Origin of the sequence: Streptomyces sp. 6N223, assembly GCF_052246635.1 — a bacterium.
Taxonomy (GTDB): domain Bacteria; phylum Actinomycetota; class Actinomycetes; order Streptomycetales; family Streptomycetaceae; genus Streptomyces.
Genome location: NZ_JBQQCA010000006.1, coordinates 55690 through 112389, shown reverse-complemented (window position 1 = coordinate 112389; position 56700 = coordinate 55690). Strand labels below are relative to the sequence as shown.

General features: G+C 72.4%; 50 protein-coding genes and 3 pseudogenes (2 of these 53 cut by a window edge). 17 read left to right on the top strand and 36 right to left on the bottom strand.

Translation table 11 applies throughout. The features are described from left to right. Positions 1-185, top strand: the final stretch of a protein-coding gene (locus tag ACTWQH_RS06755; protein ID WP_443285422.1) for a phosphotransferase family protein. It extends 703 nt beyond the left edge of the window; the window shows 185 of its 888 coding nt (coding positions 704-888); its start codon lies off the left edge, out of view; it ends in the stop codon at positions 183-185. 339 nt (positions 186-524) lie between these two features. Here the strand turns inward: ACTWQH_RS06755 and ACTWQH_RS06750 are convergent, their stop codons facing one another. Then, positions 525-1190, bottom strand: coding sequence for a permease prefix domain 1-containing protein (locus ACTWQH_RS06750; protein ID WP_443285421.1), 666 nt, complete (start codon positions 1188-1190; stop codon positions 525-527). After that, a complete protein-coding gene (locus ACTWQH_RS06745) occupies positions 1187-1519 on the bottom strand; it encodes a PadR family transcriptional regulator (RefSeq protein ID WP_443285420.1) in 333 nt (110 codons plus the stop codon). The genes ACTWQH_RS06750 and ACTWQH_RS06745 overlap by 4 nt, the downstream gene beginning before the upstream one ends. 88 nt (positions 1520-1607) lie before the next feature. On the opposite strand from ACTWQH_RS06745, the gene ACTWQH_RS06740 reads away from it, so the two are divergent. The 4 genes and pseudogenes from ACTWQH_RS06740 (at position 1608) to ACTWQH_RS06725 (ending at position 4657) form a co-directional block, all read left to right on the top strand. After that, on the top strand, positions 1608-2036 hold the full coding sequence (locus ACTWQH_RS06740; protein WP_443285419.1) for a hypothetical protein: 429 nt from the start codon (positions 1608-1610) through the stop codon (positions 2034-2036). After that, positions 2033-3574, top strand: a complete 1542-nt coding sequence (locus ACTWQH_RS06735) for a multicopper oxidase family protein (RefSeq protein WP_443285418.1) — start codon at positions 2033-2035, stop codon at positions 3572-3574. Before ACTWQH_RS06740 ends, ACTWQH_RS06735 begins: the two co-directional genes overlap by 4 nt. Positions 3575-3682: 108 nt before the next feature. Next, positions 3683-3859, top strand: a pseudogene (locus ACTWQH_RS06730) (IS256 family transposase); the annotation flags it as partial. A gap of 54 nt (positions 3860-3913) precedes the next feature. After that, entirely contained in the window at positions 3914-4657 is a 744-nt protein-coding gene (locus ACTWQH_RS06725; protein WP_443285471.1) for a MerR family transcriptional regulator, read from the top strand. Between the two features lie 279 nt (positions 4658-4936). Here ACTWQH_RS06725 and ACTWQH_RS06720 read toward each other — a convergent pair whose 3' ends face one another. The 3 genes from ACTWQH_RS06720 to ACTWQH_RS06710 are packed head-to-tail and all read right to left on the bottom strand — an operon-like array spanning position 4937 to position 9235. Continuing rightward, the gene (locus ACTWQH_RS06720) at positions 4937-7180 is read right to left on the bottom strand and encodes a serine/threonine-protein kinase (protein WP_443285417.1); all 2244 of its coding nucleotides are present in this window, start codon (positions 7178-7180) and stop codon (positions 4937-4939) included. Between the two features lie 22 nt (positions 7181-7202). Continuing rightward, a complete protein-coding gene (locus tag ACTWQH_RS06715) occupies positions 7203-8057 on the bottom strand; it encodes a hypothetical protein (RefSeq protein ID WP_443285416.1) in 855 nt (284 codons plus the stop codon). Next, positions 8054-9235 (bottom strand): type VII secretion protein EccE, encoded by a 1182-nt coding sequence (locus tag ACTWQH_RS06710; protein WP_443285415.1) that lies wholly within the window; start codon positions 9233-9235, stop codon positions 8054-8056. Before ACTWQH_RS06710 ends, ACTWQH_RS06715 begins: the two co-directional genes overlap by 4 nt. Positions 9236-9362: 127 nt before the next feature. Here ACTWQH_RS06710 and ACTWQH_RS06705 point away from each other — a divergent pair, with 127 nt between their 5' ends. After that, positions 9363-9548: a hypothetical protein gene (locus ACTWQH_RS06705; RefSeq protein WP_443285414.1), complete on the top strand. Its 186-nt coding sequence runs from the start codon at positions 9363-9365 to the stop codon at positions 9546-9548. On the opposite strand, the gene eccB is transcribed toward ACTWQH_RS06705, so the two are convergent. The 15 genes and pseudogenes from eccB to ACTWQH_RS06630 form a co-directional block, all read right to left on the bottom strand. Next, on the bottom strand, positions 9520-10923 hold the full coding sequence (gene eccB / locus ACTWQH_RS06700) for a type VII secretion protein EccB (protein ID WP_443285413.1): 1404 nt from the start codon (positions 10921-10923) through the stop codon (positions 9520-9522). The two genes, ACTWQH_RS06705 and eccB, sit on opposite strands and share 29 nt — an antisense overlap. Before the next feature lie 2 nt (positions 10924-10925). Beyond that, the gene (locus ACTWQH_RS06695; protein ID WP_443285412.1) at positions 10926-12332 is read right to left on the bottom strand and encodes a S8 family peptidase; all 1407 of its coding nucleotides are present in this window, start codon (positions 12330-12332) and stop codon (positions 10926-10928) included. An 11-nt stretch (positions 12333-12343) separates the two neighbouring features. Continuing rightward, positions 12344-13816 (bottom strand): type VII secretion integral membrane protein EccD, encoded by a 1473-nt coding sequence (gene eccD / locus ACTWQH_RS06690; protein ID WP_443285411.1) that lies wholly within the window; start codon positions 13814-13816, stop codon positions 12344-12346. A gap of 56 nt (positions 13817-13872) precedes the next feature. Further along, complete coding sequence (gene eccCa / locus ACTWQH_RS06685) at positions 13873-17919, bottom strand: type VII secretion protein EccCa (protein WP_443285410.1); 4047 nt, start codon at positions 17917-17919, stop codon at positions 13873-13875. Between the two features lie 54 nt (positions 17920-17973). Further along, positions 17974-18327, bottom strand: a complete 354-nt coding sequence (locus ACTWQH_RS06680) for a hypothetical protein (RefSeq protein ID WP_443285409.1) — start codon at positions 18325-18327, stop codon at positions 17974-17976. Between the two features lie 49 nt (positions 18328-18376). Further along, positions 18377-19639 carry a hypothetical protein gene (locus ACTWQH_RS06675; RefSeq protein ID WP_443285408.1) on the bottom strand — a complete coding sequence of 421 codons (1263 nt, stop codon included), beginning with the start codon at positions 19637-19639 and terminating at the stop codon, positions 18377-18379. Then, positions 19636-19959, bottom strand: a complete 324-nt coding sequence (locus ACTWQH_RS06670; protein ID WP_443285407.1) for a hypothetical protein — start codon at positions 19957-19959, stop codon at positions 19636-19638. The genes ACTWQH_RS06675 and ACTWQH_RS06670 overlap by 4 nt, the downstream gene beginning before the upstream one ends. A 43-nt stretch (positions 19960-20002) precedes the next feature. Then, positions 20003-20317 carry a hypothetical protein gene (locus ACTWQH_RS06665; protein WP_443285406.1) on the bottom strand — a complete coding sequence of 105 codons (315 nt, stop codon included), beginning with the start codon at positions 20315-20317 and terminating at the stop codon, positions 20003-20005. A 37-nt stretch (positions 20318-20354) separates the two neighbouring features. Continuing rightward, on the bottom strand, positions 20355-20696 hold the full coding sequence (locus tag ACTWQH_RS06660) for a WXG100 family type VII secretion target (RefSeq protein WP_443285405.1): 342 nt from the start codon (positions 20694-20696) through the stop codon (positions 20355-20357). A gap of 129 nt (positions 20697-20825) precedes the next feature. Next, positions 20826-20999: pseudogene (locus tag ACTWQH_RS06655) on the bottom strand (DUF397 domain-containing protein); the annotation flags it as partial. Positions 21000-21062: 63 nt separating this feature from the next. Then, positions 21063-21332, bottom strand: a complete 270-nt coding sequence (locus tag ACTWQH_RS06650) for a Scr1 family TA system antitoxin-like transcriptional regulator (protein WP_443285470.1) — start codon at positions 21330-21332, stop codon at positions 21063-21065. Positions 21333-21341: 9 nt separating this feature from the next. Continuing rightward, positions 21342-22703 (bottom strand): hypothetical protein, encoded by a 1362-nt coding sequence (locus ACTWQH_RS06645; RefSeq protein ID WP_443285404.1) that lies wholly within the window; start codon positions 22701-22703, stop codon positions 21342-21344. 19 nt (positions 22704-22722) lie between these two features. Further along, entirely contained in the window at positions 22723-25095 is a 2373-nt protein-coding gene (locus ACTWQH_RS06640; protein ID WP_443285403.1) for a hypothetical protein, read from the bottom strand. Between the two features lie 213 nt (positions 25096-25308). Further along, positions 25309-25539: pseudogene (locus ACTWQH_RS06635) on the bottom strand (non-reducing end alpha-L-arabinofuranosidase family hydrolase); the annotation flags it as partial. 775 nt (positions 25540-26314) lie between these two features. Continuing rightward, the gene (locus tag ACTWQH_RS06630) at positions 26315-28699 is read right to left on the bottom strand and encodes a hypothetical protein (RefSeq protein ID WP_443285402.1); all 2385 of its coding nucleotides are present in this window, start codon (positions 28697-28699) and stop codon (positions 26315-26317) included. Between the two features lie 192 nt (positions 28700-28891). On the opposite strand from ACTWQH_RS06630, the gene ACTWQH_RS06625 reads away from it, so the two are divergent. After that, the gene (locus ACTWQH_RS06625; protein ID WP_443285401.1) at positions 28892-29839 is read left to right on the top strand and encodes a site-specific recombinase; all 948 of its coding nucleotides are present in this window, start codon (positions 28892-28894) and stop codon (positions 29837-29839) included. A 3-nt stretch (positions 29840-29842) separates the two neighbouring features. On the opposite strand, the gene ACTWQH_RS06620 is transcribed toward ACTWQH_RS06625, so the two are convergent. From ACTWQH_RS06620 to ACTWQH_RS06605, 4 genes are all read right to left on the bottom strand, one after another. After that, positions 29843-31321, bottom strand: a complete 1479-nt coding sequence (locus tag ACTWQH_RS06620) for a protein kinase domain-containing protein (RefSeq protein ID WP_443285400.1) — start codon at positions 31319-31321, stop codon at positions 29843-29845. 92 nt (positions 31322-31413) lie between these two features. Then, the gene (trxA, locus tag ACTWQH_RS06615; protein WP_443285399.1) at positions 31414-31752 is read right to left on the bottom strand and encodes a thioredoxin; all 339 of its coding nucleotides are present in this window, start codon (positions 31750-31752) and stop codon (positions 31414-31416) included. Continuing rightward, positions 31724-32191, bottom strand: a complete 468-nt coding sequence (locus ACTWQH_RS06610; protein WP_443285469.1) for a MerR family transcriptional regulator — start codon at positions 32189-32191, stop codon at positions 31724-31726. The genes trxA and ACTWQH_RS06610 overlap by 29 nt, the downstream gene beginning before the upstream one ends. A gap of 51 nt (positions 32192-32242) precedes the next feature. Further along, a complete protein-coding gene (locus ACTWQH_RS06605; RefSeq protein ID WP_443285398.1) occupies positions 32243-33199 on the bottom strand; it encodes a hypothetical protein in 957 nt (318 codons plus the stop codon). 237 nt (positions 33200-33436) lie between these two features. Here ACTWQH_RS06605 and ACTWQH_RS06600 point away from each other — a divergent pair, with 237 nt between their 5' ends. The 5 genes from ACTWQH_RS06600 to ACTWQH_RS06580 all read left to right on the top strand — a co-directional run bounded on the left by ACTWQH_RS06600 (position 33437) and on the right by ACTWQH_RS06580 (position 40545). Next, positions 33437-34210 carry an ABC transporter ATP-binding protein gene (locus ACTWQH_RS06600; protein ID WP_443285397.1) on the top strand — a complete coding sequence of 258 codons (774 nt, stop codon included), beginning with the start codon at positions 33437-33439 and terminating at the stop codon, positions 34208-34210. After that, positions 34207-37092 carry an ABC transporter permease gene (locus ACTWQH_RS06595; protein WP_443285396.1) on the top strand — a complete coding sequence of 962 codons (2886 nt, stop codon included), beginning with the start codon at positions 34207-34209 and terminating at the stop codon, positions 37090-37092. Before ACTWQH_RS06600 ends, ACTWQH_RS06595 begins: the two co-directional genes overlap by 4 nt. A gap of 171 nt (positions 37093-37263) precedes the next feature. Beyond that, positions 37264-38649, top strand: coding sequence for a sensor histidine kinase (locus ACTWQH_RS06590; RefSeq protein ID WP_443285395.1), 1386 nt, complete (start codon positions 37264-37266; stop codon positions 38647-38649). Continuing rightward, the gene (locus ACTWQH_RS06585; protein ID WP_443285394.1) at positions 38646-39302 is read left to right on the top strand and encodes a response regulator; all 657 of its coding nucleotides are present in this window, start codon (positions 38646-38648) and stop codon (positions 39300-39302) included. The genes ACTWQH_RS06590 and ACTWQH_RS06585 overlap by 4 nt, the downstream gene beginning before the upstream one ends. Before the next feature lie 106 nt (positions 39303-39408). Continuing rightward, positions 39409-40545: an acyltransferase family protein gene (locus tag ACTWQH_RS06580; protein WP_443285393.1), complete on the top strand. Its 1137-nt coding sequence runs from the start codon at positions 39409-39411 to the stop codon at positions 40543-40545. On the opposite strand, the gene ACTWQH_RS06575 is transcribed toward ACTWQH_RS06580, so the two are convergent. From ACTWQH_RS06575 to ACTWQH_RS06560, 4 genes are read right to left on the bottom strand one after another with little or no spacing between them, the layout of a single operon-like run. Continuing rightward, positions 40448-40750, bottom strand: coding sequence for a SelT/SelW/SelH family protein (locus tag ACTWQH_RS06575; RefSeq protein WP_443285392.1), 303 nt, complete (start codon positions 40748-40750; stop codon positions 40448-40450). The genes ACTWQH_RS06580 and ACTWQH_RS06575 overlap by 98 nt on opposite strands. Further along, positions 40747-43032: an FdhF/YdeP family oxidoreductase gene (locus tag ACTWQH_RS06570; RefSeq protein WP_443285391.1), complete on the bottom strand. Its 2286-nt coding sequence runs from the start codon at positions 43030-43032 to the stop codon at positions 40747-40749. The genes ACTWQH_RS06575 and ACTWQH_RS06570 overlap by 4 nt, the downstream gene beginning before the upstream one ends. 32 nt (positions 43033-43064) lie before the next feature. Next, entirely contained in the window at positions 43065-43895 is an 831-nt protein-coding gene (gene fdhD / locus ACTWQH_RS06565; RefSeq protein WP_443285390.1) for a formate dehydrogenase accessory sulfurtransferase FdhD, read from the bottom strand. Between the two features lie 11 nt (positions 43896-43906). Then, on the bottom strand, positions 43907-44704 hold the full coding sequence (locus tag ACTWQH_RS06560; protein ID WP_443285389.1) for a phosphotransferase: 798 nt from the start codon (positions 44702-44704) through the stop codon (positions 43907-43909). A 55-nt stretch (positions 44705-44759) separates the two neighbouring features. On the opposite strand from ACTWQH_RS06560, the gene ACTWQH_RS06555 reads away from it, so the two are divergent. Together ACTWQH_RS06555 and ACTWQH_RS06550 are read left to right on the top strand one after the other, a co-directional pair. Next, positions 44760-45068, top strand: a complete 309-nt coding sequence (locus ACTWQH_RS06555; protein WP_443285388.1) for an ArsR/SmtB family transcription factor — start codon at positions 44760-44762, stop codon at positions 45066-45068. A gap of 2 nt (positions 45069-45070) precedes the next feature. Then, complete coding sequence (locus ACTWQH_RS06550; RefSeq protein ID WP_443285387.1) at positions 45071-45565, top strand: YbaK/EbsC family protein; 495 nt, start codon at positions 45071-45073, stop codon at positions 45563-45565. On the opposite strand, the gene ACTWQH_RS06545 is transcribed toward ACTWQH_RS06550, so the two are convergent. The 3 genes from ACTWQH_RS06545 to ACTWQH_RS06535 form a co-directional block, all read right to left on the bottom strand. After that, positions 45549-46082, bottom strand: coding sequence for a GNAT family N-acetyltransferase (locus ACTWQH_RS06545; protein WP_443285386.1), 534 nt, complete (start codon positions 46080-46082; stop codon positions 45549-45551). The two genes, ACTWQH_RS06550 and ACTWQH_RS06545, sit on opposite strands and share 17 nt — an antisense overlap. A gap of 14 nt (positions 46083-46096) precedes the next feature. Then, positions 46097-46417, bottom strand: a complete 321-nt coding sequence (locus ACTWQH_RS06540; RefSeq protein ID WP_443285385.1) for a hypothetical protein — start codon at positions 46415-46417, stop codon at positions 46097-46099. A 125-nt stretch (positions 46418-46542) separates the two neighbouring features. After that, entirely contained in the window at positions 46543-46950 is a 408-nt protein-coding gene (locus tag ACTWQH_RS06535; RefSeq protein ID WP_443285384.1) for an ATP-binding protein, read from the bottom strand. A 156-nt stretch (positions 46951-47106) separates the two neighbouring features. Between ACTWQH_RS06535 and ACTWQH_RS06530 the strand changes: the two genes are divergently transcribed. Continuing rightward, complete coding sequence (locus ACTWQH_RS06530) at positions 47107-47649, top strand: GntR family transcriptional regulator (protein WP_443285383.1); 543 nt, start codon at positions 47107-47109, stop codon at positions 47647-47649. Then, entirely contained in the window at positions 47646-48446 is an 801-nt protein-coding gene (locus tag ACTWQH_RS06525) for a GntR family transcriptional regulator (protein ID WP_443285382.1), read from the top strand. The genes ACTWQH_RS06530 and ACTWQH_RS06525 overlap by 4 nt, the downstream gene beginning before the upstream one ends. Positions 48447-48527: 81 nt before the next feature. Here ACTWQH_RS06525 and ACTWQH_RS06520 read toward each other — a convergent pair whose 3' ends face one another. The 4 genes from ACTWQH_RS06520 to ACTWQH_RS06505 all read right to left on the bottom strand — a co-directional run bounded on the left by ACTWQH_RS06520 (position 48528) and on the right by ACTWQH_RS06505 (position 52358). Then, a complete protein-coding gene (locus ACTWQH_RS06520; protein ID WP_443285381.1) occupies positions 48528-48983 on the bottom strand; it encodes a TIGR00725 family protein in 456 nt (151 codons plus the stop codon). A 14-nt stretch (positions 48984-48997) separates the two neighbouring features. Next, positions 48998-49414, bottom strand: coding sequence for a VOC family protein (locus tag ACTWQH_RS06515; RefSeq protein WP_443285380.1), 417 nt, complete (start codon positions 49412-49414; stop codon positions 48998-49000). A 10-nt stretch (positions 49415-49424) separates the two neighbouring features. Further along, positions 49425-49844 (bottom strand): helix-turn-helix domain-containing protein, encoded by a 420-nt coding sequence (locus ACTWQH_RS06510; protein ID WP_443285379.1) that lies wholly within the window; start codon positions 49842-49844, stop codon positions 49425-49427. A gap of 117 nt (positions 49845-49961) precedes the next feature. Then, complete coding sequence (locus ACTWQH_RS06505) at positions 49962-52358, bottom strand: ATP-binding cassette domain-containing protein (protein ID WP_443285378.1); 2397 nt, start codon at positions 52356-52358, stop codon at positions 49962-49964. 196 nt (positions 52359-52554) lie between these two features. Between ACTWQH_RS06505 and ACTWQH_RS06500 the strand changes: the two genes are divergently transcribed. Further along, entirely contained in the window at positions 52555-55686 is a 3132-nt protein-coding gene (locus tag ACTWQH_RS06500) for a UvrD-helicase domain-containing protein (RefSeq protein WP_443285377.1), read from the top strand. A 201-nt stretch (positions 55687-55887) separates the two neighbouring features. On the opposite strand, the gene ACTWQH_RS06495 is transcribed toward ACTWQH_RS06500, so the two are convergent. Beyond that, positions 55888-56700, bottom strand: partial view of a DUF2264 domain-containing protein gene (locus ACTWQH_RS06495; RefSeq protein WP_443285376.1) — the final stretch only. 942 nt of this gene lie beyond the right edge of the window; 813 of the gene's 1755 nt are visible here — the last part of the coding sequence; the start codon falls outside the window, past its right edge; it ends in the stop codon at positions 55888-55890.

The following is a 56700-nucleotide window of genomic DNA, read 5'->3' as shown; positions in this document are numbered from 1 at the left end:
TCGACCCCACCGCACAGCGCCTGATCACCGCTGCCGGCCAACGCGTCGCCGGACCAGGCCCCCTGGCCTACTGCTTCGCCGTGGTTGCCCTCGACCTCGCTCTGTTCGTCCATCACCGCAACCTCCGACGCGGCATCGACCACCTGCCCAGGCTGCGCGATCGCATCGAGGCCGTCATCCCATAGACGACACAGCACTCAGCGCCACACTCAACAAAGATGCCCGCTGGGGCCAGGGCCGGACCGTTCGCGAGACCAGGTGTGAACGGTTGACGAGATCCCGTCCGATCACGCCGATCGGGCGGGGTCTTGGCGTTTTGCGGGTCGGTTCCGGCTCGCCTGGGCCGCCGCCTCCCGCGCGCGCATCGCGGCGCCTTACCCCCCGGGGACAGCAATCCGGGTCGTCGGCGGGCCGGAGGGCACAGCTGTCGCGGCGCGATCGGTGTCGCCGTCTACGCGACCGGGTGGCCGCGGTGGCGACAGACGCTCGTGGCCCAAGCGGTTACCGGTGTCCCGTCGTTGAGGTCAGGTCGCTCGTGCCACGCGGAGTGTGCGTACCGACTGCCAGACGAGCAGGATCATTACCACGCCGGTTCCGGTGAAGGCCGCTACCGCGGCGGGGTTCGTCGCCAGCAAGGTGGCCGTGGCTTGTCCGCCTGCCACGTTCATCGCCACCGCGAGGCCGCCGCAGGCCAGGGCGCCCACCGTGCCCGTCAGGCCGATCGCGCTCGTCAGCCTGCGCGGGGAGACCGTACGGCGGAAGGTGATCGCGAGCAGGGCCAGCGCGGCAATGGCGACCACCGCGGTCGCCGCGTCCTCCACGGTGGCCAGCGCCGAAACCAGGTCAGGTGCGGGGCCCGGCTTCCTGGTCACCGTCCCGCTCATCCACAGCAGGTCCCAGCCCACGAGCATCGCCGGGAACAGGATCGCGAGCAGCACCGCCGCCCACCGGCCCTGCCAGGCGATCAGTTCGTCCTGGAACGACGGCGCCACCTCGTGCACCTCGCCGAAGTCGCGCACCGCCAGCTCGGCGGCCCGGTCAGGCGCCAATCCCCCGGCACGGTAGGACTCGGCAGCGTCGCACAGGCCCGCGTGTGCCTCGGCGATCATGCAGCGGCGGGTGCGGCGCGGACCGTGGAGCGCGCGTTCGAGCGCCATGATGTAGCCGGTGATCGGGTCTGCTGTGGTCATGACGCGCCTCCTGCCGGGCGCAGCACCGCGTCGACCACCGACATGAACTCGTTCCACTCCGCGCGCTGCCTCGCGAGCGCGTGCCTGCCCGCGCGGGTGAGCGTGTACGTCCGCCGATTCCGCCCGGCGACGCTGCTCCACGAGCCGGACAGCAGCGCCGCCCGCTCCAGGCGCCGCAACGCCGGATACACCGTGCCCGTCGGCAGGTCGAGCGCGCCACCGCTGCGTGCCTGCAACGCCTCGATGATCGCGTAGCCGTGACGCGGACTGTCCTCCAGCACGGCGAGGATCAGCGCGTCGAGGTGGCCGCGGACGGCTGCGGGTCGCATCAGTAGAAACTCTACCTAACAAACTCAGGGTGCGGATCAGGGAAATCCATGATCCACCAGTAGGCTGTCTACTTATAGCGTCTGCCGCATGAGCACACTTCTCCGGCCCCGGCGAGCGGGCGCCGATCGCAGACCCCGTCTCTCACTGTTGCTCCTCCGGATCGTCACCACGGCGTACCTCGTCATGGCGCTGGCCCAGCCCGTGCTCGCGGGTCAGTTCCTCACCGGCGACGTCGACGCGATCATGGTGCACGGCACCATCGGGTCCTTGCTCGCCGCGATCGGGCTGCTGCTGATCGCCGCGACGCTGGGCTACGTGGTCCGCGGCGGGCGGCTCTGGGTGCTCCCGGTGGTGGTGCTGCTGTTCCTCTCCACCGGATTCCAGATCGGCCTGGGGCACTCCCGCGCGCTGGCTGCGCACATACCGCTCGGGGTCGCGATCGTGACGGCGTCCGTGCTGCTCGCCGTCTGGGTGTGGTCACCGTCCGCCGCCCGCCCGCGCGGTGGTGCCCGGTGAACCGCCGGTCGTTCCTGGGGCACCTCGGTGGCGCCGCCGCGGGTGCGGCACTGGCCGGCTGCGAGCTCGGCGAAGCCGGGCAGACCGGTGAGCAACTGGTCAGCAAACTGCGGCTGCCGAAGCCGTTCCGGGTGCCGCTGCCGGTGCCGCCGGTCGCGCGGCCCGTCGGCACCGACGCGAGCGGCGCCGAGCTTTACCGGGTGACGCAACGGCTGGCACCGGCCGAGATCCTGCCCGGCGTGCGCACGCCGATCCTCGGCTACGACGGTATCTTCCCCGGTCCGACCATCGAGACCCGGCGTGGCAGGCCCGTCACCGTCCGGCACCGCAACGAGTTGTCCGTGCCGACCGTCGTGCACCTGCATGGCGGGCACACCCCGCACGAGCACGACGGGTGGCCGCTGGACCTGGTGCTGCCCGTTGGCGACACGCGCGACTGGACCACCCACCACGGGATGACGGGCGACGTCCGCCGGGACGAGCGCGACTACCGCTACCCGATGGAACAGCGGGCCGCCACGCTCTGGTATCACGACCACCGCATGGACTTCACCGGCCCGGCGGTCTACCGCGGCTTGGCCGGGTTCCACCTCGTCCGCGACGACGTCGAGGACGCGCTGCCCTTGCCCCGCGGCGATCGAGAGCTGCCCCTGATGATCTGCGACCGCGCGTTCGCCGAGGACGGTACGTTCGCCTACCCCGGTCTTGACCAGGAGATGCAGTCGGTGCCGGGCGTCGAGGACGAGTGGATGGAGGGCGTGCTCGGCGACGTCGTGCTCGTCAACGGCGCGCCGTGGCCGGTGCACGAGGTCGACGCCGCCCGCTACCGGCTGCGGCTGCTCAACGCATCGAACTCGCGGCGCTACCGCGTCGCCATGACCGTGCCGGGCAGGCCGGACCTGCCGCTGGTGCAGATCGGCTCCGACGGCGGCCTGCTCGCCGCACCCGTGCGGCACGACGCGATCGAGCTGGCGCCCGCGGAGCGGTTCGACGTGATCGTGGACTTCTCCGTGCTGCCCGCGGGCACCGAGGTCACGATGGTCAACGGTCTGGGCAGTGGTGGCACGGGCCAGGTCATGCGGTTCCGCGTGGTCCGGCCTGCCCGCGACGACAGTCGCATCCCGGACCGACTCGCCGAGTTCGAGCCGCTGACGCCACCCGCGGGCGCACGGATGCGCACCTTCCGATTCACCCGCGGCGCGGTCGGCGACCACCGAGGCTGGACGATCAACGGCACGTCGTTCACGCCCGGCGGCTCGCTCGCCGACAGCCCGCTCGGCGAGGTGGAGATCTGGCGGCTGGTCACCGACGTGCACCACCCCGTACACGTCCACCTCGACCCGTTCCAGGTACTGCGCCGCAACGGCCGCGAGCCGAGCGACTACGACGGCGGGTGGAAGGACACCGTCGACATCCGGCCCGCCGAGGTCGTCGACATCGCGGTCCGGTTCACCGACTACGCGGGCAGGTTCGTCATGCACTGCCACAATCTCGAGCACGAGGACATGGCCATGATGGGGACTGTCCGCACGGTTTGACGACCGACCGTGCCCGCGCGGTCAGCTGCCCGATAAGGCCGTCACGGAGTTCGCCGAGACCTCCTGCGGTGCGAAGTTCCCCAAGGGGGGTCAAGAAGATCACCCGACGACGAGGACGAGCTGCTGGCGTCCGACGACTATCCCGCCGAGCACGGGATCCACCTGCGAACGACGAATCCGATCGAGTCGACCTTCGCGACCGTGCGGCTCCGGACGGAGGCCACCAAGTGTGCAGGCAGCGCGGCCACCGCCCTCGCGCTGGTCTTCAAGCTCGTCGAGTCGGCCGGCGGCTTGCACCTCACGCCGCGTGAGGCAGTAGCGTCCGGAGTGGGTGATCAGATGGACGAGCGACAGTGGAAAGTCGGTGAACTGGCGGACGCGACCGGACTGACCGTGCGCGCGCTGCACCACTTCGACGAGGTCGGGCTCCTGCGACCCGCCACCCGGTCGCCAGCCGGACACCGCCTCTACACGGCCGACGACGTGCGCAGGCTTTACCGGATCATCGCGCTACGCCACCTCGGAATGCCGCTGCGGGAGATCGCCCAGACCCTCGACGGGGACGTCGACGATCTCGAACTGGCAGTACGCGGGCAACTGGAACACGTCGATCAAGTGATCACGCGGCAGCGCCAGGCGCGTCGGCGGCTCCTCGCACTACGGCAGACCATCCACCAGACGCAGGAACCGTCGATCAACCAGCTGATCGACACGATGGAGGCCATCATGCAAGCCAGCTACTTCACGCCCGAGCAACGTGCGCGGGCGCGGCAACGTCACCAGGAACCCGGCTTCGCCGAGGCGTTCACCCGCTGGAAAGCGCGGTGCGCACACCTCGTCGACGAGATCAAAGCCGAGATCCAACGGCACACGGACCCGGCCGACCCGGCGGCGCAGACCCTCGCGCGGCAGTGGAACGAGCTGATGCGGGAGATGACCGACGGCGACAGGCACATCCTGTCGGCGATCTACGCGAAGATCGACGGCAAGGGACCGGAAGCCGCCACACACGGCGTGCTTGACGCCGACGCGTGGGACTACCTCAAGCGGGCGTTCGCGGTGGGATACAACCACGACCAATGACACCAGGGCACCCGCCAGGACAGGCCCCGCCGGGCTCGCCATCGCGCTCCCGGCGGTGCGCGGCGAACGCCGCGAACGCCGCGAGCGCCGCGAGCGCCAGCGGCCGACCGCCCCGGGGCGCGCACGCCAACGTACGGCCGGGCGGCCCGGCCAGGGCCGTCATGACCAGGACGGACGCGCCGAGGCCACCGCAGGCGGAACGGACGCCTCGCAGTCGCGTCGGAAAGGCGGAGGCGGAGGCGGAGACGGCGGCGTTCAGATGCCTCGGTTCGCGTCCGGCTAGTTGATGATGGTCGCCTGCCTTATGTGCCACTGTGCCAGCAGATCGTCGTAGGTGCCGTCGTCGATCAGTGCCTGGAGCGCCCCGTGGACGGCGTCGTACAGCTCGACCTGCCCGCTCGGGATCGCGATGCCCCGGAAGCTTCGCTGGCTGTCGGGGAAGCTGGCGTCCAGCCCGGCGCGCCGGTCCACCACCTCGGCGTAGTAGTCCGCCTGCGTGTAGAGCAGCACCGCCACGTCGGCCCGGCCCTCGACGATCTCGTTCGCCATCTCTTCCTTGCTTCCGACCGGACGCGTGTCGGTGGGCCGGGTGCAGTCCCTGATGTCGTCGTTCACCGACTCCTCGGTGGGGCTGTCTCGGTAGAGAGTGATCGTCAGGCCGCACAGCTCGTCCAGGTCTCCGGAGTAGCGCTCCGGGTCCCGGCTCATCACGGCATAGCCGTCCACGAAGTGATTGACGAAGTCCACGCCGCCCTTGTCGGCGCTTTCTTCGTCGTTGTCCACGAAGCCGCCGACCGCGATGTGCGAGGCGGAGTCGCGGCCCTCCCGGACGGCCGCCCGGCCGGCCACGTCCCCGTCCTCCCCCTCTCTGGCGAAGTCGACGGGCACGCCGAGCTGGGCCCCGATCTCCTCGAGGAGGTCCACCTCGAAACCGGCCAGATCGTTGGTCTCGTCATCGTTGAAGAGGACCGGCTCGTCCGCCTCGGCGGCGTGCACGGTGAGCTGGCCCGCCTCGCGCACGTCCTGCGGGACGAGGTCGGCCAGCGGAGCATCTGGATCCACACCATCCGCCTCGGGACTGGCACCGTCGCCGGTGCCCGTGTCCATCCGCTCGGACGGGCCGTCGCCGGTCCCGGCGTCCTCGCTTGAGCCCGCCGCCTGGTCGTTCCCCTCGCCACCCGCCACGTTGGCCACGATCAGCCAGGAGGACACCGCCAGCGCCAGCGCCCCGGACGCCGCCGCCAGCGCGTAACGCCCCCGGCTCCAGCGCCGCGCGGACGGCGGGTGCTGCGGGCCCGTGGGGGGCGTGTGCGGCGGTACGGGCGGCGGCGGCAGCGACGGCAGCGGCGGGGCGACGGCGGCCAGCGGTGGGGTGTCGCGCGACGGCGGGGTCGGCGCCTCGGATCCCAGCGGCTCCCCGGGGATCTGCGTGGGCTCGCTGTTGCGCCCGGCCGGCTGGGATGACGCCGCCGCCGCGGGCCGCGGTTCCCACGCCGAGGGCGGCCGCGGGCCCCAGGAGGAGGGCGGCCGGTCGGGGTCGTCGAACTCCAGCAGTCCGGAGATGGACTGACCCAGGCGTGCCGTCAGCCCCGACGGCAGCCAGTACTCCATGCCCGCCCGCTTCTCCGCCAGCCCCGGGACCCCGGCCAGGCCCGGCCGGTCCCTCGCGTCCTTCGCCAGGCAGTGCAGCACCAGCGTCCGCAGGTCCCCCTTCAGCCGCCCGTCCTCCGGGCCGAGGTTCGGCGGGTCGTTCAGCACCCGGTACATCACGGTGTGCTCCTGCGCCCCGTCCCAGGAGAAGGGGGCCTTCCCGGTCGCGGCGTACGCCAGCACCGCGCCCATCGCGAAGACGTCCACCGCGCCCGTCAGTTCGTTCTCGCCCCGGATCTGCTCGGGCGGCATGTACCCCGGCGAGCCCACCATCCCGCCCGTGCGCGTCAGCACGCTGGCGTCCACCGACCGCGCGATGCCGAAGTCGATGACCTTCGGCCCCTCCAGCGTCACCATCACGTTCGACGGCTTCAGGTCACGGTGGATCAGCCCGCTGCGGTGGACCGCCATCAGCGCGCTCGCCAGGCCGTACGCCAGCGCCCACACCGAGTTCTCCGGCAGCGGCCCGTGCAGCGTGTCGACGACCTCCCGCAGCGTCGGCCCGGCCACGAACCCCGTCGCGACCCAGGGGACGGCCGACTCGATGTCGTGACCCAGCACGGGCGCCGTCCACATCCCGGTGACGCGCCGCGCCGCCTCGAACTCCGCGCGGAACCGCCGCCTGAAGTGCGGCTCCCGCGCCAGCTCGCTGTGCAGGACCTTGACCGCGACCATGCGTCCGCTGGGCGAGCGTCCCAGGTACACCCGGCCCATCCCGCCCTCGCCCAGCCGCCCCAGCAGCCGGTAGGGACCGATGGCCGACGGGTCCTCCGGATACAGCGCCTCCACTGCTGTCCTCCCCTTCTCAACGCCGCGTTCAGCGTCCCCGATCGCGCTCGCCCCGTCCAGAGTCGGCGGATTACGGATCGTCATCGCGCGTCACCTCCGTGAGGGGTCACCGGCGGGGTGCGGGCGGCGGGGCGCCGGGCGTGAGGAGGGCGTTCTCGCCGGGGGCGATGTCGGGGCGGAGGATCTCGGTGGCGGTGGGGCGGAAGAGGACGATCTCGCCGGGGGCCAGCTCGGAGGTGAGGCGGGCGGCCTCCGGGCCGAGAAGGTAGCCGATGGGCTCGGCGTACTCGGCGCCCAGGGCGAGCACCGCGTCCGGGCGGTGCCAGAAGGCGCCGCCGCGCGGGAGGCGCGGGGCGCGGCGGGTGACGTGCAGGACGGTACGCCACGGGCCGGCGGCCGCGGCGGTGGACGGCGCGCGGCGCTGGTCGCAGACGAGCGCCTGCGGGCCCGCGTCGACCCCGGGCGGGGCGGGGGTCTGGCGCGGCCAGGCGCCCGGGTCCTCGGTGAACGCCAGCCGCCCGCCGACCGCCGCGCGGATGCCGCTCCACCGCCCCGGGTCCTTGGTCGCGGCGGTGACCATGGAGCCGGTGGCCAGCAGGCGCAGCGCGACCACGCGGCCGAACAGCGACTCGCCGAGGACCGCGATGCGGGTGCCCTCGGCCCGGGGGCAGTCCAACGCCACGGGCCGGCCGTCGCGGCCGGTGCCCAGGTGGATCCCGGTGCGGGCGGGCGCCAGCGCGAAGGGCTTGCCGGACTCGTCGTGCCAGGTTGCCTCGGGCAGGGTCGCCAGGTCGGGCGTCGGCAGATCGGGGGGCGGCGCGGGGTCGGTGCTGGTGAGGCCGTCCGGGAGGAGGTGCCTCGCGCTCTGCGCGGAGAGGTCGACGGTGCGCTCTTCGTTGGGGCGGCCGCGGCGCGAGGCCGAGGCCAGGTCCATCGTGGGGGGTTCGGGGGCGAGGTTCATCGCGTTCTCGTGCCTCCTAGGGTCGCGAAGCCGGTGGCCTCGTCGAGGGTGCGGGAGGGGTAGGCGAGCGGCAGGGTGGCGAGCAGTCCGGCGGCCTGGTCCTCGGCGGGCGGGCCGGTGATGCCTGCCGCCTCCAGCCGGTCGCGCTGAGAGGTGGCGTGCTGGGCGAGAGGGCTGACGACGCGCACGGCGGTGCGGACGCGCAGTCCGTCGCCGTTGCCGAGGTCGAGGCCGAGGCCGGGTGCACCCGGGCCGCCGGCCGTGAGGGTCGCCGCGGCGACCACGCGGTCGGCGGTGCAGGCGCGCATGCCGGCCAGCAGGCGGAGCCAGTCGTCCTGGGAGGCGACGTTTGCGGTGAGCGTGGCGTGCGTGGCCGCCGTTCCCGCCCAACTCGACGCCATGGGGCGGCCGTTCGGCTGCGGGTCGCCGAGCTGCCGCAGCAGCTGGCGTACGTCGGCGGCGTCCAGCGGCGTGGTCGGGGCCCCCTGCGCGGCAAGCCGGGCGCGCAGCCGGGCGGCGGCCGCCGCCACGGCGGCACGCGCGCCCTCCTCGCCGCCCCCGCGCCGGTCGGTGGCCTCGGGCGCGTCGAGCGGCTCGTAGCGCACCACCAGCCAGGACCGCGCCGCGACCGGGCCGTTTCCGTTGGGGAGCTGGCGGTAGGCAACCGTGGGCTGGAAGCGGTGGTGGAAGTCCCAGGTCGGCACGCCGAACTGCTCCACCACGATCTGCGCCGCCGCCGGCCGGACCGGGTCCTCCGCCAGCCACCGCGCCACGATCGCGACGGGCAGCATGGGCAGCAGGCCGACGGGGAAGGCGGCGACGGCGGCATGGCCGCGGCCGTCGGAGATCACGCCCAGGCCTCCCCCAGGCCCTTGGGGGCCTGGGAGGTGCCCCCATCGGGTCGGGGTGTTGCGGTCGGCGACCTGCGTCACGGCCAGGGCGGGCAGCAGCGTCCGGGCGACGCCCAGGCCGCGGGTGCGCGTCTCGGGCGGCGAGGTGACGACCAGCTTGCCGCGCCGCAGCCGGGCCAGCACCCGCCGGTCGGCCCACTCGCCGCGGAACCTCACCAACGCCCCCAGCGCGAGCAGCGCGCCCGCGCCGACGAGGACGTATCCCCAGCTGCCCCAGGCCTCTCGGATGGCGAGCCCGGCGGCCACGCCGCCGAGCCCGGCCTCCACGGCCACGAGCCGGGCGCGGCCGAACCGGAGGCGGCGGATGCGGGCGCGCAGCCCGATGCGGCGGAGGCGGAGGCGGGGACGGCCGAGGCGGAGGCGGAAGCGCCGCCGCCGCCTCGGGCTGGGCGGGTTGTTGGTGGTGCTCGGGCTCGGGCTCGGGCTCGGGCCCGCCGAAGTCGTGGTGCTCGTCGTGCTCGGCGTGCCTGTGGTGCTTGTCGTGCTCGGGGTCCTCGTCGTGTTCCTGGTGTTTCTGGTGTTCCTCGTGCTCGTGATGCGTAGCCTCGGGCTCATTGGCTCTCCCCCGGTTGCTCCTTGACCGCCTCCGCCGGGTCCAGCTTGGGCCCGGTCGGCAGCAGGTTCACGTAGGCCGTGGGCATGGCTGGCGCCACGGTCGGGTCGTATCCCAGGCGCAGGACGGCGTCCGAGGAGATGAATTCGAACGCCGTGCCGCTGTCCGTGATCAGGGTGTAGGTGCCGCCCCTGCCGCCGGAGGCGACGGCGCGGACCACGGCGCCCGAGCCGGGCGGCATGTAGATCGCGTCCAGCAGGCCCAGCTTGCCGAAATCGGCGGCGGTGATGGCCTGCGCGTCCTCGGGGGCGGGCATGGTCTGCGGCAGGTGGACCGTCGCCTGCCAGGGGGTGTCGCCCGGCTCGCTGCCGGGCGGGGTGCTGATGCAGACCGGCTGGGCGCGTTCCGGATCGGCGGCCACGGGCACCTCCTCGGGCCACGCCTCGTCGCCGATCTCGCCGCCGGCCTCCGGCGCGTCTTCGGCCTGGGCGAGGCTGATCCGGTGGCCGCCGGTGGTGTCCTCGTAGCTCAGCAGGGCGTAAACCAGCGGGGTGATGGGGAGCAGCCCGTCCGGGCGCACCAGGTAGTGCTGGCGGGCGGCGCCGTCCTCGTAGGTGTGGACGACGTCGCCGACGCGCATCTCCTCCAAGGGCAGCTCGACCGACGGCCGATCCCCGATGCCGGATCCGAGCCCAGGAACCTCGATCTTGGGACCCTCGGGAACGGTGGCGATGATCTGGCTGGGAAGCCGCACGGGCTCCTGACGCAGCTCCAGCCGGACCTGGACGGTCGAATCGATGAGGTAACGCCGGCCCTCCGTCAGCAGCCACAGCCGGTCGTCCTCCGTCTGCACCAGCAGCGTCTCCCCGCCGCTCTCGGCGTCCCCGGTGGGCACGCCAGGCACGGAGACGTACAGGGCGGTGTCGGTCGGCTCGACGACGTTCTCGGCGGGGGTCGCGCACAGCGTCCAGGTGTCGTCCAGCAGGTCGTCGGCGTCCGGCAGCGCGTCGGGGGCGTCGGGGATGCCGACCCTCGGGCCGCGCGGCGCGTCGTTGAGGGTGCCCTCGCGCACCTCGGTGGCGTCGCCCTCGCCGTCGCTGGCCAGGAGGGCGGAGGCGTGGTTGAGCGCGGGGTGCACCACGCCGTCGACGACCACGAAGGAGCTCTCGCCGACCACGACGGCGCCGTCGTTCGGCAGCCCCGGGCCGCGCCCGCCGCCGAGCCAGCCGACGATGCCGAACACGGCCATGATGAGGACGCCGATCGCAATCCCGGCGCCCAGCCCGCGGTTGAGCCGGCGGCGCGGGTCGAAGCGGGCCTCGTCCGTGCCTCGGAGGAGGCTGGTGCTCATGCGGCGGTTGGCGTACGAGTACGCCTCCGACTGTTCGCGTGTGGTGGCCATGGCTAACGTGTCCGATTCCTGGTGGAGTTCACGGTCTGCTGGCTCGTGGCTCCGCCGCCGCCGAGCCAGCCGAGGCTGGCGGCGGGCGGGCCCGTCGCGTTCGCGGGCCGGGGCGGCGGGACGGGTGAGGGGGACTGTCCGGGCGCGGTGCCGGGGCGCCAGCCGCGCCGGGCGGCGCGGCGTACCCCGGGCGCGGCCAGCAGCCCGAGGACCACGGCCAGCAGCAGCCCGCCGCTGACGGCCAGCCCGGTGGATTCGTTGGAGCTGAGCAGCGGCTGGTCCTCCGGCAGCGGGCGCAGGGGGATGCGGCTCTCGGATGCCGCGCCGCCGCCCTCGTCACCATCCCTGCCACCGGTCCCGGGGAGGAGGTAGTTCAGCGCGCCGTAGGGGTCGACGAGGCCGGCGCCGGTGGCGTCGTTGTCCCCGCCACGCAGGGGCGAGGCGGAGTCCTTCAGCCGCTGGACCACGTCCTCGGCCGACATGTCGGGGAACTGCGCGCGGACCAGCGCGGCGGCGCCGGAGACCTGCGCGGTGGCGAAGCTGGTCCCGGGCAGAGCGCCGTAGCCCTCGCCGCCGGCGGCCAGGACCGGGACGTCCTCGCCGTACGCGACGAGGTCCACCCAGGGTCCGGCGTTGGACTCGTCCATCGGCTCGTCCAGGTAGTCGATGGCGCCGACGCCGAGCACCCCGTCGTAGGCGGCCGGGTACATCTTGCCGCCGCTGACGTTGTTGTTGCCCTCGTTGCCCGTCGACGCGACGACCACGATGTCCGCGGCGAGGGCGTCGTTGATAGCGTCCCGGATCCACTCGCGGTCGATGGGGGTGGTGATCGAGATGTTGATGACGTCGACCTCTGCCTCGACGGCGTCCTCGATGGCGCGGGCGAGCAGGAAGTCGGAGGTTTCGCTTATGTCGTCGACGATGCGGACGGGATAGATCGTGGCCTCGGGAGCCACCCCGACCATGCGGTCGTCGTCGCGCTTCGCGGCGATGAGCCCGGCCACGGCGGTGCCGTGGCCCTTGCAGTCCGTCTGCCGCTCGGGGTTGTTCTCCACGTACCCGTCGGGGTCGTCGTAGTAGGTGACCTGGTCGAACTCGCTGCCCTGCTCCACCCGCCCGCCGAAGTCGGGGTGGCGGGAGTCCACGCCGGAGTCGACGACGGCGACCCTGACGCCCTCGCCCATGGACAGGTCCCAGGCGTTGTACAGCCCGAGCCGCTCGATGAGGGGGTGGGGCTTGTTGCCCTCGGGCAGCGGGACGCCCTCGGGCGGCAGCGTGCGGCATCCCTCCTGGGCGGCGGCCGGAGTGGCGGCGCCGGGAAGCACGACGGTGGCCGCGGCGGCGAGGAGCGCGAGCGCGGCGGCGAGGGAACGGCGCCCGGCTCGGGAGGGCTTCGTGTGGTCGCTCATGGCCATGGCCCTCACGCCCTCGCGTTCAGAAGGGCGCTGTAGACCTCCCACACCGCAAGGATCAGCGGGACCACGGCCAGCAGCAGCGTGGTCTCCAGCATGTCCAGCGTCCGCGCCAGCCGCGGGTTCAGGCGGCGGCGCCCGGCCGCGAGCGACACGCCGCCGGCGGCCAGGGCGATCGTCAGGACCACCGGCAGCACCACGCCCAGCAGCGGCCCCGCGTCCGCCGCCCGGTCGGCCAGCGTGAACACCGCCACCCCGCAGGCCGCGGCGAACGCCGTCACCAGCGCCGTCGCGACCTGCCCCTGCTCCTTGAACAGCCGGGCCCGCAGCAGCATCGCCACGGTCAGCACGCCGCCCAGCACCCCCGCCCACAGCTCGGTGGCGGCGAAGAGCCACAGCGTCGCCGCGCCCGCCACGAGGTGGCTGCCGAGGACCATGCCGCCGAGCACCCGCCGCGCGGCGGCGACCCGCTCCGTCAGCTGCTCGTGGGCCAGCTGGCTGGGGAGGGCTTCCAGTTCCTCGGTGGTGGCGGCGAGCTGGGGGGCGGGGATGCGGGCGACGCGCAGCGAGAGGGTGGGCCACAGCGTGGTCAGCGCCAGGGCGAGCGGCCCGGCGACCGAGGCCGCCTCGGCGGCGGTGACGCCGCTCCAGATGGTGCAGATGGCGGCCCCAACCGCTCCCAGCGGGCCGGCGACGATCAGCGTGGCGAACGCCCCGTCACCGCCGCCCACCAGCACCGGCCCCAGCATGCCGAGCACGGCGACGACCGCGCACGCCAGCAGCAGGTGTTCGGGGCCCAGCCCGGACCCGTCGTGCTCGGCGCCCAGCAGCCGGACGGCGCCCACCACGGCGGGCGGCACGGCCAGCAGCCCGGTGAGGGTTCCGGCGTTGGCGTCGCCGAAGCCGCGCGAGGCGAGCGCGCCCGCGCCCAGCGCGAGGGCCGCCGTGGCCAGCGCCAGCCAGCCGGGCGCCGTGCCCGGGGCCACGGCGAGCGCGGCGCAGCCGGTCAGCAGGGCCAGGACCGCGAGCGCGGCGGCGGTGTAGCGGGTGGCCCGTGCGGGCCAGGAGTTGCGGACGCCGTGCTCGCCGATGACCTCGACGACGTCGTCGTAGAGCGGCGGGGTGGCGTCGGCGTTGCCGTGGGCGAGGAAGAGCAGGTCGCCCTCGGCGACGCCCTGTTCGGCGAGGGAGGCGGCGGTGTCAAGACGGGTGCCGTCGTCGCGGCGCAGCACCCAGCCGCCGTGCCGGACCCCGCCGTCGGGCCCGGGGTTCTCGTCGGCGTGCCGCAGCAGCGTCGGCAGCAGGGACGCGATGGGCACGGCCGCCGGGACTGCGAGGTCGGCGCGCCCGGAGGGCCCGGCGAGGCCGATGCGGACGAACGCCGTGCCCGCGGGCGTTCGTCCCGGCGTCGTGGCGGACCGGGTGGCGGCTGGTGTCGGGGCTGCGGGCGCGGATCGCTGGTGGGTGAGGCTGGCACTCATGGCTCATGGGTCCCTACGTGGTCCTACGTGGTCCTACGGGTCAGTCGGCTCTCTGGTCAGGTGGCGGGCGTCGCGGGCCTGTTCGCGGCCCTGGTGGGTGAGTCCTCGCGGGCGATCTGCACGGGCACGTTGCCGAGCCTGCGGTGCAGCAGCAGGCCCCGGCCCTTCGCCCGCTGGGCGGGCCTGACGCCCCAGATCGGCATCTCGTCCTTGGGAACGCTGAGCAGCACGGCGGGGAAGTTCAGCTCCTTCATCCGCCCGAGCACCGGCTCCATCACGGCCCGGGCGGCGCCGCCGGCCTGGCGGGTGACGAAGATGTTCAGGCCCATGGCACGGGCGTGGGGCAGGTAGTCCATCAGCGAGGCGAGCGGGTTGCCCCGGGAGGTGGCGACCAGGTCGTAGTCGTCGACGAGGAGGTATATCTCCGGGCCGGTCCACCAGGAGCGGTCCCGCAGCTGCTCGGGCGTGATGTCCGTACCCGGCACCCGCTTCTTCAGGCCCTCGGCGAGCCCGGCGACGACCTCCATGGAGCGCTCCAGGGTGGTCGAGTAGCCCAGCAGGTGCGGGCCGTCGAACTCCCGCAGCATCGTCATCCGGTGGTCGAGGACGAGGATCTTCGCCTGCTCGGGGGCGTACCGCTCGATGACCTGGCGGGCCACGGCCCGCAGCAGGCCGGTCTTGCCGGTCTCGCTGTCGCCGAGGACGATCAGGCCCGCGTCCTCGCCGGGGCTGAGCATGACCGGCTCCAGGCGGTTGCCCTCCACGCCGATCGCGACGCCGGGCCTCCCCCAGGCCCTGGGGGCCTGGGAGGTACCCCCATTCGCGAACGCCGGAGGCAGCTCGGCCGGGCTCCACGTGGTGGGCAGCAGCCGCACCTTCGGCGCGCGCGGCCCGTGCCACGCCTCGTCGACGCGCCGCACCAGCTCGCTCACGCCGTCGGCGAGGCCGTCGGCGGAGCGTACGCCGTCCACGCGCGGCACGGCGGTCAGGAAGTGCAGCTTGTCCCGGCTGACGCCGCGCCCGGGGCGCCCGGCGGGGACGGCGCGCTGCAGCTTGCGGTCGACCTCGGAGTCGAGGGCGTCGCCGAGCTTCAGCTCCACCTTGGTGCCGAGCAGGTCGCGCAGGCTCATCCGCATGTCCATCCAGCGGTTGCCGGTGACGATGAGGTGGACGCCGTACGTCAGCATCCGCCCGGCCACGCCCATCAGCACCTCTTCGATGTCGGGGTAGCTCTGCCGCAGCACCTGCCAGCCGTCGACGACGAGGAAGACGTCGCTGGTGGTGGTGAACGGCTCATCCCGCAGCCGCCCCTCGGCGCGGGCCGCCCGCACCCCGGCCATCGACTCGACGCCGAGCTCGCGGAAGCGGGTCTCGCGGTTCTGGAGCATCTCCAGCACCTCGGCGACGGTGCGGTTGACCAGCTCGGTGTCGGTGCGGCCGGCGACGCCGCCGACGTGCGGCAGGCCGGCGAGCGGGAAGAGGGTGCCGGAGAAGTCCAGGCAGTAGAACTGCACTTCCTCGGGGGTGTGGCGCAGCGCGAGGGAGGCGATCAGCGCCCGCACCGCCGTGGACTTGCCGCTGAGCGGGCCGCCGACGATCGCGGCGTGGCCGCCCGCGCCGGACAGGTCGATGTCGAGGGGGTCGCGGCGCTGGTGGAAGGGCCGGTCCACGACGCCGACGCGGGCGGTGAGCGCCGGGCGGGAGGTGGAGGTGCCGAAGCCGCGCCGCTCGCGGGCCGCGAGGTCCTCGAGGAGGGCGTCGAGCGGCTCGGGGGCGTCCAGCGGCGGCAGCCACACCTGGTGGGCGCGCGGTCCCTGCCCGGCCATGCGCGCCACCATGACGCTGAACACGGTGGTGCCCAGCTCCTCGTTGTCGTCGAACTCGTCCGGCTCCGGGGCCGGTTCGGGCTCCGGCTCCCGCTCGTCGGCCGGCACGGGCACGTACGCCGCGGGGAACAGGCGTACGCCGAGTCCGCCGCCGAGCGCCGGGCCGCCGCCGTCCTCGCCGCTGCGGTACGGGCCGGAGACGTACGCCGCCCGGAAACGCCGCAGGGTGGCCGTGTCGGTCTTGAGGTAGCCGTGGCCGGGGGCGTTGGGCAGGTGGTGGGCGTCGGGCACGCCGATGGCGGTGCGGCTCTCGGACTCGGAGAAGGTGCGCAGGCCGATGCGGTAGGACAGGTGGGCCTCAAGGCCGCGCAGCCGCCCCTCGTCCAGCCGTTGGGAGGCCAGCAGCAGGTGAAGGCCGAGGGACCGGCCCAGCCGCCCGATCTGCCCGAAGAGGTCGACGAAGTCGGGCTTCTGCGCAAGGAGTTCGGAGAACTCGTCGACGACGATGAACAGGCTCGGCAGCGGCGGCAGGTTCGCCCCGCGCTGGCGGGCGCGCTCGTAGTCGCGGACGGACACCAGGTTCCCGGCGTCGCGCAGCACCTCCTGGCGGCGGTTGATCTCGCCGGACAGGGCCTTCTGCATGCGGTCGACCATGGAGAGGTCGTCCTCGAGGTTGGTGATGACGGCGGCGACGTGCGGCAGCTGCGCCATGCCCGCGAAGGTCGCGCCGCCCTTGAAGTCCACCAGCACGAAGTTGAGGTGATCCGACGGGTGGGTGGCCGTCATGCCGAGGACGATGGTGCGCAGCAGCTCGGACTTGCCGGAGCCGGTGGCGCCGACGAGGAGTCCGTGGGGGCCCATGCCGTTCTGCGCCGCCTCCTTGATGTCCAGCTCCAGCAGCCCGCCGTCGGCCGAGACGCCCAGCGGGGCGCGCAGCCGGTCCCGCATCGGCTTCGGCCGCCACAGCGCCTCGAGGTCGAGCTGCCCCGGATCGGAGATCCCCAGCAGGCTCGGCAGGGAGTTCACCACGCTGGTCAGGTCCTCGGCGTCCGTGGCCGTGCCCGCGTCCATGCGGTACCGCCCCAGCCGGCGCGCCAGCGCCTCCGCCTCCGGGACCGACAGACCGTCGGCCCGCCCCAGCTCGTCCCGGGTCTCCCCCGCCACCACGGCGAGCCTGCCGTCCTCGATCTCCAGCCGCACGCCGTGCCCCTCCACCAGCGGCCCGGCGGCGCGCCCGTTCACATCGATGACGGTGACCGCCTGGAGCCCGCCCGGGTCGAGCAGCGCCTCCAGGCCGGTGACCAGGCCGCCGTCGAGCACGACGAGCAGGTGCGGCAGCTCCGGGTCGGGGTCGGCGTTGCGGTTGAAGCGGGTACGCCGGGTCAGCTCGGGGCCGAGCCACTCCTCCAGCATGCTCAGCGCCGGGTGCATCATCCGCACCGGCCCGACGTGGTCGACCTCGGTGGGGTGGTGCGCGTGGGGCAGCCACTTCGCCCAGGACCACTGCGGGCCCTCGATGACGGGGGTGCAGATCACGACCCGCAGGTCCTTCGGCGAGTGGAAGGTGACGGCGTGCGCCACGATCGCGCGGGCCAGCGCCCGTGCCTCCTCCGGCTCGCCGCCGGCGGTGACGGACATGGCGGCGAAGCGCCGCAGCGCCACCTGGAGGGGGAGGTCCGGCACGACGGCGTGCGTGTCGACGAAGCGGCGCAGCGCCGCCGCGCTCAGCGGATCGAGGTCCTCGACGGGCGCGGTCTCCGCCGCCACCAGCCGGGAGGCGAGGTAGCGGGGCCCGGAGCCGATCCGCACCACCCCGAAGTCCTCGTCCCCGCTGCGCCGCTCCCACATACGCCGGCTCTCGGCCACGCCCCACAGCGCGCGCGGCTCCGGGGCGTTCCACTCCAGCGCCTCGCGCTGCGCCTGCGCCGTCTTCCGCACCTCGACGCGGGTGCGCTCCAGGTAGCGCAGGTACTCGCGCCGGTCGTTGCGCATGACGCTCTTGGTCTTGGCGCGGTGCCAGATGACCGTCCCGATGACCATGGCGATGACGGAGAGCAGGAACATCGCCCCGACGATGTATCCGATGGGCCCGCGCCCCATGGTCAGCATGTACATCACGGAGCCGAGCCCGCTGAGGGCGGGCAACGCCATCATCCAGGCGTTGGCATCCTCCGGCTGCGGCAGCTCCGGCGGCGCCGTGACGACGACGTCCTGTTCGGGGACGGTCGGCTGCGCGGCGCGCGGGGGGCGGCGGAAGAGGGTGGTGGGGGTGGTCATTTCTCAGCTCCTTCCATGTCCGTGAGTCGCCGAGCAGGGCCGGGATCTTCGCGGTTACATGCCGTTGGCTACGGACGTGTCGGCCTGGACCTGGACGGACGCCGCCGCCGCGTTGCCCATGGCCTGGCCGGCGGCGGCGTCCACCTCCTCGCCGATGTCGGCGACGTTGTTGTCCGCAGCGGCCATGTTGTGCCGGCCCTCCGCCGCCGTGGCCACTCCACGCGCCTGCACATCGCGCGTGGTGGTGAGCGCGTTGACGAAGGCGTCGGCCCCGCCCCAGCTCGCGCCGTTGACCTGCACCTGGTTGAGGAGGCGCTGGGTGTTCTCGGCCGCCTCGGCGGTGTCGGTGTTGGCACGGGCGCCCTCGCGGAAGCCCTCGGGGATGTACCACAGGCCGTCTGCGGACATGTTCGTTCTCCCTTCTCGTCGTTGGGCGTTGGGTTGCTCGGTTAGTCGGTTACTCGCCGAGGACGCCCAGGGCGGCGCTCTGGCGGGGAGCCCAGACCTCCGGGTCCTCGGTCAGGTCGGTGAACCGCCGGTTCTGGCCACCCGACCCGCCGCGCCCGCCTCGGCCGCCCGCGCCCATCCCCGCCATCGCTGGCGGGGGCATGAAGGGACGGCCGCCCTGGGCCGCTTCGCGCATCATCATCTGGTTCGCGACGTTCGCCCGCTGGCTCATGTTGTTCATGGCCTGGTTCAGCGCCTGACCACTGGCCGGGCCGGCGTGGGCGATGCTCGGCGGCAGGACGCCGCCGTACAGGCCCGCCATGCCGGCCGAACCGCCGCCGCCTGCCAGGCCCGCGCCGCCGACGCCGAGACCGGCGGGTGAGGCGAGGCCGCCCCCGCCGCCGAGGCCGGCGAGGCGGGTGGCGTACTCCGTGGCCTCACCGAACGGCTTGCCGGTGATCGGGTCGATCCACTTGCCGGTCTGCGGGTCGAACTCCCGCCCGGTGGCGGGATCGACCAGGTGGCCGGTGGAGGGATCGCGGTGCCACCCGGCGAACTCACCCTGCTCCGGCCCCATCGTGCTGGAGCCGGGGTACTCCCCCGCCCCGACGGCCGCGCCGTTGGGAGCCTGGTGGTCGGCGGGCGCCGCCGCGGCCGCCCCGCCTCCCCCGGCTCCCGCGGCCGCCGCGCCTCCCGCAGGGGACGCGGCCGACGCCGGAGCCGCCTCGTTGCCCCCCGGCGCCGTCGGCCCGGTGGCCGAACCACCCGGACCACCGCTCCTGGGCGCCGTCGGCGCTTCGGGGGCCATGATGCCGGCGTACTCCTGGTCCAGCCTGTCGAGGATGCCCTGGGCCTCTTGGGCGAGGGCCATGATCGCGCCCTCGGTTGCCGCCTCGGCCATGGTCGAGCCCATTCCGCCCGAATACGTGGCCATGGCCTGCTTGTACCGCTCCTCGAGCGCGATCGCCTCCTGCTCGGCCATCGCCGTTGCCTCGCTCGCCTTCTGAAGCTGAGCGCCGACCTGCCGCGCCATGTTCGCGGTGTTCGACGTGAAGTCGCCCACCTGGCTCAGCCGGCCGGAGAGTTCACCGAGGCCCTCGCCCGGCTGACTGGCCGCTGCCTCAGCCGCGCCTCTCAGCTGCTGGCCCTCCTCCTCTCCGACACCCGCCAGTTCGAGCCACGCTTCGGAGGCCGTCCGGATCGAGAACTCCTCGGCGCTCTTGATGTCGTTGATCAATTTCTGGAACTGGGCTTGAGCTTCTCCGATGCTCATGCGAGGACCGACCTCCGTGCCTGCGCCAGCGCCTGCTCGGCCGCCATGTCGGACTGCTCGCCGATCTGGGCCGCCGTGGCCGCGCTGCTGCGGATGTCGTCGACGGCCTGCCCGCCTTCGGACGCCTGCTGAGCCAGGCTGGTAACGGCGTCGCGCAGCACCTTCGCGGCCTGAGCCCCGCTGGGCACGTTGCCGAACATGCGGCCATCGGAGGTGGAGTCGAGCTTGCTGGCGCTCGCCCGCAGCTTGGCGAGCTTGTCGCGCTCGGCCGCCTTGGCCTCGACCTCCCCGAGGGCGGCGATGTTCATGATGACGTCCATGCTGTCTCCCGTGTCTCTCAAGGGATCCCGGGTGCCGGTCCCGTCAGGCCGCGCCACCGGCGGCGGCGGCGCGCATCATGGCGCCACCCTCGTTGCCGATGGTCTGGACCTGGCCCACCGCGCGGTTCTGCGCCATGACGCCCTCGTCGTAGAGGGAACCCTGCTGCTGGAAGGCCTGGTTGCGGCGCTCGATGATGTCGCCGAGCGCGGGGTCCACCTGGCCGTCGGCGACGAGGCCCATCATGTGCGTGTACACGTCGTTCCAGATCTGGAGGTACTCGTCCTGCTGGCCGACGGTCTGCTGCTGGATGTCGCTGAGGTTCTGGTTCTGGAACTGGATCAACCCGTTGAACGCCATGGCTTCTCCTACCTCGCTTCTTCTTTGTGATCTGGCGTCAGATGTACGCGGAGATGGACGTGTCGGGGGACACGCTGACGGGCTCGACGCCCTTCATGGTGGCCATCGCCGAGTCGTCGGTCTCCCGACCGGTGTTGGACGTCAGGCCCAGGGCCTGGGAGATCTCGTTCAGGGCCTCCGCCAGCATCCGGCCGGACTGGCCGAGGTTGTCGTAGGTGCCCATGGCGATCTCGGTGCCGGTGCCGTTGTAGGCGGAGCCGATGGTGCCGGCGTGCCCGCCGATGCCCTGGGAGACGCTGGCCATCCGCTCGTTGGCCCCGAAGACGACCGCCTTGACGCCGTCGACCGCCTCGGGCGATATCTGAATCAGCTCAGGCATGGATGCCTCACTTCCGCACGTTTCCGCAGGCCGGACCTTCCGGAGCTGCGTTGTCTGACGGAAGTGATGGAAGCAGCAGGAGTTCGGGAGGGGTGCCGAATCAGAGTGTCTGCGCGCTGTCAGCGCTGATCAGCGCCTTACGCCGCGCTGAGGACGCGGGGCTTGACGCGCAGACACGAACGCCGACCAGGCGTCGGCGGACACGACCAGGGCGGGGGCGTGGGCAGGGTTCTTGCTGTCGCGGACGGGGACGACGCCGGGGAGGCCGTCGGCGACCTCGACGCAGTTGTCGGCTCCGCCGTTGCTGTAGCTGGACTAACGCCAGCGGGCGGCGCTCAGGTCGGGTCGGGGGGCTCGCATGATCCTCTAGCCGTCCTTCATGAGTCTGCGGATGAACTCCAGGGAGCCCTCAGGTGACAGCGCATGGGAGCTGACCTCATCGTAGGAGAGCTTGAACTGCTCCACCTCGTCCGGCTCCTCGATCACCTCGCCGGACTTGCTGCCCTCCAGATAGGCCGCCGAGGTGCCGTCCGGGAGCCACAGGATGGTCAGCGAGCCGCCGAGCAGGCCGTGCACCCCGGTGCTCAACGGCAGCACCCGGATGGTCACGTTCGGCAGCTGCGCGTCGTCGAGCAGGCGTTGCAGCTACCGGTCCCAGGCGTCGCGGTCCCTCAGAGCACGGCAAAACACCGCCTCGTCCAGCACGCCCCGCTCAACGGCCAGGCGGAGGGGACGGAGCGGTGAGCACCTGCGTCCACCTCGGGTACGCAGCGGCGAGAGGTGCCCCCGGTGCAACGAGGTGGTGGGGGCACCGGCGCCGGCGTCAGCGATTCGCTCGGCGAAGAGATCGAACGGCACGGTCCCGTTCCATAGCTGTGTGTCGTGGGCCCAGTAGAAGCGCTCGAGGCCGCAGGCCCGCACCTGCCGCAGGGCGGCGGCCATCATGCCGTCTTCCGAGGTGTCTTCGTACGACTCCGAGCCTTGCTGGCGCCATCCCGGATTCTCTCCCCCCTGGCGGAATCCGTAGTAGTCGGCGATCCGGCTGATCCAGCGGGTCGCCGACCAGTTCTCCACTTCGGAAGAGTCCAGTGGAACGGAGTCGTCATCCGACGTACACAGATCGTCGTCGCCGGACCCGTCCGCGACGGAGGAGATGTAGGCCACGAAGTCCGGGCGTCGTGGAAGCTGTCCGTAGAACTCTGCCCAGGCCGCTCCGACGCCGAGCAGGCCGTCGGGCAACCTGGCTTCGATCGCCTGCTCATATGCTCGCGGCTGCACGCCCACGCCGGGCGTCAGCAGCTCGTACGAGCCGCGAAAGCCCTGATCCGCGAACGTCTGCGCCTGCCACAGCACGACATCCCGAAGTGCCCCGATGTACCAGTCCGCCCAGGCACGGACCTCGTCCGTACTCAGGTCCCCGTCCTGCGGGCGCCATCCTGGGGCAGGGTTCGGCGGCATGCTCGGTGGCATGTCGGCACCGTTCTGGGCATTCTCGTCAAAAGCCCAGTAGGAGCCGCCCTCCGGAAAGAGAATCTCGGCGTTGCCGCCCGAGGTCAGGCGCACCGTGTCGATCCGGGAGAAGTCGAGAACGTCGGCAACCGCCGCGATGTAGCGTTCCGCTCGCACGCGCAGCCGCTGGTTGAAGACGAGGTTCGGTTCGTCCGACGGCTCGCCATCTTGATTGATGAAGCGGCTGTTTGGGAGATCGAAGAGCCACCTTGGAGTATAGTGCAGGCCCAGTCCGAGAGTGACCGATCGGCCGGTCGCGAGCAGATCATCCGCAGTCTGCCGTATTTCCCGGATGTACTCCGAGTTCAATTTTCCTTCTCTTGGCTCGAAATCGCTCCAGTAGAGTTCCACCATGGCGGCGTTGATTCCGGCCTCGGCCTCGGTGGCGGAGTGCTCTGGCAGCGACATCAATGTCCCGAATAACGGCCGTTCCACGTCCTCCTGGGCCGCAGACCTCGTGGACGTGCACGCCCCACACAGCAGGGCGACGACGATCACGAAGAGAGCGGTACGAGTGCTAGTTGGGCGGGGGGATCTCATGTCCATAGGCGTTTCTGTACGTCTGGTAGTAGTTTTCGTAACCGCTGGACTGCGCATTCGTGAGCCACGCTTCCCGCGCGGCCTGGTCGCTCGGCACGGGGCCAAGGCGTTCCACGCCGCCGTACCTCGCACCGGCCGCCGATTCGGCCAGCAGGACACGCTGCTCCTCGTCGCCGAAGAGGAGAGCATGCTGCCGTGCGTTATTCATCGCCTCCGCCGGGTCCGGGAGCGCGTGACGGATGCCCTCGCCGACGAGCAAGGTCCCCCCGATGATGGCGAGCTTCGCTGGGACGGGGGCCGTGGTGTCCTTGATGGCCGCGCCGACCGCGGCGTTGCCGGCGATGGCTGACTGGTGCAGTCGGGTGTTGTCCTCGACCGGGAGGACGCTCCGCGTGTACTCCTCCGTGCCCGCCATGCGGCCGATGGCATCGAAGTAGTGGCCGGCGGTCGGGTCCCCGTTGTTGAGCGCGACGAAGGCGTTGTGCGCGGTGGCGCGCTCCCACGCGCCGAGGTCGTGGAAGAACTCGTTCCCGGCGGCCGGGTGGGACCTGGCGATCGTGTCGAACAGGCCCCGCCGGTCCTCCTGGGTGAGGGTGAATCCCCACCTGTAGTCCTCGCCGAGGAGATTGTGGTGTTCCCCGCTTCTCGCCCATTCGGCCTGCATGGCCGATGCATCGGCCTGCTGGGAGATCTGGGGCAGGTACCGCTCGGCGGTGTTCCCGATGGCGCTCTGCAGCGGATCGTGGTCCGCGGTGCCGTATTCGTTGGGTATCGTCCCGTGGATGGCGTCGGGGTTCTGGGCGGCGTACTTGAGGACCTCGAACCCGGCCCGGTGGTACTGCTCCGCCGCGTCAGCGTTGCGGTCCACGCCCGGCGGGAGTGACGTGCCGCTGTCGACGAGCGCACCGATGCCCTCGCCGGTCTCCCAGCGCTGGCCGAGCAGGCTCTCCCGGGTGGCTTGGTCGGTGAGGAGTCCGGCCGATTCCTCCGTGTTGAGGGCGACGTTCTCCAGCAGAGCGCTGCTGCCGGTGTTCGGGGGCGAGCCTGCGATGTCGGGACGATCGGGGTCGTACTGCTCGCGTGACCGATCCTGCCAGTCGACTGCGGCGGCCGCCTGGTCCCGGGCCATCTGATCGCCGGGCTCGATGGTGGCGCTTCCCACGACGTTGCCGAAGGCGTTGAACCCCTCCAGTTCCTCCTTCGTGAGCGGCGACTCGAACAGCGACTCCCACAGGCCCCCGCTGTTCTGGTCGTAGATGAACGGACGGATGCCCCGCAGCGGGTCCGGGTCGTTCGGTGCGGGCGGTGCCGACGGGTCGATGCCGCCGATCGCGGGGTTGGTGAGCAGGTTGAGGCCGTTGGCGACGTTCCTCCTGGCGGCCTCCGATTCGTCGCCGAGACCGACCCACGCGTCCATGTCCATTCCCGCGTTGAACGCCTTGAGGTACGCCAGCTCGTCCGGATCGAGCTGGCGCCCGTCCTGGCCGGGAACCTCCTGCCCCATGGCGTTGATGCGCTCAAGAGCCTGGGTGAGCACCTCTATTCTGTCCGCGTCCTGCAGATGCTCGGGTTTGGCCAGCTCTTCGCTCAGCATCCTCGCGTCGATCGCCCCTGCCTCGGCGCTGGTCCACAGCCCCAGCGGACCGGCGACGTCGTACCCCAGGCGCGTGAGCTCGTCTCCGTGCTCGTCGAGCCTTCTGCGATACACCTCGATGTGCTCGGCGATCTCGGTGTCCGCCCGTTGCGCGATCTGTACCGCCTGCTGGAGGCGATTGTCCCGAACCTGTGTGGCCAGATTCTCCGGCAGGTCGTACACACCCAGCCGTGCGTGGACCCTCGCGGAATAGTCGAGGTAGGCGACGTCCACGGGGGGCGGATTGAAACGGCGCTCTGCTTCGGGGATCGCGTTGACCTTGGCGACCATGTCCTCGTGCAGGCGCCGCCAGTCGTCCCAGGCCGCGTCCCGCTGCGCCTGGACGGCCGTTTCGAGGGGCGGGATCTCGCTTCTGACGGTCTCATCCGACTCGTAGGCCAGGTTGATGGACTTGGCCAGGATGTCGACGACGTCGAACATCTTCTGGCCGTTGTCCTGCAGTCCCATGCGGGTGGCGTCGGTCCGGTTGTTGGGGTCGATGATGTCGCTGCCGGCTCTGGCCGACGTCTGGTCGGCCCTCTGCGCCAACTGCGCGACGTCAGTGGTCTGGGCCGCTGCCTGGGCGTAACGGTCCGCCGTCTGTTCCATCTGGTCGAGCTTGAGTGAGGCGCTGAACTGCTCCTGCCGCTGCCACGGATCCTTGGGGGCAGCGGCCTGCTTGACCTCGTCGTCGGTGAAGTTCAGGTCCGGTTGCATCCCGGCACCTCCGGTTGGATTCCCTGCTGGCTGTTCGGAGTTGGCGCTGCTGGCCGCGCCGCAGAATCACAGGACCCGCCCGGCAGGGGTACCGATCCCGGAGGGGCAGAGTGGTGTGATTCAGCGACGAACCGGCACGCGGGTCCAGCAGCAGGGCTTGATCAGGTTCCGTGGGTGTCCGGGTCGTTCGCTGATGGCCGGGGAGTCCACGAAAGAGAGGAACCCCGGCCGCCACGGCAGTTCGTTGTAGGGGGTGTCCGGCGGTGTGTCGGGGGGCAGGCCCTGGTAGAGGAACTGCAGGTTGCAGGGGTCGATGGTCATGGTCTGGTCGGGGTTGTGGCGGACCAGGTCACCGTGGCTGATGTGGCTGGTCCAGGTGGCGCCGCTGTTGGCGCTGCCCGCGAAGGGGTTGTCCTCGCTGGTGGCCTGCGGGGTCCACTCACCGTCACGGACGATTGTCTGGGGGCGCCGACGGAGGCGGGCGGTGAGGGTTGCGGACGCCGCTGTGCACCCCAACGGTCACTCTCCGACCAGCCGGACGGCACCGGAACTCGCACCCGCCCTGCCCTGGGCGGGATGCCGCCGTAATACGCGGCGAAGAAGTCACCCGTGGCCCGTTCGAGGAGGGCCCGTACGAGGGGGTCGTGACGAAGTCAGGGCTATACGACCCTCGGTCCAGGCTGGCAGGCGCTTAGCCAGTTTCTTCAGCGACGGACCTCGCACGTGATGCCAATGCACTGCGATCGGCGTGCCGAACAGCGACCAGAAATGGATCGCCAGGCCTGGCCCGGCACCAGTCCCCAGCTCGCTGACTGGGATATCGGGCGCCGGTAGCTCACGAAACGGGTACACGCACAAGGCCTGACGGCCCTCGATCGGTCCGGGAAGAACCGCGACAGCACGGACTTCCATCCATCCCAAGCGAGTAGTCGGCCCACGTCCGTAGGACTCGTGGTACTCGACCCCGTTGGGGTCGAAACGCACAGCCGGGTCACCCGTGCGGCTCGGCGTGGGCCCGCCCAAATACGCGCTGACGGTGCTTGCCAGCGGGTTTTTCGGTCGGTAGAACAACGATTCGTCGCCCACTGTGCAACTCCTTCGGAAGCTCGCCCTCGGGTCTAGTAGTCGGGTTGCCCAGGGATCCCGTTCCGCTCCGCCAGGGAGCGGCCGCACGACCCTGGAACGTGCAACGGCGCTGGTCCAGCAGCTCAAGCAGGCGCTACCTGGGCGTGTTGCCCTGCGCGTAACCCTCCTGCAGCTTGCGGGCGTAGTCGGCGTAACTGCCCTCCGTGTTCCCGGCCCAACCGGCCATATCCTCGGGCCTCAGGGTCGTCGGCCGCAAAGGTGCCGTGATCGCCGCGCCTTGAGGGTTGTCAGGTGTGGCGCCGAATCCGTGATTCGCGGCCGCGTCGGCGACGAGCGTCCTCACGGCCCAGTCGCCGTAGTAGAGGCCGTCGAGCCGCGCCGTCTCCGCGAGGGCGTTCTGATCGGCGAACCCGTAACGGGCCGCCTCGGCGATGGTGACGGCCGTCCCGAGGATGGGAAGCTGCCGGCCAAGGCCCTCCACCGCGGCACCGATCGCGGCAGCACCGTTGTTGACGCCCGCGAGCGTCGAGGCCTGGGCGGTTTCGTCGGTGCGGATGCCGGCCTGGTTCTGCGCGTATTCCACCGCTCCTGCCACGCGCCCGAGGGACTCGAACTCCGTGCCGAGTTGTTGCACGTTTCCGGACCTCTGGAAGGCGCTGTCCGCGACGCCCGCCTCCCATTCGTGGACTCGCTTGAAGAATTCCTGCTGGATCGGTTCGTCGGCGTTGGCCATCACGGTGAACACGTCCTGGCGCTGGACGTCGGTCAGGCCGAACGCATGCGCGTAGCGTTCGCCGAAGATGTTCGGATTCTCGCCGGGGATCATTCCCGGATGCTGGGACTCGTAGGCAATCATGTCCATGTATCGCAGGGCGGTGTCGCCGACGGCGGCCTCCAGATCCCCGTGCTTGGCGTAGCCCGAGCCGTACGTCGCATTGATGTTGTCCGGATTCGCGGCTGCATAGTCGAGGACGTTGTACCCCGCTTCGACGAACGGGCGGGCGGCGGGGTCGTTGTGGCCCAGAGGGCCGTCCAGGATGTCCTGCGGAATGGTCGTGCCGCTCCTGACGACGTCGGCCACGCCCGCGCTGTTGTCCCACTGCGTGCCGAGCAGTTCGTCCCGGAGGGGCAGGTCGTTGAGGATGCCGTTCGACGCCGCCCCGTTGAGGGAGACGTCGTGGAGCAGGCCGCTGCTGCCGGTGTTGGTGATCGGGTCCACGAGGACGGAGGGGTCGGAGACCTGGTGCTGCGTGGCCGACAGCTCCTGACCGCTGATGGCGGCCCGCGTCAGGTCACGCGCCAGTTCGTGGCCCGGCATGACGGTCGCGCTCCCCATGAGATCGCCGAAGGCGTTGAACCGCCCCATGTCGGCTTCGAGGCCCGCGGAGGTGTCCGGGGATTCGTAGAGGAGCGAACGGATGCCCTGCAACGGGTCCGGGACGTTCGGGTCGGGCGCCGCCGCCGGGTCGATGCCGCCGATCGCGGGGTTGGTCAGCATGTTGTAGCCGTTGGCGATGTTGGTCCTGGAGACCCCCGTCTGGTCGGCGAAGCCGAGCGCCATGTTCTGGTCGATGCCCGAGTAGAAGGTCTTGAGGTAGGTGATGTCGTCATCGTCGAGCTGGCCGAGCGCGCCGCCCGGAGGGTTCTCCACGGAGACGCGAATGCCCTGGAGACCCTGGGTGTACAGGTCCAGAAGATCCGCCCGCCGGTCCGCCTCAGGCTTGGCCAGCTCCTCCCGCAGCATCCTGGCGTCGATCTCCGCCACCTCGGAGCCGGTCCACAGATCATTGAGCGGGCCGTCGGCGAGGTCGTACCCCTCGCGCATGAGCTCCAGGCCGCGCTCGCCGAGAGTTCTGCGGTACTGGTTGATCTCGTCGGCGATTTCCCCGTCCGTGGCGGTCGCGTCCTTCACCAGATCCTCAAGGTGACGCCGCCGGATGTCGTCGGCCAGGTTCTGCGGCAGTTGGTACCCACCGGTGGGGCTCGGAGGGACGTCCCACGACAGGTCGCCGTAGTGAATCTTCAGGGTGGGCAGGCCAGGAAACCGGGTGACGCCCCCCTCGCGGCGGGCGTTGATCTCGGCCTGCAGCGCGCGGTCCCAGCCGTACAACTCGGTCAGCGCCTCCTGGTGGCGCCGCCCGAGAGCGCCGTGGAGCCCGGTGATCTCGTTCTTGACCGCCGCATCCTTGTCGATCGCCAAGGTCATGGCCTGAATCAGGACGTTGGCGGTCTCGTCCATGCCTTTGCCGTTGCCCTGCATCCCCAAGTCGGTGTGCTCGATGCGGGGGGCGGGGTCGGCGAGGGGCTTGTCGCCCAAGGCGGCGGCGCGGGACGACACCTCGTCGGCCTTCTGCGCGAGCTCCCCGGTGTTGGCGGCCTCGACGGCCGCCTGCCGGTACGTGGCCGCGGCCTGCTCCATTTCTTCGACGTCCAGCGCATTGCTGAACTGCTCCTGCCGCTGCCACGGGTCGACAGGGGCCGCCTGCACGACGTCCTCCCTGGTGTATGGATTGATCACGCGGTACTCCTCCGGTTCTCGTCGGCGGGCAGAGCAGCCGGGCATCGGCGTCCATGGCGTTAACAAAAGCTGTCGCCGAGGTGGCCATCAAGGGTCGCGGAACCCGTTCGGCAGGGGTACCGAGCCCGGCGGTGCACAGTGGCGGAGGTCCGCGTCGACCCGGCCCGTGACACCGCCGAGAGGGGTAGACAGATGGCGATCCAGCGAGCGCCCGCGCCCGCGGCCTGGGGGGCGCCGGTGGTGCCGCCCGCCCGCGCCGTGCACTTCCCGACGCCGCCCCCGGCCCTGCCCGTGACGTACGCCGCGGCGGTCGACCGCTACCTCGCCGCCGCGCGCATCGGGAAGTCCGCCACGTGGATCCACCGCATCTCGCTCACCACCTGGGGGTGGATGTTCACCGGCCACCCCGCGCCCATCGGGCCGGCCCGCCGCGCGGCGACACCCCCGCCGTTCCCGCTGACCGCGCTCGGCGCGCCGGGCCTGGCGCCCGTCCTCGCCGAACTCGCCGCCACCCGGGCCGAGGCCGTGGACGTCGACACCGTCAGGCGCGAACTGTCCATCGCCCGCAAGGCGATCGCCTGGTGGCACGCCCAGGGCTGGCTCACCTTCGACCCCACCGTCGAGATCGATCGCCGGCCGGCTCTCCCGGACCCCACCAGGCCCCTGGACGGGAGCCAGCTCGAGGCCCTGTGGCGGATGAACGCCGCCGTGCGGGAGATGACGCTCTGGAAGCTGCTCCACGAGAGCGGGGCGCCGGCCGACGAGGTGCTGGCCCTGAACGTGGAGTACCTGAACACCCCGGACAGGTCGGGGATGATCGTCGCCGCGGGCGGCGCGCTCAAGCACATTCGCTGGGCGTCCGGCACCGCCGAGCTGCTGCCCCAGCTCGTCGCCGGCCGCCCCAGGGGGCCGCTGTTCCTCTCCGACCGCCAGGCGTCCGGGTGGATCCCGGACCGGGACCGGTGCCCGATCACCGGGAAGGCCCGGCTGTCCTACCGGCGCGCGGAGGAGATCTTCGAGTGGAGCACCCGGCTGCTCGCCAACCCCCTCGCCCGGGCCAAGGACATCGAGGTGCTGCGCGGATGGGGGCCGCTCCACCGGCTGCGCCGCAGCACGTTCGGCCCCTACGCCCTCACGTGAGGCTCACTTGAGCATGCGGCCCTGGGAGTCGGTGCTGTCGCTCGCGAGGAGGACGATCCCGTCGATCAGGGCCCACACGCCGCAGCCGCCGCAGGTGAGGAGCTGCGCGATGCCCATGCCGACGTGGCCGGTGTAGAAGCGGCCGATGCCGAGGCCGCCGAGGAAGAGCTGGAGCAGGCCCGCCGCGACCTTGGACTTGTTGGAGAGCGGGCGGCCCAGCCGGTCGTAGCCGAAGGGCGCGTACGGCACCGCCACGGGCACGGCCACGGGGTACATGGTGCCGCCGGGATACGCCGGCGCCGGATAGCCGGTGGCGGGCTGGCCGGGGACGGCGGGATAGCCGGTGGCCGGCTGCGGGTACGGCGTGCCGGTCGCCGGGGGCCAGGCCGGGGTCGCGTGCGGCGGCGGGGTGTACCCCCCGGAGGCGGGCGCGGCCGGTGCCGCGGGCGCGGGCGGCGGGGGCGGCTGGTGGTGGTACGGCGAGGACGGGGTGGGGGGCGTGGAGGAGGTCATCGTCGGCATGTTGTGCGGCGGCGCCCCGTCCGCCGGTTCCACGGCCTTGGCCGTGGACGACTCGGGGGCGCCCACCGCGAGGAGCCGGGCGGCCTCCTTGCCCAGTTCGGCGGTCAGCGCCGGCGGCAGCCACACGCCCGCCGCGCCGTCCGGATCCTGGTGCCGCGCCGCCTCCTCGGCTATCTCCGCCGGGAGGGGCCTCGCCCCCGCCTCCTTGGCGAGGCAGCGCGCCACCAGCTCCCGCATCGGCCCGCTGAGGCGGCTCAGGTCGGGCATCTCGCTCAGCACGCGGTGCATCAGGGTGTGCGGGGCGGAGTCGGTGGCGCCGAACGGCCCCTGGCCAGAGGCGGCGTACGCCAGCACCGCGCCGAGGCCGAAGACGTCGCTCGCCTCCGAGGGGTGCTCGCCGCGTATCTGCTCCGGCGACATGTACCCGGGCGACCCCACGGCCACCCCGGTGCGGGTCGCGACGCTGACGTCGGCGGCGCGGGCGATGCCGAAGTCGATGACGCGCGGGCCCTCCAGCGTGATCAGCACGTTCGACGGCTTCAGGTCGCGGTGGGTGACGCCCGCGCCGTGGATGGCCACCAGCGCGCGGGCCAGCCCCTCCGCGAGCCGCCAGACGGAGAACTCCGGCAGCGGCCCGCCGTTGAGCTCGTCGACGACGCGCGCCAGCGAGGGGCCGGGCACGAACCCGGTGGCCAGCCACGGGATCTCCGCCTCGGTGTCGGAGTCGAGCACCGGCATGGTCCACTCGCCCGACACCTGCCGGGCCGCCGCCACCTCGTGCCGGAACCGGCGCCGGAACTCCGGCTCGGCGGCGAGGTGGACGTGGATCAACTTCACCGCCGCCATCCGCCCGTCCGGCGCGCGACCCAGGAACACCTGCCCCATGCCGCCCGTCCCCAGGCGTCCCAGCAGCCGGTACCCACCCAGCTCACGCGGATCCGCGGTCCCCAACGGTCGCACAGCCCCGCCCCCCTACTGCCTCACGACGTTTCACAGTCCGCCGCACATTCTCCTCACCTCGCCGTCCAGGGCCAACCCTGGGGCCGTAACAGTCAGAAGCCGGCCGACGCCAGCTCCTGGAGCAGCCGGGCCTTGGAGCGGGCGCCGACCAGGGTCAGCGCGGGCTCACCGGCGTTGAACAGCATCAGCGTCGGCATGGACAGCACGCCGTAGGCGGCCGTGGTCCGCGGGTTGGCGTCCACGTTCAGGGCGACGATCCGCAGCTCGCCCTCACGCTCGGCGGCCACGGCCGCCAGCACGGGCGCGATCATGCGGCAGGGCGGGCACCAGTCGGCGGTGAACTCGACCAGGACGGGGATCGGGGAGGCGAGCACCTCGGCGGCGAAGTCGTCGTCGGTGATCTCAGCGACGGTGGCGGCGGTCTGCGGCATGGTGGTGCTTCCTCTCGGTCGGGGGGAAGAGCTCGCACGCCGGCTCGGGCGGCGGCGGTGGCGGTGGCGGCTGCCGTACTGCGGGGGCCTCCGCCTCGGCGTGGGCGAGGCGTTCGCGGACGGAGTCCCGGACGGCGGTCAGCTCCGCGATGCAGGCGTCCAGCTCGGCAAGCTTGCCGCGGTAAGCCGCCAGCGAGGCCGGGCAGGCGTCCCCCGTCGGGTTGCCGGCGCGCAGGCACTCGACGAAGGGCCGCGTCTCCTCCAGGCCGAAGCCGACGTCCGTCAGCGCGCGGATCTGCCGCAGCAGCCGCAGCTCCTCCTCGCCGTAGGTGCGGTGACCCCTCGGGTCGCGCCGCGCGGTGAGGAGGCCGCGGGCCTCGTAGTAGCGCAGCGCGCGCGTGGTCGTGCCCGCGCGCGCCGCCAGTTCTCCGATGCGCATCACGTCATCGACGGTATGCCCTGACGCCGACGTCAACGCCAGCGGCCGCCCTCACTGCTCCGCGAGCAGCAGTTCCCCGTCGAAGGAGTCGAGCAGGGCGCGCTCGCCGACGGGCTCGTCGAGCTCGACGGTGACGGGCTCCGTGATCAGCTGGTCGGTGCACATCACGCCCGGCCCGGCCTCGTCGGTGACCAGCCCGGCGAGCACGACGCTGCCCTCGGTCTCGTACACGTCCACGGCCGTGCCGCCGTCGCACGCGCCGCGGCCGGTCATCAGGGTCACGCTCGTGCCGTCGCCCGAGACCGAGACGACGCCCTCCAGCGGCTGCGCCTCGCCCGGATCGCCCTCGACCGGCTCGACCGGGGCGTTCAGCGGCTCGGGGACCTCGACCGCGGCGACGATCAGCGGGGTGTCGTAGCCGTCGAGGGTGAAGTGCCAGGCGGGCACGGTCGCCGGGCCCCGGCTGGTGTGCAGCCGCATCTCGCCCGCCTCGGCGCCGGTCACCTCCAGCGTGGCGCTGTCGGGCCGCTGCCCGGCGCCGGTGTCGACGACGTTGAGGGCCGCCTCGGCGGACATCGCGGTCACCGGCATCGAGGTGCCGTCCTCCCAGCGGACCCGCTCGTCGCGGGTGTGGCCGTCGGGGAGGGCGGTGCTGAGGGTGAAGCCGCCCCGGTCGTACGCCCGCTGGTCCTGCTCCCCGCGCAGGCCGCCGTCGGGGAGCTGGACCGGGCCGTCGACCGGGTAGTAGCCCTCGCTCCAGGCCGCGGCCTCGTCCGAGCCCTGCCAGGCCTCGGCCACCTCCTGCATCCGCGGCCAGGCGGGGCCGGACCCGGCGTTCCCGGCGTTCCCGCTGTTCCCGCTGTTCCCGCCGTCCGATGGGCCGCCGTTGTCGGCGGGCGCGCCCGGGTCCCCGCCGCCCGACTCCTCCGTGCCGCAGCCGAGGACGCCCCCGGCGAGCAGCGCCAGCGTCGCCGCCGCCACGCCGCGCCGTATCCATGGTGTGCGCATCGGTCCTCCTGATCGTGGCTGGTCCCGTGGCCGGGTCCCGTTCCGCCCCTTCGACGCGAGCCCCCGGCGGCGGGTTCCGCTTCCGGCCTCGGAGTACGCCCCGACCGCCCGCGTACGCCGCGTGGAGCAGGCCAGGTGCCGCTCGGCGTACGACGACCCGGACGCGCCCCGGCGGGAGGCTCGCAGGCATAGCGATTCCTGACGCGATTCCTGACGAGAGAAGGGTGGTGACGGGGCATGGACGTCTCGGCACCGGTGATGACGGATGTGGCGGCCCGGGTCGTCGACGCCGTGAAGGTGTACGGCACGGGCGGCACCGAGGTGCGCGCGCTGGACGGGGTGAGCGTGGCGTTCCCGGCCGGGCGTTTCACGGCGATCATGGGCCCGTCCGGGTCCGGCAAGTCCACGCTGATGCACTGCGCCGCCGGGCTCGACTCGCTCACCTCGGGCGCGGCGTTCATCGGCGACGCCGAGCTGAGCGGCCTGGACGACCGCAGGCTCACGCTGCTGCGCCGCGAGCGCGTCGGCTTCGTCTTCCAGGCGTTCAACCTGCTGCCCACGCTGAACGTGGCGGAGAACATCACGCTCCCGATGGATCTGGCGGGAGTGCGGGCGGACGCGGCCTGGGTCGACGCGCTGATCGAGGTGACCGGCCTGGGCGACCGGCTGCACCACCGGCCCAGCGAGCTGTCCGGCGGCCAGCAGCAGCGGGTGGCGGTCGCCCGCGCCTTCGCCGGCAAGCCGGAGGTCGTCTTCGCCGACGAGCCGACCGGCAACCTGGACTCCCGCTCCGGCGGCGAGGTGCTGCGGCTGCTGGCGCGCAGCGCCCGCGAGCTGGGGCGCACGGTGGTGATGGTCACGCACGACCCGGTGGCCGCCTCGCACGCCGACCGGGTGGTCTTCCTGGCCGACGGCCGGCTCGTGGACGAGATGGCGGCGCCGACGACCGACCGCGTGCTGGAGCGGATGCACCGCTTCGCGGGCGTTGCGGACGAGGGGGTGCGGTCATGAGCACGAGGAGCACGGCCGGTACGAGCACGACCCGTTCGAGCACGACCCTTTCGAGCACGGCCCGAACGAGCCTGCGGCTGAGCGCCGCCGGGCTGCGCGCGCACAAGCGCCGCTTCGCGGGCACCTTCGTCGCGGTGATGCTCGGCGTCGCCTTCCTCAGCGGCACGCTGGTGATGGGCGACACGCTGCGCAACGCCTTCGACACGATGTTCACCGACGCGGCGAGCGGCACGGACGCGGTGGTCCGCAGCGCGGACGAGATCAGCGTCGGGGACGAGCAGCCGATACGCCAGCCCGTGGACGCGGGCCTGGCGGAGGAGATCGGCCGGGTGCCGGGCGTGGCGTCGGCCGAGCCCGACATCCAGGGCACCGGGCGGCTGCTCGGCGCGGACGGCGAGCCGCTGGGCGGCGGCGGGCCGCCGACCACCGCCGGGAACTGGATCGCCGACCCGGAGCTGAACCCGTACCGGCTGGCCGAGGGCCGCGACCCGGAGCGTTCCCGCGAGATCGTGATCAACCGGGGCGCCGCCGAGTCCGGGGACCTGGCGGTGGGCGACGAGACGACGCTGCTGACGCCCGACCCGGTGCGGGTGACGGTCACCGGCATCGCGACCTTCGCGGGCGAGAACGGCATGGGCCAGGTCACCTTCGCCGGGATGACGCGGGCCGACGCCGAGCGGTACCTGACCGCCGAGCCCGGCCAGGCGGAGACGATCCTGGTGCGGGCCGGACCCGGCACCAGCCAGGAGGAGCTGGTGGCGGCGCTGCGGCCGGTGCTGCCCGAGGGCGTCGAGGCGATCACGGGCGAGGCGTTCGCGGAGGAGAACACCGACGAGATCGCCGGGATGTTCCTGACCGGCTTCACGATGGGCCTGACGGGCTTCGCGGTGGTGGCGCTGCTGGTGGCGACTTTCAGCATCTACAACACCTTCGCGATCATCGTGGCGCAGCGCACGCGGGAGAACGCCCTGCTGCGGGCGATCGGCGCGACGCGGCGGCAGGTGTTCGGCCAGACCCTGGCGGAGGCGGTGGCGGTCGGCGCCCTGGCCGCGGGCGCCGGGCTGCTGGGCGGCCTGGCCATCGCGGCGGGCCTCCAGGCGCTGTTCCCGGCGGTCGGGTTCCCCTTCCCGGACGGGCCGCTGGTGGTCGGCGGCACGGCGCTGGCGCTGTCCTTCGGCGTGGGCCTGGTGGTGTGCGTCGGCTCGGCCCTGCTGCCGGCCCTGCGCGCCGGGCGGGCGGCCCCGCTGGCCGCCCTCCGCGAGACGGCGGTGGACACGGCGGGCGCGTCCCGCGCCCGGGGCGCGATCGGCGCCGCGCTGGGGGTGGGTGGCGTACTCCTCACTGCGTATGGCGCCACGGCCGGACCGTCGGTGACGCTGACGATCATCGGCGCGGTGGCGACGTTGGTGGCGTTCGTCACCCTGGGCCCGGTGGCGGCGACGCTCGCGCTGGGCGGCGCAGCCGTTGGGCGGCGGCGCGGAGCCTCGGCGCGGCAGCGCCCCCCGGCCCCGGCCGGAGCGGCCGTCGGCGGGGCACCTGCCGACAGGCCGACGGCGACGCAGCACGCGGCGCGGCACGCGGCGCGGCGCGAAGCGCCCGCGACATCTCCCGCCGACCGGCGCGAAGCCGCAGCCGAGGCGGCGGACACCGCAGCCCAGCGCGCGGACGCGGCGCAGCCGCAGACAGCCCCCGGCGGCGCAGCCGCCGACGGGGCGGTGCGCCAGGCGCCCGCCAGGGCCCGGCGCTGGCTCAACGCCTCGCTCGCGCGGCGTAACGCCCTGCGCAGCCCGAAGCGGACGGCCGCGACGGCCACCGCGCTGATGATCGGCGTCGCCGTCGTGTCCCTGTTCACCGTCTTCGGGGCCTCGCTGCGGACCTCCCTCGACGAGTCCGTGTCGCGCTCCTTCGCGGGCGACGTCGCGGTGCGCGCGCCCGGGTTCGCCACCGAGGGGGCGGACCTGAGCCCGGAGCTTGCGCCCGCCATCGCGGAGTTGCCGCAGGTGGAAACCGCGCTGGGGCTGGGCACGGGCGTCGCCGAGGTGTCGGGGACCGGGGAGCGGCTGACCGTGACCGACCCGGGGGCGATGGGCGGCGTGCTCGACCTCGGGCGGGTCGACGGGCGGCTCGGCGGGCTCGGCTCCGACGGTGTTGCCGTGTCGGCGGACGAGGCCGAGGCGCACGGCTGGGAGCTCGGCGACACCGCCCGCCTCGCCTTCACCGACGACGGGGACGGCCGGACGCGGCCGTTCACCATCCGGGCCACCTACGAGCAGGACGACCTCGCCGGCGACTACGTCATCTCGCGCGAGGCGTGGGCCCCGCACGCCCGGCAGGACGCCGACACGCTCGTCGCCGTCACCTTCGCCGACGGCGTCACCGAGGAGGAGGGCCGCGCGGCCGTCGCCGGGGTGGCGCGCGAGTTCGGCAGCCCGGAGGTGCAGACGCGGGACGAGTTCGCCGCCTCGGCGGGCGAGGGCGTCGACATGATGCTGACGCTGGTCTACGCCCTGCTGGGCCTGGCCGTGCTCATCGCGCTGCTCGGCATCGCCAACACCCTCACCCTCGCCGTGCACGAACGCACCCGCGAGCTGGGTCTGCTGCGGGCCGTCGGCCAGACGCGGCGGCAGCTGCGGGCCATGGTGCGCTGGGAGTCGGTGATGGTGGCGGCGTTCGGCACCGCCGGCGGGCTGGCGCTCGGCGGGTTCCTCGGCTGGGCGCTGGTGCGGGCCACCGACTCGGCCGGAACCGGGGCGTTCACCGTGCCGCTCGTGCCGCTGGCGGTGGTGGCGCTGGTCGGGCTCACCGCGGGCGCGCTCGCGGGCTGGCGCCCGGCGCGGCGGGCCGCGCGGCTGGACGTGCTGCGCGCCATCGCCACCGAGTAGATCGCCACCGAGTAGACCGCCACGGAGGAGATCGCCACGGGGTAGGTGCAGTGGAACGCCGGGACGACCGGCAGACGCGGGCCCGTCGCAGGACGGGCCCGCGTCATACCTGAGACGGACAAGACGGAGTCGGCGCCTGAGGTGACGCGGCCGTCGGCGGGACCGTCTACATTGCTGAGCGTGACCGAGAGCCAGAGCCCGCCCGACCCGAGCCTGCGGTCGGAGCTGCGCATCGTCAGCGGCGTCGCCCGCGCGCTGCGCGCCGACCTGTTCAGTGGCGTGCTCAAGCCCCGGCCGCTGCCGCCGCTCTCGGAGACGCTGCCGCCGCTGAAGGCGCTTCCCGAGGCGGCGCGGGCGTACGCGCGGTGGCTGCCTCACGCCGTGGTCCTGGCCGTGGCGGTCGCCCTCGCGGTGCTGACGCTGGACGGCTGGGGCGTCGACATCGACATCGACTTCAACGACAGCGCCAAGCTTCTCGGGGCCGTGGTCGTCTTCGTCCCGCCGCTGGTGGCGCTGATCTGGCCGGTGGCGGCGTTCTGGCTGTCCTTCGCCGGCAACTGGATGCTGGCCTTCGGGGGCCTGCCGGAGGAAATGCCGTGGAGCACGGGCGGGTTCGTCGAGCACATCGTGGTGATGATGGTGGTCGCGGCGAACGCCCGGCCCCGGGTGGCCGCCGAGATATGGCTGATGACGGTCCTGCTCAGCGTGGGGTACGAGATCACCAACGACAGCTGGTACAGCTCCAACACCGTCGCCATGGCCGTCGCCTCCTTCGCCGCGCTGCTGGCCGTCGTGCTCACGCGCGACTGGTCGGAGACGCGGCGGGCGGTGGACGTGCAGGCCGCGGTCACCGCGCGGGAGCGCTCCAAGCGCACGCTGCTGGAGGAGCGCACCACCATCGCGCGCGAGCTGCACGACGTGGTCGCGCACCACATGTCGGTCGTCGCCATCCAGGCGGAGGCCGCGCCCTACCGGGTGGAGAACCCGCCGCCGGAGCTGGAGAAGGCGTTCGCGACGATCCGCGAGAACGCCCTGATCGCGCTCAGCGAGCTGCGCCGGGTCCTCGGCGTGGTGCGCGCGGCGGACTACGAGGCGCCCGACGCGCCCCAGCCCACCCTGGCGGAGCTCGACGGGCTGCTGGACAACGTGCGCGAGGCCGGCCTGGAGGTGGAGAAGGCCGTCACCGGCGCGGTGCGTGAGCTGCCGCAGGGCATCGAGCTGTCGGCGTACCGCATCATCCAGGAGGCGCTCAGCAACGCCATGCGGCACGCGCCCGGTGCGGCGGCGCGGGTGGAGATCTCCTACGTGCTGGGGGGCGTCGGCCTGCGCATCGTCAACGGGCCGCCGACCGAGCAGGTGCCGCCGTCGCCGGGGGCGGGGCACGGCATCACGGGGATGCGGGAGCGGGTGGCCATGCTGGGCGGCGCGATGACCGCGGAACCGACCGGCGACGGCGGGTACGAGACGGCCGTGTTCATACCCGTGCCGGTCGGGGGCGGGCCCGAGGGGGACGGGGGAAGCAAGGGTGGCACGGGTGGCGAGGGGGAGGCGACGTGACGATCAGGGTGCTGATCGCCGACGACCAGATGATGGTCCGCGAGGGCTTCTCGGTGCTGCTGAACGCCCAGCCGGACATCGAGGTGGCCGGGGAGGCCGTCGACGGCCGCGAGGCGGTGGACCGGGCCACCGAGCTGCGCCCGGACGTGGTGCTGATGGACATCAGGATGCCCGTGCTCAACGGCATCGAGGCCACCCGGGGGATCGTCGCCGAGGGGGTGTCGAAGGTGCTGGTGCTGACCACCTTCGACCTCGACGAGTACGTGTACCAGGCGCTGCGCGCCGGCGCCTCCGGCTTCCTGCTGAAGGACGCCTCGGCCCGCCAGCTCGCCGACGGCGTGCGGGTGGTGGCCGCCGGGGAGGCGCTGCTGGCGCCCACGGTGACCAGACGGCTCATCGCCGAGTTCTCGCGGATGGGGGCGGCGCCGAGACCTCCGGCACGCGAGCGGATCGGCGATCTGACGGAGCGCGAGACGGAGGTGCTGGCGCTCATCGCGCAGGGGCTGTCGAACGCCGAGATCGCCGAGCACCTGGTGGTGGCGGAGTCCACGATCAAGACCCATGTCAGCCGCGTGCTGGTGAAGCTGGGGCTGCGCGACCGCACGCAGGCGGCGGTCTTCGCCTACGAGGCGCGGCTGGTGACGCCCTCCTGACGCCCGGCTCCTGACGCCGCCCGGCTCCTGACGGCCTCGCCCGGCAACGGACGGCGACGGCCCTGTACTTACCGCGTACATACTCAGTAGGTAAGGAAGAGACGCGATGGCCCTCCAACGCGAACAAGAACGCGAACGCGAACGCGAAGCACGCTGGGACAACCTCCGCTACGTCGCGGGCACGGGGGTCGTCCTCATACACATCACCGAGACCCTTCCCGAGCCCGACGGGCTGCACTGGCTGTACCTGGCCACCTGGGCGATGCGTATCCCGCTCTTCGCGCTCCTCGCCGGGTACTTCAGCAGCGCCTCACCGCTGACCCGCGGGCGGGCGTGGGGCCTGGCGGTGATGCTGCTCCTGCCCTACTTCACCGTGCAGCTCGTGGCGTGGCTGGAGATCCAGGCGATGGCCGGCGCCGAGGCGTACTGGACGCAGGAGGTCCACAACCCCGGCTGGACGCTGTGGTTCCTCCAGGCGCTGATCCTGTGGCGGCTCGCCCTGCCCTACCTGGTCCGGCTGCGCTACCCGCTGGCGGCCACCGTCGTGGCGGCCCTGGTCGCGGGCTACCTCCCCATCGACCCGATGCCGTTCGCGTTCTCCCGGGCGGTGGTCTTCCTGCCGTTCTTCCTGCTCGGCTGGAAGCTGCGGCGGGGCGACCTCGACGGGTGGCTGCGCGCGAGGTGGAGCCGGGGACCGGCGCTGGCGGTGCTGGCGGTGGCGTTCACGGCCGCCTGGTTCGGCCGCGACCACGTCGGCCGCGACGTGCTGGAGTTCCGCCTCACCTACGCCGAGCTGGGCATGCCGTTCGACGCGCCGCTGGCGTTCGCCTGGCTGATCCGCTGCGCGGTGCTGCTGGGCGGCATGGCCGTCGCGCTGAGCGTCGTCCGGCTGGCGCCGCGCCGCCACCTGCCGGTCATCACCTACCTCGGCTCGGGCGGCCTGTACATCTACCTGCTGCACGGCCTGCTGCTGCGCCCGCTGAACGCCGCCGAGGCGTTCGCCTGGGTCGACAGCTGGACGGACCAGGCGGCGGTCGTCGGCTTCGCGGTCGGCGCGTCGGCCGTCCTCGCCTCGCCGCCCGTGCGCGCCCTGACCTGGCCCATCGTCCAGCCCCGGCTCGCCGGGCGGCTCAGCGCTGACCGCCCTACCCGCCCTGACCGCCCTGACCGCCGGGATCCCGAGCCTCCTCCACGTGCCCGAGGTCTCGTCCGGGTGCCACTCGGTCGCGGACGAGGCGCTTGACGGCGCTGGGCTCCGGAAAGCCCTGCTCGTGCCGGTCCCACACCGTCTCGCCGTCCACCCGCACCCGGAACACCCCGCCGGTGCCGGGCACCAGCGCCACCTCGGCCACGTCCGCCTCGAACGTGCCCAGCAGCTCCTGCGCCAGCCACACCGCCCGCGGCAGCCAGCGGCAGCGCGTGCAGTACTCGATCTCGATCCGCTTCACGGGGCCTCGCCCTCCTTCTGGATCTCGACGACGAGCTGCTTGGTCATCGGCTGATCGCTCTGCGGGCTGAAGTCGCCGAGCGGGGCGAGGGCGTTCATCTCCGGCATGTAGCCCATGGCGCAGCCGCGCGGCAGGTCGTACGCGCGGGCGGTGTAGCCGGTGAGGGTGCGGCGGCTGCCGTCCCTGGCGTGGCTGGTGATGGTGACCGTGCCGGAGTCGGCGATGCCGCGCTCGCGCATGTCGTCGGCGTTCATGAAGACGAGCGTGCGCAGGCCCGCCACGCCCCGGTAGCGGTCGTCGTCGGAGTAGATCGTGGTGTTCCACTGGTCGTGGGAGCGGACCGTGCCCAGCAGCAGCATCCCGTCGGGCACGGACACGTCGGGCATCGCGGCGGTGGAGAACTCGGCGCGGCCGGAGGGGGTGAGGAAGATCCGCTCGCGGGCGGGCTGGTGCAGCCGGAAGCCGCCGCGGCGGCGGGCGCGGGCGTTGAAGTCCGTGAAGCCCTCCAGCGCGCGGGCCATCACGTCGCGGACGCGGTCGTAGTCCTCCACGTACGACTCCCACGGCGTCTTGCTGCCGGGCAGGATCGCGCGGGCCATCCCGGCGATGATGGCCGGCTCGGAGCGCAGGTGCGGCGAGGCCGGACGCTTCATGCCGCGCGTGAGGTGGACCATGCTCATCGAGTCCTCCACCGACAGCTCCTGTTCGCCGCCCGCCTGCCGGTCCTTCTCGCTGCGCCCCAGGCAGGGCAGGATCAGCGCCCGGCGGCCGTGGACGAGGTGGCTGCGGTTGAGCTTGGTGGCGACGTGCACGGTCAGCTCGCAGCGGCGCAGCGCCTCGAAGGTGTACGCCGTGTCGGGCGCGGCCATCGCGAAGTTCCCGCCCATGCCGACGAAGACGCTGATCTCGCCGGCATGCATCCGCTCGATGCTGCGCACCGTGTCGACGCCCTCCTCGCGCGGCGGGTCGATGCCGCACACCTCGGCCAGCCGGTCGAGGAACGCCGGGGCCGGGCGGTGGGTGATGCCGCAGGTGCGGTTGCCCTGCACGTTGCTGTGGCCGCGGATGGGGCAGGCCCCGGCGCCCTCGCGGCCGAGATTGCCGCGCAGCAGCAGGACGTTGACGATCTCGCGCATCGTGTCGACGCCGTGCTCCTGCTGCGTGATGCCCAGGCACCAGGCGAAGATGGCGCGCTCGGCGGTGGCGTAGACGTCGGCGGCCCGGCGGATCTCGGCCTCGGCCAGGCCGGTGGCGGCGGTGATCGCGTCCCACCCCGTGTTCTCGACCAGCGCGGCGTACGCCTCGAATCCGTCGGTGAAGCGGTCGAGGAAGGCCCGGTCCAGGGCGTCGGCCTCGATGGTCGCCTTGGCGATGCCGCGCAGCAGCGCCAGGTCGGAGCCGATGCGCGGCTGGAGGGTGAGAGTGCCGGTGGGCGTGGCCCGGCCCGTGGCCATGCGGCCGAACTCGTGCGGCACGATGGTCCGCCCGGCGGCGGCCTCGATCATCGGATTGACGTGCACGATGCGGGCTCCGCGCCGGTGGGCGTGGGCGAGCTGGGTCAGCATGCGGGGGGCGTTGGAGGCGGCGTTGGAGCCGATGAGGAAGATCGCGTCGGCCTTCTCCCAGTCGTGCAGGTCGACGGTGCCCTTGTTGGTGCCGAGGGAGGCGCGCAGCGCCCGGCCGCTGGCCTCGTGGCACATGTTGGAGCAGTCGGGCAGGTTGTTGGTGCCGAACTCCCGCACCATGAGCTGGTAGAGGAACGAGGCCTCGTTGCTCAGGCGGCCCGAGGTGTAGAAGGTGGCGCGGTCGGGGCTGTCGAGGCCGCGCAGCGTCTCGCCGACGAGGGCGAACGCCGCGTCCCAGCCGACGGGTTCGTACCGGTCGGTGTCCGGGTCGTACGCCATCGGCTCGGTCAGCCGCCCGGCCTCCTCCAGCGCGGTGTCGGTCCACTCCATCAGCTCGGTGACGGTGTGGGCGGTGAAGAACGCCCGGTCGGCCCGCTTCGGCGTCATCTCCCAGGCGGCGTGCTTGACGCCGTTCTCGCAGATGTCGAGGTGCAGGCCGCGCTGGTCGTCGGGCCAGGCGCAGCCGGGGCAGTCGAAGCCCTTGTCGTCGTGGTTCATGCGCAGCATGGCGCGGGTGCCGTTGACCGGCGTCCGGTTGCGCGCCAGCACCCTGCCGACGCTGCGGGCCGCGCCCCAGCCCGCGGTGGGGCGCTGGTGCTGGGGCTGCTGCGGGTTCGGGTTCGGGGTCGGGTTCGGGGGGTCGTCGTCCTTGCTCATCGCATCACCTTCCGGGATCGGTACTCGCGCCATCACAGGATGACGCGTTCCTCCCCCGCGTACACGTTCATCGACTCCCCCCGCAGGAAGCCGACCAGCATCATGCCGGTCTCCGCCGCGAGGTCCACGGCGAGGGAGGAGGGCGCGGAGACGGCGGCGAGCACCGGGATGCCCGCCATCACGGCCTTCTGCGTGAGCTCGAAGGAGGCGCGCCCGGAGACCATCAGCACGGTGTCGGACAGCGGCAGCCGGTCCTGCTGGAGGGCGTGGCCGACGATCTTGTCCACGGCGTTGTGGCGGCCGACGTCCTCGCGCACGTCGATCAGCTCGCCACCGTCGGCGGTGAAGAGCGCGGCGGCGTGCAGCCCGCCGGTGCGGTCGAAGACGCGCTGCCCGGCCCGCAGCCGCTCGGGGAGCGCCGCGAGCGCCGCGGCCTTGACGGGCTGGCCCTGCGGCGTCGGCCAGCGGGAGGCGGTGCGCACGGCGTCCAGGCTGGCCTTGCCGCACAGCCCGCAGGAGGAGGTGGTGTAGACGTTGCGCTCCAGGCTGATCTCGGGCAGCGGGACACCCGGCGCGAGCCGCACATTCACGACGTTGTACTCGTTCCCCTCCGGCCCCTCCCCCGTGCAGTACGAGATCCCCGCCAGTTCCGCCGCCTGTCCCAGCACGCCCTCGCTGACGAGGAACCCGGCCGCCAGCGCGAAGTCGTCCCCGGGCGTGCGCATGGTGATGGCCAGGGCCCGGCCGCCGAGCCGGATCTCCAGCGGCTCCTCGACGACGAGCGTGTCCGCCCGGTGCCCGCCGCCTCCCATGCCCTCCGGGCGGATCCGCAGCACGCGGCGGCGTTGGGTGGGGTGTCTCATGCCCCCAGCCTCTAGCGCAGCAGCGCGGACGTCCAGAGCTCCTCCCTGCGCTCCGCGTAGTCGGCGTCGCCGCGCCAGGCATCCCCATGCCCGGTACGCCAGTGCGTGAGCCAGGGCTCGGTCCCCTGTGCGGCCTGCTCCTTCAGGAAGTCGTGCATGGCGCGGGAGCGGCGGGCGAGGAGGGGGACGAGGCGGTGGCGCTGCGGCTCGTCCAGGCCGTACGCGTCGGCGAGGACCCGGAGGCGGGCGGCGGCCCCGGCGTCGGGAAGCTGCCAGTCGGGGTGGGCGGAGAGCGGGATGAAGCCATGGGCGGCGTAGGCGAGGTCCCACAGGCGGGTGCCGGGGGCGGCGTTGTCCCAGTCGATGAAGACCCAGCTGTCGGTGGGGGGGTCCACGACGAGGTTCCACGGCGCGAGGTCGTGGTGGGCGATGATCTCGTCGCCGCTCTCTGGAAACAGCCTCTGCCAGCGGGCATCGGGCGGCGGCGTGAAGCCCTCGACCGCGTCGTGGTACTCGCGGATGAGGCGCGCGACGCGGGCGAGGCGTTCGTCCGGGGCCATCAGCGCGAACCGCTCGGGGTCGGGCCACAACGCCCGCCCGGGGGCGTAGCTCAGCACCTCCCGCCCGCGCTCGTCGATGCCGAGGGGACGCGGGGCACCGGCGTATCCGGCCTGGTGGAGGTGGGTGAGGAGGGCGTGCACGGCGGGCGTCCAGGGCCCGGCCGGGCGCCTCACGGTGTCACCGACGCGGACGACGCCGTCGGCGACGTTGCCGCCGGTCAGGGGCTCTTCCTCGGTCTCGCTCTTCATGGGTGCACCCTCGCACTTGACGCAGATCTTCGTCACTTAGCAAACTACCTAAGTCATGGTGATGATGGATGTCGATGTGCTCAAGGCGCTGGGCAACGACAAGCGCCTGCTGATCCTGGAGTGGCTGCGCGACCCCACCGCGCACTTCCCGCCGCAGCGGGACGGCGACCTGGTGGAAGACGGTGTCTGCTCGGTCTTCATCGCGCGGAAGCTGGGGGTGAGCCAGCCCACCGCCAGCGTGCACCTGAAGCTGCTCACCGGGGCGGGCCTGCTGCGCGCGAAACGGATCAGGCAGTGGACCTTCTACCGCCGCGACGAGCGGCGCATCGCCGAGGTCAAGCGGATGCTGAGCGAGGATTGGTGAGCGTGGGCGGGTACGAGAAGCTGATCGCGCTGCTGGACGAGTACGGCGCCCGGTACCGGCTGATCGACCACGAGCCGGAGGGGCGTACGGAGGTGGTCAGCGCGTACCGGGGCCACCCGGTCGAACACGCCGCCAAATGCATGGTGGTCATGGTGAAGACCGGCAAGAAGACCCGGCGATACTTCCTCGCCGTCGTCCCCGGCGACGCCCGCGTCGACCTGGGGCGGCTGAAGGCGCTGGCCGGTGGCACGTACGCCTCCTTCGCCACGCCGGAGAAGGCGGAGTCACTGGCGGGCAGCACCAGCGGCACGATCCTCCCCTTCAGCTTCCACGAGGACCTGGAGCTGGTCGTCGACCCGGCCCTGCTCGACGTCAGCCCCGATATCTTCTTCAACGCCGCCCGCCTGGACCGCTCGCTGGCGCTGCGGACCGAGGACTACGCCGCCCACCTGCGCCGCGTCGGCGCGCGGGTCGAGCCGATCACGGCGAAGGGATAGCGAGCCGCGCCCACTCGGCCAAGCGCTGGGCGCGGCGTTGCATGAGGTAGACGCGGTGGTGGGTGCGCTGCACCTCGTGGGCGAGGGCGAAGCCCTGCGTCTCGTAGTAGCGGACGAGTTCGGGGAACATGCAGCCGCGCCGGATCCACTGCCTGCCTTGGCGGGCGGCGCGATCGGTAGCCCAAAGGGCGATGTGAGTACCGGGCTTGTGGGTGCGATAGGCCGGGTCGGTCACGGTCGTGTACAGGTAGTGGGCTGGCTGGGCGAGTTCTTCGGACGTCCAGCCCCAGGGCGGGTGCTCCTCCTGGATGGTCGTGCAGCCGACGAGGCGTGAGTGCGCCGTCTCTTCGAGAATCCACATATGGCCGTCCGGGTTCTCGGCCTGTGCGGCGAGATTGTCCGCGCTGTCGCGCCAGGTGGGCAGGCCGCGTTCTTCGAGCCAGTCGCAGCGCGCGTCGATCATCGCGGCGACGGCGGAGATATCGGCGGCGGTGGCCGGGCGGATAGCGAAGGGCACGGGCGGATTCTCTCCTACAGGAAGGCGCGGACACTGAGGTGGAGGGTGATGACTTCCAGGAGTTGGGCGTCGCCGTTCTCGCGGTAGGTGCCGGTTTCGAGCCGCTGTACGGCTCGACGTAGGGCGCCGGGGTCGATCAGCCTCTCGTCGATGAGCGGTGAGCCGTCACTGAGCATCTGCTCGAACAGTGGCCGTCCGTGTGTCAGCAGGGCGTGCTGGACGACTTCGGCAAAGGATTCGCGTTCCGTGGGGTGGGTGACCTCGTCGCTGAGGCCAAGGGCGGCCAGGCGGCGGCGTTGAGTTGCTTGAGCTGGCGCCAGTCGATGGGGAGCCATTCGCCGAGCTTGACGAGGTCGGGGTCGGTGAAGGGGTGGAACAGACCCGCTCTATGTCGGTGCCGAAGGCCGCGCACTCGTAGTTTGCTTCCAACGCAGCGGGCGAGTTGAGGGCCGGTCGCGGTTCATCGTGTTCCCCCCGGCTCCGCAGGGGCGATCTTGAAGACGATCCACACGGTCTTGCCCACCGTGTGCTGAGTAACGTCCCAGTCGTCGGCCAGTTCCTGGACAAGTCGCAACCCGCGCCCGTGCTCCTCCTCCAGACCGGGCATGCGCAACGCGGGCACGCCGTCGCCGCTGTCGCGGACCTCAACCCGCACGTGGTCCTCGCCCGCTTCGACTCGCACGGCGAACATCCAGCCCGGCGGGACGCCATGCACCAGCGCGTTCGCGGCGACTTCCGAGACGGCGAGTCGTATGTCGTCGTGTCGGTCCGCGATCCCCCACTCCGCGAGCGTCCCGGTGGCGAAGTCGCGCGCGGCGCGAGCGGAGGAAGCACGTTGAGGGAAGTGTCGTTGCCGTGACAAGGGCACGGTGCGTCACCGCCTTGCTCTGGGGGCCTGTAGGCTGAGCACGACCTTAATGGTTTTCGCGAAAGGTGGCAAGAAGTGCCAGAGTTGATACGCACCGTGGGACGCCTACCGTGTAGGGCTGGAGAGACTGGTCGTCGGCCGTGGACGGAGGACAAGGTGAGCGACAGCGAGTGGGTCAGCAGCTCTACGCCGTACCTGACGCCGCGTGGGCTGGGGCAGCCGGATGCCTGGAGCGCCGAGACCGCCTCCCAGGGGCGGCGCGGCACCCAGCGCATCGTTCACGCCGGTGAGGTCCCCGCACCGGCCGAGGTGGCGGACTTGCTGGCGGTGCCCCACGATCAGCCGGTCATCGTCCGGCGACGGATCATGTATCTCGACGACCAGCCATGCGAGTTGACCGACACCTACTACCCGCTGCACATCGCCGGGGGCACCCCTCTCGCGGGCAAGGCCAAGATTCGCGGTGGCGCCGTCACACTGCTCGCCAGGCTCGGCCACGTCGGCGTCCACGTCCGCGAGGACGTGACCGCCGGGATGCCGAATGAGGAGGAGCGTGATGCGCTGCTGACCGGCCAGAACGAGGCCGTGCTGCGGCTGACACGCCTCACGATGGATGACGACAGGCGTCCGATTCAGGTGGACATGATGGTCATGCCCGCGCAGCGTCAGCGGCTGCGCTACGAACGCCGGATGGGATGACCTTGACCGAGACCGAAGCGGACAACGCGGCCGACCCGCGCTCGTTGCATGAGCGGATCGCCGCCGATCTGCGTGACGAGATCATGAGCGGAGACCTGGCGCCCGGCGCCAAGCTGCCGTCCACCGCCCAGCTCACCGCACGGTTCAACGCCTCCAACGCCACCGTGCAGAAGGCACTCCGCCTGCTCAAGGACGAACGGCTGGTTGTCGGACGCCCGGGAGCCGCCGTCACCGTTCGCGACCATCGGCAGCGCACGCTGCGGCCCGCCGCATACCTGGCACCGGCGGGTCCCGGCCGGCGGTACCCGTGGCTCGCGGAGGCGGAGAAGCTCGGGAAGCGGGCACGCAGCACGCTGCTGGAGGTGGGTGAAGACACGCCACCGACGGACGTGGCGATGGCGCTCCAACTCCCCCAAGGCGGGAGAGCGCTGCTCCGCAGCCAGATCCTCCTCCTGGACGAGGAGCCGGTAGAACTCGTCAAGTCGTACTACCCCCTGGAGATCGCACGCGGGACAGCGATGACGCAACGCCGCAGGATCAAGGGAGGCACCCCGAAACTCCTCGCCGGGCTCGGGTACCCCCCACGACTCAGCGTGGACAGGATCTCCGCTCGCGTTCCGACCCAGGAGCAGTACCGCCTGCTCCGCCTCCCCAGCGACCTCCCCGTGCTCCGCACCCTGCGTGTCGTCTACACCGACGAAGACCGCCCCATCGAGGCGACCGTCATGGCCAAGGCCGGGCACCTCTACGAGCTGCAATACGAGGTGGCCCCGGAGGAACCGCACACCGCAAACTGAAATGCTTCCGTCACGTCCCTCGCGGCGCCGGGTGCGCGTCGCCGATCCACCAGCCGGGTGGCGTAACGCCGGGGTAGCACGTCACTCTCCGCCGAGCGCCCGCGCCACCGCCTCCTCCGGCGTCGCGGCCTGGTCCACGCCGGGGATGGGCCAGCCGCCGAGGGAGAGGACCGGGATGCCGCCGCGGCGCTTGGCGAGGGCGATCTCGCTCAGCGTCCCCCAGGAGCCGCCGATCGCGATGACGGCGTCGGCGGAGTGGACGATGATCGCGTTGCGGGCCTCGCCCATGTCGGTGAGGATCACGGCGTCCAGGTCCGGGGAGGCTCCCTCGCGCGTGGCGTCCGGGCGTACGCCGATCACCAGGCCGCCGGCCTCCCGGGCGCCGGCCGCGGCGGCGGCCATCACGCCGCCACCGCCGCCGCAGATCACCACGGCGCCGCGCTCGCCGAGGAGGCGGCCCACGCGGCGCGCCTGTGCCGCCTCCTCGGCGGTGCACGCGCTGGGCCCGCACACCGCCACCTGCGCCGCTCCCGTCACGTCACGTCTCGTCGTCAGCTCTTGCGGGCCTGGTTGAAGCGGAGCATGTTGCCGGCCGGGTCGCGGAAGGCGCAGTCGCGTACGCCGTAGGGCTGGTCCATCGGCTCCTGGAGCACCTCGCCGCCCCCGGCCCGGATGCGTTCGAAGGTGGCGTCGCAGTCGTCCGTCGAGAAGATCACGCCGCGCAGCAGGCCCTTGGCCAGCAGCTCCGCCATCGCCTGCCTGTCCGCGGGCGAGGCGTTGGGGTCGGCCAGCGGCGGTTCGAGGACGATCTCCACGTCCGGCTGCGCGGGTGAGCCGACGGTCACCCAGCGCATCCCCTCGAACGCGACGTCGTTGCGCACCTCCAGGCCGAGAACGTCCCGGTAGAAGGCGAGCGCCTTGTCGTGGTCGTCCACTGCGATGAAACATGTTGAGAGCTTGATGTCCATGAATCCGACGCTACGGGGCGGCGGCGGATCCCGCTTCTCCGTTCCTGACCGGTCGCGTGTGAATCTTCGCGACGCACGCCGGGATCGCGGCGCCCGCCTCGTGGCGGCGGGCCCGGTAGGCGCTCGGGCTCTCGCCGACCAGCTCGGTGAAGCGTGAGCTGAACGACCCCAGCGAGGTGCAGCCGACCGCGAAGCACACCTCCGTCACGCTCAGGTCGCCCCGCCGCAGCAGCGCCTTGGCCCGCTCCACGCGGCGGGTCATCAGATAGCTGTACGGCGTCTCCCCGAAGGCGGCGCGGAAGCTGCGGGAGAAGTGCCCCGGCGACATGAGGGCGACCTTCGCCAGCGCCGGGACGTCCAGCGGCCGCGCGTAGTCGCGGTCCATGGCGTCCCGGGCGCGGCGCAGCCGTACCAGGTCCTCGAGCGTCACGTGCCCCAGCATCGCACGACGGTCTGACAACGCCGGTGGCCCGCCCAGGCCCGCCCAGGCCCGCCCAGGACGGTCTCGCCCGGGACGGTCTCCGTGAGCCGCCCCCGGCCGCCCTGGTCAGGCGCCGACGTAGGCCGCGAGGTGCTCGCCGGTGAGGGTGGAGCGGGCCGCGACGAGCTCGGCGGGCGTGCCCTCGAAGACGATCCGGCCGCCGTCGTGGCCCGCGCCGGGGCCGAGGTCGATGATCCAGTCGGCGTGCGCCATGACCGCCTGGTGGTGCTCGATGACGATGACCGACTTGCCGGAGTCGACGAGCCGGTCGAGGAGGCCGAGCAGCTGCTCGACGTCGGCGAGGTGGAGGCCGGTGGTGGGCTCGTCGAGGACGTAGACGCCGCCCTTCTCGGCCATGTGGGTGGCCAGCTTGAGCCGCTGCCGCTCGCCGCCGGACAGCGTGGTGAGCGGCTGGCCGAGGGTGAGGTAGCCGAGCCCGACGTCGGCGAGCCGGTCGAGGATGCGGTGCGCGGCCGGCGTGCGCGCCTCGCCGGCGCCGAAGAACTCCTCGGCCTCGGTCACCGACATCGCGAGCACCTCGCTGATGTCGTGTCCGCCGAGGTGGTGCTTCAGCACCGACGCCTCGAACCGCTTGCCCTCGCACTCCTCGCAGGTGGTCGCGGTGCCGGCCATCATCCCCAGGTCGGTGTAGATGACGCCGGCGCCGTTGCAGTTGGGGCAGGCGCCCTCGGAGTTGGCGCTGAACAGCGCCGGCTTCACGCCGTTGACCTTCGCGAACGCCTTGCGGATCGGGTCGAGCAGCCCGGTGTACGTCGCCGGGTTGCTCCGCCGCGAGCCGCGGATCGCGGTCTGGTCGACCGACACCACGCCCTCGCTCGCGGGAATCGACCCGTGGATGAGCGAGCTCTTGCCGGAGCCGGCGACGCCGGTGACGACGGTGAGCACCCCGAGCGGGACGTCGACGTCGACGTCGCGCAGGTTGTTCGCCGTCGCGCCGCGGATCGGAAGCCGGCCGGTGGGCTTGCGCACCGTCTCCTTGAGGGCGGCCCGGTCGTCGAGGTGGCGCCCGGTGACGGTGCCGCTGGCCCGCAGCCCCTCCACGGTGCCCTCGAAGCAGACGGTGCCGCCCGCCGTGCCGGCGCCGGGGCCGAGGTCGACGACGTGGTCGGCGATCGCGATCGTCTCCGGCTTGTGCTCCACGACGAGCACCGTGTTGCCCTTGTCCCGCAGCCGCAGCAGCAGGTTGTTCATCCGCTGGATGTCGTGGGGGTGCAGGCCGATGGTGGGCTCGTCGAAGACGTAGGTGACGTCGGTGAGCGAGGAGCCGAGGTGGCGGATCATCTTGACGCGCTGCGCCTCGCCTCCCGACAGCGTGCCCGCCGCCCGGTCGAGCGAGAGGTAGCCGAGGCCGATCTCCACGAACGAGTCGAGCGTGCGCTGCAACGCGGTGAGCAGCGGCGCCACCGACTGCTCGTCGAGTCCGCGGAGCCACTCGGCCAGGTCCCTGATCTCCATCGCGCAGGCGTCGGCGATGCTGATCCCCCTGATCTTCGACGACCGGGCCGCCTCGCTGAGCCGGGTGCCGCCGCACTCGGGGCAGGCGGTGAAGGTGACCGCCCGCTCCACGAACGCCCGGATGTGCGGCTGCATCGCCTCCTTGTCCTTGGACAGGAACGACTTCTGGATCTTGGGGATCAGCCCCTCGTAGGTGAGGTTGACCCCGTTGACCTTCACCTTGGTCGGCTCCCGGTAGAGGAAGTCCCGCATCTCCTTCTTGGTGAACTCGCGGATCGGCTTGTTCGGGTCGAGGAAGCCCGACTCGGCGTAGATCCCCACCGTCCACACGTTGTCCGACTTCCAGCCGGGGATGGTGAACGCGCCCTCGGCGATCGACTTGGCGTCGTCGTAGAGCTGCGTGAGGTCGATGTCGGAGACCTTGCCCCGGCCCTCGCAGCGCGTGCACATGCCGCCGGTGCGGCTGAAGGTCACCTTCTCGGTCTTCGTCTTGTCGGCGCCGCGGTCGACCGTGATCCCGCCGCTCGCCGACACCGAGGCGACGTTGAAGGAGTACGCGCCGGGCGGGCCGATGTGCGGCTCCCCGAGCCGGCTGAAGAGGATGCGGAGCATGGCGTTGGCGTCGGTGGCGGTGCCGACGGTGGAGCGGGGATCGCCACCCATCCGCTGCTGGTCGACGGTGATCGCGGTCGTGAGCCCGTCGAGCACGTCGACCTCGGGCCGCGCCAGCGTCGGCATGAAGCCCTGCAGGAAGGCGCTGTAGGTCTCGTTGATCAGCCGCTGCGACTCGGCGGCGATGGTGTCGAACACCAGGGAGCTCTTGCCCGAGCCGGAGACGCCGGTGAACACCGTCAGCCGCCGCTTCGGGATCTCGACGCTGACGTCCTTGAGGTTGTTCTCGCTGGCGCCGTGCACGCGGATCAGGTCGTGGCTGTCGGCCACGTGCGGCGCCAGCGGCTGCGTGTCCGGTCCCGGTGTCGTGCTCATGGTGTCTCCGTGTCCTGTTTGTGCAGGTCATGACCTTCGATCGTCGCACAGCCGTACGGTGGCTCCGAGCGGATAGCGAGGTCGCTGACGCCCACGCTAGCCGCGGCTCGCCGACCGGTGCTTCTCGATTCCTGATCGGTTTGGTTTCGCCTGCTTCGCCGCGGCTCCCCGGCCGGCCTGTGGCAGGATGCGCGTGATGCGTTTCCATGCCGATCTCCACATCCACTCGAAGTTCTCCCGGGCGTGCAGCAAGGACTGTGACCTGGAGCATCTGACCTGGTGGGCCCGGCGCAAGGGCATCACCCTCGTGGGGACGGGGGACTTCACCCACCCGGCGTGGTTCGCGCACCTGAAGGAGACTCTGGTGCCCGCCGAGCCCGGCCTGTTCCGGCTGCGGCAGGACCTGGACCGGGACATCGCGCGGACGCTGCCGCCGAGCATGGCGGCGGCGCCGGTGCGGTTCATGCTGTCGGTGGAGATCTCGACCATCTACAAGCGCGCGGAGCGCACCCGCAAGGTCCACCACCTCATCTACATGCCGGACTTCGAGGCGGCGGAGGCGTTCAACGCCCGCCTGGGCCGCATCGGGAACATCACCTCCGACGGGCGCCCCATCCTGGGCCTCGACTCGCACGACCTGCTGGAGATCGCCCTCGAATGCGGCCGGGGCGAGGGGTATCTGATCCCCGCGCACGTGTGGACGCCGTGGTTCGCGGTGTTCGGCTCCAAGTCCGGGTTCGACGCCATCGAGGACTGCTACCTGGAGCTGTCCGACCACATCTTCGCGCTGGAGACGGGCCTGTCGAGCGACCCGGCGATGAACTGGCGCATCTCGGCGCTCGACCGCTTCCGCATGGTCAGCAACTCCGACGCGCACTCGCCGCCGATGCTCGGCCGCGAGACGACGCTCTTCGACACCGCGCTCGACTACTACGCCGTGAGGCGGGCGCTGGAGACGGGCGCGGGGCACGCGGGGACCGTGGAGTTCTTCCCCGAGGAGGGCAAGTACCACGTGGACGGGCACCGCAAGTGCGGGGTCCGTATGGAGCCGGTGGAGACGCGGGAGCACGGCGGGCTGTGCCCGGAGTGCGGCAAGCCGCTGACGGTCGGGGTGCTCAGCCGGGTGGAGGAGCTGGCCGACCGGCCCGAGGGGTTCCGGCCGGAGGGCGCGGCGGCGTTCCACAGCCTCGTGCCGCTGCCGGAGATGATGAGCGAGATCCTGGGCGTCGGGCCGAAGAGCAAGAAGGTGCTCGGCGAGATCGACGGGCTGACGGCGGCGCTGGGGCCGGAGCTGGCGATCCTTCAGGAGCTGCCGGTGGAGGAGGTGGCGGCGCGCTCGCCGCTGCTGGGGGAGGCCGTGGCCCGGCTGCGGCGCGGCGAGGTGATCCGGGAGGCCGGGTACGACGGGGAGTACGGCGTCATCCGGCTGTTCGAACCCGGGGAGGTGAAGCGGTTAACCGGCGTGGCCGCGCCGGCGCTGTTCGCGGACGAGGGGCTGTTCGGCGTACCCGGACCGGAGCAGGAGCAGAAGCCGGAGCAGGAGCCGGAGTCGGAGCCGGCGGTTGAGGAGAAGCGGGAACGGCGGCGGCCGGCCGGCGTTCCGGCGCAGCGCGAGGCCCCGGCCGTGGAGCGGGAACGGGCGCCCTCCACCGGGTCGTTGCTGGACGGACTCGACCCGGAGCAGCGGGCCGCGGCCGAAGTGGCGGGCGGGCCGCTGCTGATCGTCGCGGGCCCCGGGACCGGCAAGACCCGCACGCTGACGCACCGCATCGCGCACCTGGTGCGGGAGCGCGGCGTGCCGCCCGAGCAGTGCCTCGCGATCACCTTCACGCGGCGCGCGGCGGAGGAGATGGCCGAACGCCTCGCCGCGCTCGCACCCGGACAGGCGGGGGCGTTGACCGTCGCCACCTTCCACTCCCTGGGCCTGACCATCCTGCGCGAGCAGCACCAACGGGCCGGGCTGAGCGCGGACTTCGGCATCGCCGACGCCTCGCGACAGGCGGACATCCTGGCCGAGGCCGGAGATGCCGCGTACCGGAAGGCGCTGCGCGAGCGGGACCTGGTCGACTTCGACGACCTGATCGCGCTGCCGCTCGCGCTGCTGGAGGAGGACGAGGCGCTGGCCGCCGCCTACCGGGAGCGGTGGCGGTGGATCTCGGTGGACGAGTACCAGGACGTGGACGAGCGACAGTACCGGCTGCTGCGGCTGCTGGCCCCGGCCGACGGCAAAGGCAACGGCAACGGCAACGGCAACCTGACTGCGATCGGCGACCCGGACCAGGCGATCTACCGCTTCCGGGGCGCGGACGTCGGCTTCTTCCTCCGCTTCCAGGAGGACTACGCGGGCGCGCGCGTGGTCCAGCTCACCCGCAACTACCGCTCGGCCGCGCCGATCCTCGCCGCCTCGCTGGCGGCGATCCGGCCCACCAGCCTGGTGCCGGGGCGGGAGCTGCGCCCGATGGGCGAACGCGGCGTGACGGCGTTGCCCGCGCTGCACGCGGCGGCGAGCGAGCAGGCCGAGGCGTCGTTCGTGGCGCGGACGATCGAACGCCTGCTGGGCGGGGCGTCGTTCCACTCCCACGACAGCGGGCGGGTGGACTCCGACGAATCGCATGGCCTGGGCTTCTCGGACTTCGCCGTGCTGTACCGGACCGACCGGCAGGCGCGCGTGCTGGTGGAGACGCTGACGCGGACCGGGCTGCCGTTCCAGAAGCGCTCGCACGACCGGCTGGCGGACCGGCCGGGAGTTGCGGCGGTGCTGGAGGCGCTGGAAGCCGGGTCCGGCGAGACGGTGGTCGAGTTGCTGGGGCGGGCACGGGACGCCCTGCTCGGGCGGACGGCCGAGGACGAGGCGGGCGAGCTGCGTTACGCCGTCGAGCTGCTCACCCCGCTCGCGCGGGAGTGCGGCGAGGACCTGGCGCGGTTCCGCGCCGAGCTGGCGCTGGGGGTGGAGGTCGACACCTGGGACCCCCGGGCGGACCGGATCTCGCTGCTGACGCTGCACGCGGCGAAGGGGCTGGAGTTCCCGGTGGTGTTCGTGGTGGGCTGCGAGGACGGGCTGCTGCCGATGCGGTGGCCGGGCGCGGAGCCGGATGAGGCGGCGGACGCGGAGGAGCGGCGGCTGCTGTTCGTCGGCATGACGCGGGCGCAGCGGCGGCTGTATCTGACGCACGCGGCGGAGCGGTTCCGGCACGGCAAGGTGCGGGGCGCTCGGCGCTCGCCGTTCCTCGACGATCTGAACGATCTGGACGAGGCGCTGTGCGAGCGCGTGGGCCCCGCGGTGCCGCGCCAGCGGCAGCGGAAGGACACCCAACTCCGGCTGCTCTAAGGACCTACGTAGAGGACGCGCCACGGCCCGTGCCGGAGGCGGCGGTGATCGGTGCCCCAAGGAGGGGACCGGACCCCGGGGGCCTGGGATTCCCGGCAAGCTGGTCGCTGGCCTGGAGCAGGTCGTCAACGCCGGCGGGATCCTTGGAGAGACGACCCGTGGCGGCGTTGAGGGCTGCTGGTTCCCACAGGACCTGCCAGGTCACTCGCGCCTCCCTGCCGCTTCCAGAAGGGCGCGGCGCGCCTCGTCGTGCGGAATCGGGGCTTCGCCGCGGCCGAGGGCTCGGTCCCGCTCAAGCCGGGCCAGGGCGAGGGCGTCCTCCACGTCCTCAAGCGCGGGCGGCAGCGTGCCGTCCGCCGTGTGGCCGAGGAAGACGGCCACCGTGGTCGCGGGCCCTTCGTAGACGGGCGTGGCGCTGTGCGCGCCAAAGGGGTTGGCGTTCTCCGCGCGGCGGACGGACAGGCCGTGCGGGCCAGGGCCGAGCGGCACCAGCGCGCTCGTGAGGCCGTCCGCGCGGCGGACGACCCCGTCGCCGTGGCGCGTGGGCGGCTCCGCGTCGGCGATCGTGTGGCCGACGACGCGCGTCCCGGCCGGGACGGTCCGCACCTCCCACGGGCCGTGAAGGGTGCGGCGTTCGACGACAGGCGCGTCGTCGGTCTCGGCGGGCGGCAGGTCGGGCGCCGTGTGCGTCGTGTACGCCGGCAGGGCGTAGAACGGCGCGTACCCCTTGCCGTGCGGCGTGCCGGGCGTGGCCACGCGGATGACGCCGTCGGCGGCCGTGCCGGAGACCTGCCAGCCGGGGGCGGCGATCGTGCGGGTCACGTCGCCGCGCTCCACCGGCAGTTCGGACTCGGTCGCGGTCCACACGGGGTGGTCGGGGGGCAGCAGCAGGCCGAGGAAGCCCTTGCTGGCCCAGTACGGGGAGGCGGGGCCGGAGTAGATCTGGCGGATGGGCTCGAAGCGGCGGTGCCAGCCCAGCGACAGCAGGCCGCCCTCCGCCACGGCGCCCCGGTC

Coding starts and splice junctions, on each gene's coding strand:
- ACTWQH_RS06750 (WP_443285421.1), bottom strand. CDS start 1,190: ATGACCACAGCAGACCCGATCACCGGCTACATCATGGCGCTCGAACGC.
- ACTWQH_RS06745 (WP_443285420.1), bottom strand. CDS start 1,519: ATGCGACCCGCAGCCGTCCGCGGCCACCTCGACGCGCTGATCCTCGCC.
- ACTWQH_RS06740 (WP_443285419.1), top strand. CDS start 1,608: ATGAGCACACTTCTCCGGCCCCGGCGAGCGGGCGCCGATCGCAGACCC.
- ACTWQH_RS06725 (WP_443285471.1), top strand. CDS start 3,914: ATGGACGAGCGACAGTGGAAAGTCGGTGAACTGGCGGACGCGACCGGA.
- ACTWQH_RS06720 (WP_443285417.1), bottom strand. CDS start 7,180: ATGACGATCCGTAATCCGCCGACTCTGGACGGGGCGAGCGCGATCGGG.
- ACTWQH_RS06715 (WP_443285416.1), bottom strand. CDS start 8,057: ATGAACCTCGCCCCCGAACCCCCCACGATGGACCTGGCCTCGGCCTCG.
- eccB (WP_443285413.1), bottom strand. CDS start 10,923: ATGGCCACCACACGCGAACAGTCGGAGGCGTACTCGTACGCCAACCGC.
- ACTWQH_RS06695 (WP_443285412.1), bottom strand. CDS start 12,332: ATGAGCGACCACACGAAGCCCTCCCGAGCCGGGCGCCGTTCCCTCGCC.
- eccD (WP_443285411.1), bottom strand. CDS start 13,816: ATGAGTGCCAGCCTCACCCACCAGCGATCCGCGCCCGCAGCCCCGACA.
- eccCa (WP_443285410.1), bottom strand. CDS start 17,919: ATGACCACCCCCACCACCCTCTTCCGCCGCCCCCCGCGCGCCGCGCAG.
- ACTWQH_RS06680 (WP_443285409.1), bottom strand. CDS start 18,327: ATGTCCGCAGACGGCCTGTGGTACATCCCCGAGGGCTTCCGCGAGGGC.
- ACTWQH_RS06675 (WP_443285408.1), bottom strand. CDS start 19,639: ATGAGCATCGGAGAAGCTCAAGCCCAGTTCCAGAAATTGATCAACGAC.
- ACTWQH_RS06670 (WP_443285407.1), bottom strand. CDS start 19,959: ATGGACGTCATCATGAACATCGCCGCCCTCGGGGAGGTCGAGGCCAAG.
- ACTWQH_RS06665 (WP_443285406.1), bottom strand. CDS start 20,317: ATGGCGTTCAACGGGTTGATCCAGTTCCAGAACCAGAACCTCAGCGAC.
- ACTWQH_RS06660 (WP_443285405.1), bottom strand. CDS start 20,696: ATGCCTGAGCTGATTCAGATATCGCCCGAGGCGGTCGACGGCGTCAAG.
- ACTWQH_RS06640 (WP_443285403.1), bottom strand. CDS start 25,095: ATGCAACCGGACCTGAACTTCACCGACGACGAGGTCAAGCAGGCCGCT.
- ACTWQH_RS06625 (WP_443285401.1), top strand. CDS start 28,892: ATGGCGATCCAGCGAGCGCCCGCGCCCGCGGCCTGGGGGGCGCCGGTG.
- trxA (WP_443285399.1), bottom strand. CDS start 31,752: ATGCCGCAGACCGCCGCCACCGTCGCTGAGATCACCGACGACGACTTC.
- ACTWQH_RS06610 (WP_443285469.1), bottom strand. CDS start 32,191: ATGCGCATCGGAGAACTGGCGGCGCGCGCGGGCACGACCACGCGCGCG.
- ACTWQH_RS06605 (WP_443285398.1), bottom strand. CDS start 33,199: ATGCGCACACCATGGATACGGCGCGGCGTGGCGGCGGCGACGCTGGCG.
- ACTWQH_RS06600 (WP_443285397.1), top strand. CDS start 33,437: ATGGACGTCTCGGCACCGGTGATGACGGATGTGGCGGCCCGGGTCGTC.
- ACTWQH_RS06595 (WP_443285396.1), top strand. CDS start 34,207: ATGAGCACGAGGAGCACGGCCGGTACGAGCACGACCCGTTCGAGCACG.
- ACTWQH_RS06580 (WP_443285393.1), top strand. CDS start 39,409: ATGGCCCTCCAACGCGAACAAGAACGCGAACGCGAACGCGAAGCACGC.
- ACTWQH_RS06570 (WP_443285391.1), bottom strand. CDS start 43,032: ATGAGCAAGGACGACGACCCCCCGAACCCGACCCCGAACCCGAACCCG.
- fdhD (WP_443285390.1), bottom strand. CDS start 43,895: ATGAGACACCCCACCCAACGCCGCCGCGTGCTGCGGATCCGCCCGGAG.
- ACTWQH_RS06560 (WP_443285389.1), bottom strand. CDS start 44,704: ATGAAGAGCGAGACCGAGGAAGAGCCCCTGACCGGCGGCAACGTCGCC.
- ACTWQH_RS06555 (WP_443285388.1), top strand. CDS start 44,760: ATGGTGATGATGGATGTCGATGTGCTCAAGGCGCTGGGCAACGACAAG.
- ACTWQH_RS06540 (WP_443285385.1), bottom strand. CDS start 46,417: ATGGCTCCCCATCGACTGGCGCCAGCTCAAGCAACTCAACGCCGCCGC.
- ACTWQH_RS06525 (WP_443285382.1), top strand. CDS start 47,646: ATGACCTTGACCGAGACCGAAGCGGACAACGCGGCCGACCCGCGCTCG.
- ACTWQH_RS06515 (WP_443285380.1), bottom strand. CDS start 49,414: ATGGACATCAAGCTCTCAACATGTTTCATCGCAGTGGACGACCACGAC.
- ACTWQH_RS06505 (WP_443285378.1), bottom strand. CDS start 52,358: ATGAGCACGACACCGGGACCGGACACGCAGCCGCTGGCGCCGCACGTG.
- ACTWQH_RS06500 (WP_443285377.1), top strand. CDS start 52,555: ATGCGTTTCCATGCCGATCTCCACATCCACTCGAAGTTCTCCCGGGCG.